This is a genomic window from Pantoea sp. OVA07A, assembly GCF_019969975.1.
Lineage (GTDB): Bacteria > Pseudomonadota > Gammaproteobacteria > Enterobacterales > Enterobacteriaceae > Pantoea > Pantoea agglomerans.
This window is the reverse complement of sequence record NZ_JAHXYM010000005.1, coordinates 346,030-402,914: the sequence shown is the minus strand read 5'-3', so window position 1 is coordinate 402,914 and position 56,885 is coordinate 346,030. Positions and strand designations below refer to the sequence as shown.

Annotated in this window: 57 protein-coding genes, 1 other RNA gene and 3 pseudogenes (2 of these 61 only partly in view); 26 read left to right on the top strand and 35 right to left on the bottom strand. The window is 53.3% G+C overall.

Annotated elements, in window-relative coordinates:
• The 8 genes from proX to LC417_RS17660 form a co-directional block, all read right to left on the bottom strand.
• Positions 1-920: the 5' portion of a glycine betaine/L-proline ABC transporter substrate-binding protein ProX gene (gene proX / locus LC417_RS17695; RefSeq protein ID WP_010257785.1), read on the bottom strand. It extends 79 nt beyond the left edge of the window; only the first 920 of its 999 coding nucleotides appear in the window; it begins with the start codon at positions 918-920; the stop codon falls past the left edge of the window.
• Positions 921-981: 61 nt separating this feature from the next.
• Positions 982-2,073, bottom strand: a complete 1,092-nt coding sequence (gene proW / locus LC417_RS17690; protein ID WP_182504423.1) for a glycine betaine/L-proline ABC transporter permease ProW — start codon at positions 2,071-2,073, stop codon at positions 982-984.
• Positions 2,070-3,266 (bottom strand): glycine betaine/L-proline ABC transporter ATP-binding protein ProV, encoded by a 1,197-nt coding sequence (gene proV / locus LC417_RS17685; RefSeq protein WP_010672155.1) that lies wholly within the window; start codon positions 3,264-3,266, stop codon positions 2,070-2,072. The genes proW and proV overlap by 4 nt, the downstream gene beginning before the upstream one ends.
• 501 nt (positions 3,267-3,767) lie before the next feature.
• Positions 3,768-4,727: a class 1b ribonucleoside-diphosphate reductase subunit beta gene (gene nrdF / locus LC417_RS17680; protein WP_223566198.1), complete on the bottom strand. Its 960-nt coding sequence runs from the start codon at positions 4,725-4,727 to the stop codon at positions 3,768-3,770.
• A gap of 8 nt (positions 4,728-4,735) precedes the next feature.
• Positions 4,736-6,874, bottom strand: a complete 2,139-nt coding sequence (gene nrdE / locus LC417_RS17675; RefSeq protein ID WP_223566197.1) for a class 1b ribonucleoside-diphosphate reductase subunit alpha — start codon at positions 6,872-6,874, stop codon at positions 4,736-4,738.
• Positions 6,844-7,257 (bottom strand): class Ib ribonucleoside-diphosphate reductase assembly flavoprotein NrdI, encoded by a 414-nt coding sequence (gene nrdI, locus LC417_RS17670; protein ID WP_010257771.1) that lies wholly within the window; start codon positions 7,255-7,257, stop codon positions 6,844-6,846. The genes nrdE and nrdI overlap by 31 nt, the downstream gene beginning before the upstream one ends.
• A gap of 4 nt (positions 7,258-7,261) precedes the next feature.
• The gene (locus LC417_RS17665) at positions 7,262-7,504 is read right to left on the bottom strand and encodes a redoxin NrdH (RefSeq protein WP_223566196.1); all 243 of its coding nucleotides are present in this window, start codon (positions 7,502-7,504) and stop codon (positions 7,262-7,264) included.
• 303 nt (positions 7,505-7,807) lie between these two features.
• Positions 7,808-8,125 carry a DUF883 family protein gene (locus LC417_RS17660; RefSeq protein ID WP_010257764.1) on the bottom strand — a complete coding sequence of 106 codons (318 nt, stop codon included), beginning with the start codon at positions 8,123-8,125 and terminating at the stop codon, positions 7,808-7,810.
• A 153-nt stretch (positions 8,126-8,278) separates the two neighbouring features.
• Here LC417_RS17660 and LC417_RS17655 point away from each other — a divergent pair, with 153 nt between their 5' ends.
• The 4 genes from LC417_RS17655 (at position 8,279) to LC417_RS17640 (ending at position 11,589) form a co-directional block, all read left to right on the top strand.
• A complete protein-coding gene (locus LC417_RS17655; protein WP_003850360.1) occupies positions 8,279-8,614 on the top strand; it encodes a DUF2002 family protein in 336 nt (111 codons plus the stop codon).
• Positions 8,615-8,749: 135 nt separating this feature from the next.
• Positions 8,750-10,159, top strand: a complete 1,410-nt coding sequence (gene mmuP, locus LC417_RS17650; RefSeq protein ID WP_223566195.1) for an S-methylmethionine permease — start codon at positions 8,750-8,752, stop codon at positions 10,157-10,159.
• Complete coding sequence (gene mmuM, locus LC417_RS17645; protein ID WP_050679751.1) at positions 10,149-11,084, top strand: homocysteine S-methyltransferase; 936 nt, start codon at positions 10,149-10,151, stop codon at positions 11,082-11,084. Before mmuP ends, mmuM begins: the two co-directional genes overlap by 11 nt.
• An 85-nt stretch (positions 11,085-11,169) precedes the next feature.
• On the top strand, positions 11,170-11,589 hold the full coding sequence (locus tag LC417_RS17640; RefSeq protein WP_010257757.1) for a hypothetical protein: 420 nt from the start codon (positions 11,170-11,172) through the stop codon (positions 11,587-11,589).
• On the opposite strand, the gene speG is transcribed toward LC417_RS17640, so the two are convergent.
• From speG to LC417_RS17610, 6 genes are all read right to left on the bottom strand, one after another.
• Positions 11,590-12,135, bottom strand: coding sequence for a spermidine N1-acetyltransferase (gene speG, locus LC417_RS17635; RefSeq protein ID WP_060680779.1), 546 nt, complete (start codon positions 12,133-12,135; stop codon positions 11,590-11,592). It lies immediately after the preceding gene.
• A gap of 262 nt (positions 12,136-12,397) precedes the next feature.
• Entirely contained in the window at positions 12,398-13,075 is a 678-nt protein-coding gene (locus LC417_RS17630) for an ABC transporter ATP-binding protein (RefSeq protein WP_154210726.1), read from the bottom strand.
• Entirely contained in the window at positions 13,068-13,898 is an 831-nt protein-coding gene (locus LC417_RS17625; protein ID WP_223566194.1) for an ABC transporter ATP-binding protein, read from the bottom strand. The genes LC417_RS17630 and LC417_RS17625 overlap by 8 nt, the downstream gene beginning before the upstream one ends.
• A complete protein-coding gene (locus LC417_RS17620; RefSeq protein ID WP_158131427.1) occupies positions 13,888-14,745 on the bottom strand; it encodes an ABC transporter permease in 858 nt (285 codons plus the stop codon). Before LC417_RS17620 ends, LC417_RS17625 begins: the two co-directional genes overlap by 11 nt.
• Positions 14,742-15,794: an ABC transporter permease gene (locus LC417_RS17615; RefSeq protein WP_010257745.1), complete on the bottom strand. Its 1,053-nt coding sequence runs from the start codon at positions 15,792-15,794 to the stop codon at positions 14,742-14,744. The genes LC417_RS17620 and LC417_RS17615 overlap by 4 nt, the downstream gene beginning before the upstream one ends.
• A complete protein-coding gene (locus LC417_RS17610; protein ID WP_022624076.1) occupies positions 15,794-17,362 on the bottom strand; it encodes an ABC transporter substrate-binding protein in 1,569 nt (522 codons plus the stop codon). The genes LC417_RS17615 and LC417_RS17610 overlap by 1 nt, the downstream gene beginning before the upstream one ends.
• Positions 17,363-18,020: 658 nt before the next feature.
• Here LC417_RS17610 and mgtA point away from each other — a divergent pair.
• Together mgtA and mgtU are read left to right on the top strand one after the other, a co-directional pair.
• Positions 18,021-20,723: a magnesium-translocating P-type ATPase gene (gene mgtA, locus LC417_RS17605; RefSeq protein WP_223566193.1), complete on the top strand. Its 2,703-nt coding sequence runs from the start codon at positions 18,021-18,023 to the stop codon at positions 20,721-20,723.
• A gap of 10 nt (positions 20,724-20,733) precedes the next feature.
• Positions 20,734-20,820 carry a magnesium transporter protection protein MgtU gene (gene mgtU, locus LC417_RS22610; RefSeq protein ID WP_354439566.1) on the top strand — a complete coding sequence of 29 codons (87 nt, stop codon included), beginning with the start codon at positions 20,734-20,736 and terminating at the stop codon, positions 20,818-20,820.
• Positions 20,821-20,886: 66 nt separating this feature from the next.
• On the opposite strand, the gene LC417_RS17600 is transcribed toward mgtU, so the two are convergent.
• From LC417_RS17600 to LC417_RS17570, 7 genes and pseudogenes are all read right to left on the bottom strand, one after another.
• Complete coding sequence (locus tag LC417_RS17600) at positions 20,887-21,741, bottom strand: PA4780 family RIO1-like protein kinase (RefSeq protein ID WP_010257738.1); 855 nt, start codon at positions 21,739-21,741, stop codon at positions 20,887-20,889.
• Between the two features lie 326 nt (positions 21,742-22,067).
• On the bottom strand, positions 22,068-22,556 hold the full coding sequence (locus LC417_RS17595) for a cold-shock protein (protein ID WP_010257735.1): 489 nt from the start codon (positions 22,554-22,556) through the stop codon (positions 22,068-22,070).
• 340 nt (positions 22,557-22,896) lie between these two features.
• Complete coding sequence (locus tag LC417_RS17590; protein ID WP_010672163.1) at positions 22,897-23,142, bottom strand: YmjA family protein; 246 nt, start codon at positions 23,140-23,142, stop codon at positions 22,897-22,899.
• Positions 23,143-23,430: 288 nt separating this feature from the next.
• Complete coding sequence (locus tag LC417_RS17585; protein ID WP_033758672.1) at positions 23,431-23,733, bottom strand: contact-dependent growth inhibition system immunity protein; 303 nt, start codon at positions 23,731-23,733, stop codon at positions 23,431-23,433.
• Between the two features lie 3 nt (positions 23,734-23,736).
• Complete coding sequence (locus tag LC417_RS17580; protein WP_223566192.1) at positions 23,737-24,567, bottom strand: RNase A-like domain-containing protein; 831 nt, start codon at positions 24,565-24,567, stop codon at positions 23,737-23,739.
• Positions 24,568-25,224: 657 nt separating this feature from the next.
• On the bottom strand, positions 25,225-25,704 hold the full coding sequence (locus LC417_RS17575) for a hypothetical protein (RefSeq protein WP_223566191.1): 480 nt from the start codon (positions 25,702-25,704) through the stop codon (positions 25,225-25,227).
• Between the two features lie 149 nt (positions 25,705-25,853).
• Positions 25,854-26,230, bottom strand: a pseudogene (locus tag LC417_RS17570) (DUF5906 domain-containing protein); the annotation flags it as partial.
• On the opposite strand from LC417_RS17570, the gene LC417_RS17565 reads away from it, so the two are divergent.
• Positions 26,187-26,558 (top strand): hypothetical protein, encoded by a 372-nt coding sequence (locus tag LC417_RS17565; protein WP_223566203.1) that lies wholly within the window; start codon positions 26,187-26,189, stop codon positions 26,556-26,558. The pseudogene LC417_RS17570 and the gene LC417_RS17565 overlap by 44 nt on opposite strands.
• A pseudogene (locus LC417_RS17560) lies at positions 26,555-26,806 on the top strand (ogr/Delta-like zinc finger family protein). The gene LC417_RS17565 and the pseudogene LC417_RS17560 overlap by 4 nt, the downstream one beginning before the upstream one ends.
• A gap of 263 nt (positions 26,807-27,069) precedes the next feature.
• On the opposite strand, the gene LC417_RS17555 reads toward LC417_RS17560, so the two are convergent.
• The 5 genes and pseudogenes from LC417_RS17555 to smpB form a co-directional block, all read right to left on the bottom strand.
• Positions 27,070-27,768, bottom strand: a complete 699-nt coding sequence (locus LC417_RS17555) for a hypothetical protein (RefSeq protein WP_052271645.1) — start codon at positions 27,766-27,768, stop codon at positions 27,070-27,072.
• Positions 27,761-30,634, bottom strand: a complete 2,874-nt coding sequence (locus LC417_RS17550; protein ID WP_052271646.1) for a reverse transcriptase domain-containing protein — start codon at positions 30,632-30,634, stop codon at positions 27,761-27,763. The genes LC417_RS17555 and LC417_RS17550 overlap by 8 nt, the downstream gene beginning before the upstream one ends.
• A 59-nt stretch (positions 30,635-30,693) precedes the next feature.
• A pseudogene (locus tag LC417_RS17545) lies at positions 30,694-31,834 on the bottom strand (integrase domain-containing protein).
• 180 nt (positions 31,835-32,014) lie between these two features.
• Positions 32,015-32,376, bottom strand: a transfer-messenger RNA (tmRNA) gene (ssrA, locus tag LC417_RS17540).
• A 43-nt stretch (positions 32,377-32,419) separates the two neighbouring features.
• Positions 32,420-32,902 (bottom strand): SsrA-binding protein SmpB, encoded by a 483-nt coding sequence (smpB, locus tag LC417_RS17535; protein WP_010257694.1) that lies wholly within the window; start codon positions 32,900-32,902, stop codon positions 32,420-32,422.
• A 158-nt stretch (positions 32,903-33,060) separates the two neighbouring features.
• On the opposite strand from smpB, the gene LC417_RS17530 reads away from it, so the two are divergent.
• Together LC417_RS17530 and LC417_RS17525 are read left to right on the top strand one after the other, a co-directional pair.
• Positions 33,061-33,495: a type II toxin-antitoxin system RatA family toxin gene (locus tag LC417_RS17530; RefSeq protein ID WP_010257692.1), complete on the top strand. Its 435-nt coding sequence runs from the start codon at positions 33,061-33,063 to the stop codon at positions 33,493-33,495.
• Complete coding sequence (locus LC417_RS17525) at positions 33,488-33,781, top strand: RnfH family protein (protein WP_033778631.1); 294 nt, start codon at positions 33,488-33,490, stop codon at positions 33,779-33,781. Before LC417_RS17530 ends, LC417_RS17525 begins: the two co-directional genes overlap by 8 nt.
• 95 nt (positions 33,782-33,876) lie before the next feature.
• Here the strand turns inward: LC417_RS17525 and bamE are convergent, their stop codons facing one another.
• The 3 genes from bamE to nadK form a co-directional block, all read right to left on the bottom strand.
• Positions 33,877-34,224, bottom strand: a complete 348-nt coding sequence (bamE, locus tag LC417_RS17520; RefSeq protein WP_010672176.1) for an outer membrane protein assembly factor BamE — start codon at positions 34,222-34,224, stop codon at positions 33,877-33,879.
• A gap of 186 nt (positions 34,225-34,410) precedes the next feature.
• Positions 34,411-36,072: a DNA repair protein RecN gene (gene recN, locus LC417_RS17515; RefSeq protein ID WP_223566190.1), complete on the bottom strand. Its 1,662-nt coding sequence runs from the start codon at positions 36,070-36,072 to the stop codon at positions 34,411-34,413.
• Positions 36,073-36,156: 84 nt separating this feature from the next.
• Positions 36,157-37,035, bottom strand: a complete 879-nt coding sequence (gene nadK, locus LC417_RS17510; protein ID WP_010672178.1) for an NAD(+) kinase — start codon at positions 37,033-37,035, stop codon at positions 36,157-36,159.
• 122 nt (positions 37,036-37,157) lie between these two features.
• Between nadK and grpE the strand changes: the two genes are divergently transcribed.
• Positions 37,158-37,739 carry a nucleotide exchange factor GrpE gene (gene grpE, locus LC417_RS17505; RefSeq protein WP_010257683.1) on the top strand — a complete coding sequence of 194 codons (582 nt, stop codon included), beginning with the start codon at positions 37,158-37,160 and terminating at the stop codon, positions 37,737-37,739.
• Positions 37,740-37,798: 59 nt separating this feature from the next.
• Here grpE and ung read toward each other — a convergent pair whose 3' ends face one another.
• A complete protein-coding gene (ung, locus tag LC417_RS17500) occupies positions 37,799-38,479 on the bottom strand; it encodes a uracil-DNA glycosylase (RefSeq protein ID WP_022624103.1) in 681 nt (226 codons plus the stop codon).
• 242 nt (positions 38,480-38,721) lie between these two features.
• Between ung and grcA the strand changes: the two genes are divergently transcribed.
• Positions 38,722-39,105: an autonomous glycyl radical cofactor GrcA gene (grcA, locus tag LC417_RS17495; RefSeq protein WP_010257678.1), complete on the top strand. Its 384-nt coding sequence runs from the start codon at positions 38,722-38,724 to the stop codon at positions 39,103-39,105.
• 217 nt (positions 39,106-39,322) lie between these two features.
• Here grcA and srmB read toward each other — a convergent pair whose 3' ends face one another.
• A complete protein-coding gene (gene srmB / locus LC417_RS17490; RefSeq protein WP_010257676.1) occupies positions 39,323-40,651 on the bottom strand; it encodes an ATP-dependent RNA helicase SrmB in 1,329 nt (442 codons plus the stop codon).
• 165 nt (positions 40,652-40,816) lie between these two features.
• Here srmB and LC417_RS17485 point away from each other — a divergent pair, with 165 nt between their 5' ends.
• Complete coding sequence (locus LC417_RS17485) at positions 40,817-41,566, top strand: tRNA1(Val) (adenine(37)-N6)-methyltransferase (RefSeq protein ID WP_010257673.1); 750 nt, start codon at positions 40,817-40,819, stop codon at positions 41,564-41,566.
• On the opposite strand, the gene nadB is transcribed toward LC417_RS17485, so the two are convergent.
• Complete coding sequence (gene nadB / locus LC417_RS17480; RefSeq protein WP_374197801.1) at positions 41,551-43,170, bottom strand: L-aspartate oxidase; 1,620 nt, start codon at positions 43,168-43,170, stop codon at positions 41,551-41,553. The two genes, LC417_RS17485 and nadB, sit on opposite strands and share 16 nt — an antisense overlap.
• Before the next feature lie 414 nt (positions 43,171-43,584).
• Here nadB and rpoE point away from each other — a divergent pair, with 414 nt between their 5' ends.
• The 11 genes from rpoE (at position 43,585) to acpS (ending at position 53,039) form a co-directional block, all read left to right on the top strand.
• Positions 43,585-44,163 (top strand): RNA polymerase sigma factor RpoE, encoded by a 579-nt coding sequence (gene rpoE / locus LC417_RS17475; RefSeq protein WP_010257669.1) that lies wholly within the window; start codon positions 43,585-43,587, stop codon positions 44,161-44,163.
• A 27-nt stretch (positions 44,164-44,190) separates the two neighbouring features.
• Positions 44,191-44,844 carry an anti-sigma-E factor RseA gene (gene rseA, locus LC417_RS17470; RefSeq protein WP_010257667.1) on the top strand — a complete coding sequence of 218 codons (654 nt, stop codon included), beginning with the start codon at positions 44,191-44,193 and terminating at the stop codon, positions 44,842-44,844.
• Positions 44,844-45,800, top strand: coding sequence for a sigma-E factor regulatory protein RseB (gene rseB / locus LC417_RS17465; protein WP_137244784.1), 957 nt, complete (start codon positions 44,844-44,846; stop codon positions 45,798-45,800). The genes rseA and rseB overlap by 1 nt, the downstream gene beginning before the upstream one ends.
• Positions 45,797-46,261, top strand: coding sequence for a SoxR-reducing system protein RseC (rseC, locus tag LC417_RS17460; protein ID WP_010257664.1), 465 nt, complete (start codon positions 45,797-45,799; stop codon positions 46,259-46,261). Before rseB ends, rseC begins: the two co-directional genes overlap by 4 nt.
• 218 nt (positions 46,262-46,479) lie before the next feature.
• Positions 46,480-48,279, top strand: a complete 1,800-nt coding sequence (lepA, locus tag LC417_RS17455) for a translation elongation factor 4 (protein ID WP_010257661.1) — start codon at positions 46,480-46,482, stop codon at positions 48,277-48,279.
• 9 nt (positions 48,280-48,288) lie between these two features.
• Complete coding sequence (gene lepB / locus LC417_RS17450) at positions 48,289-49,263, top strand: signal peptidase I (protein WP_010257658.1); 975 nt, start codon at positions 48,289-48,291, stop codon at positions 49,261-49,263.
• A 131-nt stretch (positions 49,264-49,394) separates the two neighbouring features.
• Positions 49,395-50,075 (top strand): ribonuclease III, encoded by a 681-nt coding sequence (gene rnc, locus LC417_RS17445; RefSeq protein ID WP_010257656.1) that lies wholly within the window; start codon positions 49,395-49,397, stop codon positions 50,073-50,075.
• Positions 50,076-50,216: 141 nt separating this feature from the next.
• Positions 50,217-51,122: a GTPase Era gene (gene era / locus LC417_RS17440; protein WP_223566188.1), complete on the top strand. Its 906-nt coding sequence runs from the start codon at positions 50,217-50,219 to the stop codon at positions 51,120-51,122.
• A gap of 4 nt (positions 51,123-51,126) precedes the next feature.
• Positions 51,127-51,855: a DNA repair protein RecO gene (gene recO / locus LC417_RS17435; RefSeq protein ID WP_010257651.1), complete on the top strand. Its 729-nt coding sequence runs from the start codon at positions 51,127-51,129 to the stop codon at positions 51,853-51,855.
• A gap of 72 nt (positions 51,856-51,927) precedes the next feature.
• On the top strand, positions 51,928-52,659 hold the full coding sequence (pdxJ, locus tag LC417_RS17430) for a pyridoxine 5'-phosphate synthase (protein ID WP_010257647.1): 732 nt from the start codon (positions 51,928-51,930) through the stop codon (positions 52,657-52,659).
• Positions 52,659-53,039, top strand: a complete 381-nt coding sequence (acpS, locus tag LC417_RS17425; protein WP_010257645.1) for a holo-ACP synthase — start codon at positions 52,659-52,661, stop codon at positions 53,037-53,039. The genes pdxJ and acpS overlap by 1 nt, the downstream gene beginning before the upstream one ends.
• Here acpS and LC417_RS17420 read toward each other — a convergent pair.
• Both LC417_RS17420 and LC417_RS17415 read right to left on the bottom strand, forming a co-directional pair.
• Positions 53,036-53,284, bottom strand: coding sequence for a YfhL family 4Fe-4S dicluster ferredoxin (locus tag LC417_RS17420; RefSeq protein WP_010671305.1), 249 nt, complete (start codon positions 53,282-53,284; stop codon positions 53,036-53,038). The genes acpS and LC417_RS17420 overlap by 4 nt on opposite strands.
• Before the next feature lie 55 nt (positions 53,285-53,339).
• Positions 53,340-54,179 (bottom strand): MurR/RpiR family transcriptional regulator, encoded by an 840-nt coding sequence (locus tag LC417_RS17415; protein ID WP_010257643.1) that lies wholly within the window; start codon positions 54,177-54,179, stop codon positions 53,340-53,342.
• Positions 54,180-54,333: 154 nt separating this feature from the next.
• Between LC417_RS17415 and yfhb the strand changes: the two genes are divergently transcribed.
• Both yfhb and tadA read left to right on the top strand, forming a co-directional pair.
• The gene (gene yfhb, locus LC417_RS17410) at positions 54,334-54,972 is read left to right on the top strand and encodes a phosphatidylglycerophosphatase C (RefSeq protein WP_223566187.1); all 639 of its coding nucleotides are present in this window, start codon (positions 54,334-54,336) and stop codon (positions 54,970-54,972) included.
• 63 nt (positions 54,973-55,035) lie between these two features.
• On the top strand, positions 55,036-55,530 hold the full coding sequence (gene tadA, locus LC417_RS17405; protein WP_022624112.1) for a tRNA adenosine(34) deaminase TadA: 495 nt from the start codon (positions 55,036-55,038) through the stop codon (positions 55,528-55,530).
• Here tadA and mltF read toward each other — a convergent pair.
• Positions 55,527-56,885 carry the 3' portion of a membrane-bound lytic murein transglycosylase MltF gene (gene mltF / locus LC417_RS17400; protein ID WP_033758659.1) on the bottom strand. The gene runs 108 nt beyond the window's last position, so only the last 1,359 of its 1,467 coding nucleotides appear in the window; its start codon lies off the right edge, out of view — the gene reads right to left on this strand; it ends in the stop codon at positions 55,527-55,529. The two genes, tadA and mltF, sit on opposite strands and share 4 nt — an antisense overlap.

The window sequence follows — 56,885 nt, the reverse complement described above, 5'->3', positions numbered from 1 at the left end:
CGGTTAATCGCCTCTTCTGAGTTTTGTCCGGCATGCATTGCTGAGTTTTCAGCATTGATATCGGTAATGGGCAGCTTCATGACCGCAAACAGACGGGCAGCCGCCGGGTTTTTCGCCGCCCAGGCTTTGTTGGCGACGATGTGCATGGTGTTAACCGGGAAACCGTAGTTCGCGCCGTTTGGCAGCTTAGTATCCACATCCTTCTGTTCGCCAGGCAGCGAAGAGAACGGCACCTGCAGCCAGACCACATCGCGGCCCGGCTTCAGCACATCGCTCAGCCAGTAGGGCGTCCAGGTGTAATAAAGGATCGGTTTACCCTGTTTGTAGCGCGCCAGCGTATCCGCCACCATCGCCGAATAGTTACCCATATTGGCGGTCACGGTATCACTGAGACCGAAGGCGCTGTTCTGATGATTAATCACCGCTTCACAGCCCCAGCCTGGCGTACAGCCGGTCATATCCGCTTTGCCATCGCCGTTGGCGTCAAACAGGCTGGCGATCTTAGGATCTTTCAGCTGTTCGATATTGGTGATGTGATATTTCTCGGCGGTCTTCTTATCAATCAGATAACCCTGGGCGGCACCGGTAACGTAGGTTCCCTGACGATAGAGCTTCTGATCGCCACCGGCGGCTTTGTACATGTCGTCATGCAGCGGCTGCCAGTTCACCGCGGTAAAGGTGGCGTCGCCAGCGGCGATAGAGGTGTAGCCAACGTTGTAATCCACTTCACTCGGCTTGCTGACCTGATAGCCGAGTTTTTCCAGCGCGCGGCTGACAATCAGGGTCTGAAAAGTCTCTTCAGCGATAGTGCTCTGTATGGGTTGTACCGTAATACCTTTGCCCGGCAGATCGGCAGCGGAGACGTGTGAAACGGCCAGCGTGGTTACCACGGCGGCGAGCAGAGAGGCTCTGTTGCGCATAGTCATTCCTTATTTCAGATGTCGCGTCAGGATGGGCGGCGCGCAGGCGCCGCCCGACAGATTATTTTTTACGCGAAGGAGAGAAGATCAGGCCCAGCGGGCCGGTGTGATACCAGTGACGATTACCGCGGCTGCGGCTATCGCGACCAAACGATTGGGTCAGACGGTCAAGGATAATGGCAAGGATCACAATCCCCACGCCACCCACCGTAGCCAGCCCCATATCGAGACGGCCAATACCGCGCAGGACCATCTGACCGAGTCCGCCCACGGCGATCATCGAGGCGATCACCACCATCGACAGCGCCAGCATCAGCGTCTGATTGACGCCCGCCATAATGGTGGGCATCGCCAGCGGCAACTGCACTTTGAATAGCAGCTGACGCGGACTGGCACCAAAGGATTCGCTCGCTTCGATCAGATCGGCGGGCACCTGCTTAATGCCGAGAATAGTCAGACGCACAATCGGTGGCAGGGCGAAGATAATCGTGACCACCACGCCTGGCACGTTGCCGATACCAAACAGCATCACAATCGGCACCAGATAGACAAAGGCGGGTGTTGTCTGCATCGCATCCAGCAAGGGGCGTACGATACGCGCTGCCCGTTCACTGCGGGCCAGCCAGATCCCCAGCGGCAGGCCGATGAGAATGCAGAACATTAGTGCGGTAAGCACCAGCGCCAGCGTGACCATCGCCTGCGACCAGGCGCCAATTGCGCCAATCACGATCAGCGATACCAGCGTGGCGATGCCCATGGCGGGTGTCGCGATCTGCCAGGCGATCAGCGCAAACACCAGAATCGCTACCGGCGCGGGCATCCCCAGCAACAGCTGCTGAAAGGCGCTGAGAATATAGTCAACCGGTACCCGGATACCCTGAAACAGCGGGCGGAAATGGTTGACCACCCAGTCGATACCGGTGGTCACCCAGTGATCAAGCGGGATCCAGGTTTTGTGGAACGGATCCATGATATTGAAATGTTCCGGCGCGGGCGCGGGGGCGCTGTTGAGCCAGTCACTGCTGCTGGCTGCATCGGGTGTCGCGCTGCCATCGGGCGTGCCCCAGGCATCGGCACCGCCGCTGCTGGTGGGCGCAGCCTGACTGCTGGCGGCGTTGCCGCTATCCCACGGATTGGTGGTTTCCTGACTCATGGCTGGGCTCCTTCACGATCTAACGCGCGCAATAGCGTGCTTTTGGAAATGATACCGACATACTGATTCTCCTCGCCGACCACTGGCACCGCACAGGGCGCCTGAGCGACGTGCGAGAGCAGATCGCTCAGTGAGGTATCGGCGGGCACCGCGGCTGGCGAGTCGAGAAGGGCGCTATCGAGTCCCAGACCTGCTGCCAGCGCGGCTTTCAGCGAGTCGGTGGAGACCACGCCAAGAAACTTCTGTTTCTCCAGCACGTAACCGTAGTCGCGGTCTTCATCCTGCAGCAGCTTAATGGCGGAGCGCGGGCCGAAACCTGGCGCTTTGCGGATCAACGCTCCCGCGCTACGACGGGCGATATCTTTGGCGCTGAATACATGGCTGATATCGACGCCACGGAAAAAGGTGCGGACATAGTCATTGGCTGGGTTATTCAGGATTTCATCCGGCGTACCAACCTGTATCACTTCGCCGCCCTGCATAATGGCAATACGGTCGCCAATACGCATCGCTTCATCAAGATCGTGGGAAATAAAGACGATGGTGCGCTGATGCCTGGCTTGTAAATTAACCAGCTCATCCTGCATTTCAGTACGAATCAACGGATCCAGAGCGGAGAAGGCCTCATCCATTAATAAGATGTCGGGATTGATGGCCAGTGCGCGGGCTAATCCGACGCGCTGCCGCATCCCTCCGGAAAGTTCATCCGGGTAAGCGTGCGCATAATTCTCTAGCCCGACCTGACGTAACGCTTCCAGTGCTTTTTCCTGGCGTTCAGCCAGTGCGACTCCCGCTAATTCCATACCAAATGCCGTATTATTTAATACATTCATGTGCGGCATCAAAGCAAATGACTGGAATACCATGCTGATTTTATTTCTGCGCACGTCACGCAGTTCGCTGGCTGATATTTTGGCAATATCGACACCGTCAATAATCACCTGGCCGCGCGTCGGCTCTATCAGACGATTGAGAAGGCGAACCATGGTCGATTTTCCTGAACCGGATAACCCCATGATGACGAATATCTCGCCTTCTTCAATGGCCAGACTGGCGTTCTTTACGCCAAGGGAGAGCCCGGTCTTCTCAAGAATGACATCTTTGGTCGCACCCTTTTCAATATATTTAAACGCGCGATCCGGATTGTCGCCAAATATTTTATAGAGATTTTTTACTTCGAGCTTAATAGCCATGCAGTCATTAAATCCTGGTTGAAATATCTAATATTATCCTGTCGTTCCCGCTGAAATTTAAGCAGGCCATACCGTAGCACACTGACGTTATCTGACAACCCTGAAGTGGAATATTGACCGGCCGCGGGACATTCAGATGCCGATTATCTTCAGTGCTCACAAGGGATAAGCGTGGATTAATTTTTTGTGAAATCATTGGCGGGTTTTTGGCATTTCAGCCTATTTGCCGCGTGAAAAGCAGAAAAACAAGCGTCACCAGGGTGAAATATTACGGAAATAATGGATTCCGATGCAGGGAAATAATCACGCCTGAAACGATCATGTTCAGTGGAATAATTGGTCGAAAAAAAAGGAAATGCGGGGAGGGGCAGAATCAACAAACGGTGAAATAGTCAGGCTGTGTTGCAGTAATATTTTTTTCTTATGATTAGACGGAATGGCGCGGCTGACACGGCACTGCCAGAGAAAACCGGATGCTGACAAAACAGCACCCGGTAACCCTCAGAAATTCCAGTCTTCGTCTTCGGTTTCGACCGCTTTTCCCATCACATAGGAGGAGCCTGAACCGGAGAAGAAGTCGTGGTTTTCGTCGGCGTTGGGCGACAGAGCCGACAGAATGGCCGGATTCACCGCTGTCAGCTCCGCCGGGAACAGCGCCTCATAGCCCAGATTCATCAACGCTTTGTTGGCGTTGTAGTGCAGGAAGGTTTTCACCTCCTCTACCCAGCCAACATCGGCATAGAGCGCCTCGGTATAAGCCACTTCGTTCTCATACAGCGCCAGCAGCAGATCATAGGCGAACTGCTGCAGCTCTTCGCGGCGCAGATCGTCAGTGGCAGCCAGCGCCTGCTGATATTTGTAACCGATGTAGTAACCGTGTACCGCCTCATCGCGAATAATCAGGCGAATCAGGTCAGCGGTGTTGGTCAGCTTGCCACGGCTCGACCAGTACATCGGCAGCCAGAAGCCGGAATAGAACAAAAACGACTCCAGGAAAACGCTGGCGATCTTCTTCTTCAGCGGATCATCGGCCTGGTAGTGTTCCAGAATGATGCGCGCCTTGTTCTGCAGCGGCGCATTCTCTTCACTCCACTGATAAGCGGCATCCACATCCTGGGTGTTACACAGCGTTGAGAAGATCGAACTGTAGGAGCGGGCATGCACCGCTTCCATAAAGCTGATATTCGACAGCACCGCCTCTTCGTGCGGGGTAATGGCATCTTTCATCAGCCCCGGCGCGCCGATCACGTTCTGGATAGTGTCGAGCAGCGTCAGGCCGGTGAACACCCGGATGGTCAGCTGCTGCTGCTGTTTATCCAGCGTCTGCCAGCCGGGCAGATCGTTGGAGAGCGGCACTTTCTCGGGCAGCCAGAAGTTGCTGGTGAGACGATTCCACACCTCAAGATCTTTGTCGTCCTGAATGCGGTTCCAGTTAATTGCCTGAATCTGTTTTAGTTTCATCGTTTTCATCACAGGGAGCATGAGACGCAACCCTGAACCTCCGTGCCCTGAAGCGCCATCTGGCGCAGTCGAATGTAATAGAGCGTTTTGATGCCTTTTTTCCACGCGTAAATCTGCGCTTTGTTGATGTCACGGGTCGAGACGTCATCGCGGAAGAACAGCGTCAGCGACAGGCCCTGATCGACATGCTGCGTCGCTTCTGCGTAGGTATCAATAATCGCTTCCGGCCCAATCTGATACGCATCCTGATAGAGATGGAGATTCTCATTGGTCATAAAGGGCGCGGGATAGTAGACGCGGCCGGTTTTGCCCTCTTTGCGGATCTCGATAGGGGAGACAATCGGATGGATGCTGGAGGTGGCATGGTTGATGTAGGAGATTGAACCGGTTGGCGGGATCGCCTGCAGGTTCTGATTAAACAGCCCGTGCTGCATCACCGCGTCGCGCAGCGCCTGCCAGTCCGCCTGTGTCGGCAGGGGCAGTCCGGCGTCGGCAAACAGCGTCGCTACCCGTTCCGTGCGCGGCAACCATTCGCGCTGCAGATACTTATTGAAGTAGGCGCCGCTGGCGTACTGCGATTCCGCAAAGCCGTCGAAGGTCTGCTGACGCTCCTGTGCCAGCTGATTAGAGGTGCGCAGCGCATAATAGGTGATGCAGTAGAAGTAGAGATTGGTGAAATCCAGCGCTTCCGGTGAACCATAGGCGATGCCTTCCCGCGCCAGATAGCCGTGCAGGTTCATCTGACCCAGGCCAATGGCGTGCGAACGGCGATTGCCTTCGGCGACCGAGGGCACCGAGCCAATTTCGCTCATCATCGACACCGAGGTCAGGGCGCGGATCGCCACATCCACGGTACGCGCCAGATCGCGTGAATCCATGGCGTGCGCAATGTTCAGTGAGCCGAGATTACAGGAGATATCTTTGCCGATCCGGCGATAGCTGAGATCGTCATTGTACTCGCTGGCACTGTTCACCTGCAGGATCTCAGAGCAGAGGTTACTCATGTTAATGCGACCGGCAATCGGGTTACTGCGGTTCACGCTGTCCTCATACATGATGTAGGGATAGCCCGACTCAAACTGAATCTCAGCCAGCGTCTGGAAAAAGTCGCGTGGCTGAATATAGGTTTTACGGATGCGGTCGTCGGCCAGCATCTCGTCATATTTCTCGCTGATGCTGATATCGCCAAAGGCCTGACCGTAGATCCGTTCAACGTCGTAAGGTGAGAACAGCGCCATCGGTTTGTTCTCTTTTGCCAGCTGGAAGGTGATATCGGGGATCACTACGCCCAGCGACAGGGTTTTGATGCGGATCTTCTCATCGGCATTTTCGCGCTTGGTATCAAGGAAGCGGAAAATATCGGGATGGTGCGCATTGAGCCACACCGCGCCAGCGCCCTGACGCGCGCCGAGCTGATTCGCATAAGAGAAGGCATCCTCCAGCATTTTCATCACCGGGATAACGCCCGACGACTGATTTTCAATACGTTTGATTGGCGCACCGGACTCACGCAGGTTCGACAGCAAAAAGGCGACGCCGCCGCCGCGCTTTGAGAGCTGTAGTGCCGAATTCACGGCGCGACCAATTGACTCCATATTGTCTTCGATGCGCAGCAGGAAGCAGGAGACCAGCTCACCGCGTTGCTGTTTGCCGCAATTCAGGAAGGTTGGTGTAGCGGGCTGGAAACGGCCGCTGAGGATCTCCTCCAGCAGGGCCCGCGCAAGCTTTTCATCGCCCTGAGCCAGCGTCAGCGCCACCATGCAGGCGCGCTGTTCGAAGGTTTCCAGATAGCGTTTGCCGTCGAAGGTCTTCAGGGTGTAGCTGGTGTAGTACTTCCAGGCACCGAGAAAGGTTTTGAACTCAAAGCCCCAATTTTCCGCCACCTCATGCAGCGCAAGCAGGAACGAAAAATCGTACTGGTTCAGTACTTCCGCTTCGTAATAGCTCTCTGCCACCAGATAGCGTAAACGCTCAGCGCAGCTATTGAAGGGGACGGTATTGGGTTGCACATGCTGCAGATAAAACTGACGTGTCGCTTCGCGATCCTTGTCGAACTGGATGCGGCCCTCGGCGTCGTAGAGATTGAGCATGGCATTAAGGGCGTGATAATCGAGCGTCACGCCGTTGAGGGTGTCTGTTGTTGCCAAAATTGGGTTACTCCCGCTTTAACTTTCGCGATATCGTCAGGCGTTCCCATCAGCTCGAAGCGGTAGAGGCAGGGAACCTGACATTTATTTGCAATGATGCTGCCCGCCAGGCAGTAACCGGCACCGAAGTTACGGTTGCCCGCTGCGATCACGCCACGAATACCGCGTCGGTTCGCCTCATCATTAAGAAACTGAATCACCTGACCGGGCACCGCACCACGACTGCTGCCACCGCCATAGCTGGGCACCACCAGAATATAGGGCTGGTCGATATGCAGTTGTTGCCGGGCATCAAGCGGGATGCGCCGGGCGGGCAAACCGAGGCGCGTCACAAACCGGTGGGTGTTTTCCGACTGGCTGGAAAAATAGACCAGCGGGAACATGTGTTTATCCTCCGACAGCAGAAAGCGTGCGCAGCGTGGCGATTTTGTCCGGGCGGAAACCGCTCCAGTGATCGTTATCTGCCATCACGACGGGTACCTGGCGGTAACCCAGTGATTTCAGGTTGTCGATCGCCTCGGGCTGGCTGTCGAGATTGATAAGCTGATAGGCGAGACCATGACGGTCCATCGCATTTTTGGTTGCCGTGCACTGGACACAGTTATCTTTAGTGTAAATAATAATGCGCATGATTCGTATTTCCCTCTATATGCGGTTCTGATGCCCGAAAACAAAGCAGACGCGGCAGGTTGCGGGCTTCATTGTGACGAACATCTGGTGTCGTGCTGATGAGATAAATACTAGATGTAGTGGTTTTCTGGGTCAAGCCCACCAGATATAGGGTTTTATGATTTGCATTTGCGCAACAGCGGCAAAGCCAGCAGGGATGCGCCCTGCAGCCTGGAAAAATCTTTTGTAAATGTCATCGGCCAGAAAAAGGGCATAAAAAAGCCCCGCACAGGGCAGGGCTCAGGAGATTTTTTAGAGTTGAGCTTAGCGGCGTGAAGCCAGCAGCACACCCACTACGATACCGAAAGCGGCACCGATACCAACACCGTGCCATGGCTTGTCATGGACATAGGTGTCAACCTGTGCACTGGCATCACGGGCAACCTGTGAGACACGGTTGCTGCCGCCGTTCAGTCTGGAGCGGGTCTGTTTCAGCAGCTTTTCTGCCTGACTGCGTGCAGAATCCACTTCGTCTTTGGCGTCACTGCCGTAAGATTTCAGCAGCGCTTCCAGTGAATCGGCCAGTTCGTTAACATCCTGATTAATATCAATGTCATCGTTTTTTACAGTGCGATTAAACATTTTTTAGCTCCCTTTGATTTAAAAACGTAATACTAGTGTAGACGACCTTGAGATAAACGAGACGCGGGAGTGTTCTTTAGGGAAAATTCCGAATGCCCACTCTGTCATGCTGTTGTAAGGTTGCGAAGCTTTTGAAAGAGGAGAGGATCGAGCATGTATTTACGACCAGATGAGGTAGCGCGCGTACTGGAAAAAGCGGGTTTCGAAGTCGATGAAATTACCCCACGGGCCTATGGTTATCGCCGTGGAGAGAACTATGTTTATGTGAATCGCGAAGCGCGCATGGGGCGCATGGCACTCGTCATTCACCCGACACTGAAAGAGAAGAGCCAGCCGTTCGCTGAACCTGCTTCAGAAATGAAGACCTGCGATCACTACACCCAATTCCCTCTCTACCTGGCGGGTGATTCACAGGAACACTACGGCATCCCGCACGGATTTAGTTCCCGCATGGCGCTGGAACGTTATATTCAGAGCGTTTTCGGCTAACGCATCAGGCCCCGCCGCGACGGGGCACTGAACTGCCTTTACCTCCTCCCTGTTTCCCTGCCGTTGCAATTACCGGCTGTGACGCGTATAAAACTGTCCATTATAGATGTTTAGACGTCCATACGGATAAAAGTGATGAGCGAACAGCCAACTCCCTCGCAGGAACAATTTAAACGCACCATGAAAGTGCGCCATCTGGTGATGTTATCGCTGGGCGGCGTAATCGGCACCGGCCTGTTTTTTAATACCGGCTACATCATTTCCACCACCGGGGCGGCGGGGACGCTGCTCGCCTATCTGATTGGCGCGCTGGTGGTCTGGCTGGTGATGGTCTGTCTGGGCGAACTCTCGGTGGCGATGCCGGAAACTGGCGCGTTCCACGTCTATGCCGCACGCTATCTCAGCCCGGCTACCGGCTACACCGTGGCCTGGCTCTACTGGCTCACCTGGACCGTCGCCCTCGGCTCCAGCCTGACGGCGGCGGGCTTCTGTATGCAGTACTGGTTCCCGCAGATCCCGGTATGGATCTGGTGCCTGGTCTTCTGCTGCGCCATCTATCTGCTGAACGTTATCTCAACCCGCTTCTTCGCCGAAGGGGAGTTCTGGTTCTCGCTGATTAAGGTGGTAACGATCGTCGCCTTTATCGTGCTCGGGGGTGCGGCGATGTTTGGGTTTATCCCGATGAAGGATGGCACGCCCGCACCGGGCCTGAGCAATCTGACGGCGCACGGCTGGCTGCCCAACGGCGTACTGCCGATTCTGATGACCATGGTGGCAGTCAACTTCGCTTTTTCCGGCACCGAGCTGATCGGTATTGCGGCCGGTGAAACCCAGCAGCCGGAGAAAGTGCTGCCGCTGGCGATCCGTACTACCGTGGCCCGGCTGATTATCTTCTTCATCGGCACGGTATTTGTGCTGGCGGCGCTGATTCCTATGGATCAGGCGGGTATCGTGAAAAGCCCGTTCGTGCTGGTCTTCGAAAAGATCGGCATCCCGTGGGCGGCTGATATTATTAACTTTGTGATCCTGACCGCTATCCTGTCTGCGGCCAACTCCGGACTCTATGCCTCCGGGCGGATGCTCTGGTCGCTGGCCAATGAAAATACGCTGCCGCGCGCCTTTGCCCGGGTGAACAAGCGCGGCGTGCCGATGCTGGCGATCACCGTCAGCATGGTGGGTAGTTTGCTGGCGCTGGTCTCCAGCGTGGTCGCGCCAGACACGGTGTTTGTGGCGCTGTCGGCCATCTCCGGCTTTGCGGTGGTAGCCGTCTGGCTCAGCATCTGCGCTTCGCATTTTGTTTTCCGTCGTCGTCATCTTCAGCAGGGCAAATCGCTGGCCGAGCTGGCCTACCGTGCGCCGCTCTATCCGCTGACGCCGGTGCTGGGTTTCCTGCTCTGCCTGCTGGCCTGTGTCGGTCTGGCATTCGATCCGACTCAGCGTATCGCGCTGTGGTGTGGCATCCCGTTTGTGCTGTTCTGCTATGCCGCTTACCATCTGACCCACAAATCATCCCCGAAGCCTGAGGAGGCCAATGATGTCGTATAACCCTGTCGCGCAGGCTTTAGCGGAGTCGCCACTGCTGATTCTGGATGGTGCCCTGGCCACCGAGCTGGAAGCCCGCGGCTGTCATCTGGCCGATGCGTTATGGTCAGCTAAGGTGCTGATGGAAAATCCTGAGCTGATCTATCAGGTGCACTACGACTATTTTGTCGCTGGCGCGCGCTGTGCCATTACCGCCAGCTACCAGGCGACGCCGCAGGGCTTTGCCACACGTGGCCTTGATGAGGCGGAGTCACTGGCGTTGATCGCGCAGAGCGTGGAGCTGGCGCGGCGCGCCCGTCACGATTATCTGGCGGTCCGGCCCGACGCGAAAACGCTGCTGGTAGCGGGATCGGTCGGTCCCTATGGCGCTTTTCTGGCGGATGGTTCGGAATATCGCGGCGACTATGCGTTGCCGGAAGCGGAGATGATGGCGTTTCACCGCCCACGCGTGCAGGCGCTGCTGGCGGCGGGTGCCGATCTGCTGGCCTGCGAAACCCTGCCTTCGTTTGCCGAAGCGCAGGCGCTGGTGAAGCTGCTGGCTGAATTTCCTGAAGGCCGCGCCTGGTTCTCGTTTACCCTGCGTGACGCCGGACACATCAGCGACGGCACGCCGCTGTCAGACGTCGTGAGCTGGCTGAATCAGCAGCCACAGGTGGTAGCGGTGGGAATCAACTGTGTGGCACTTGAGAGCGTGACGCCTGCGCTGCAGCAGTTGCAGAAGCTGACCGACAAGCCGCTGGTGGTCTATCCCAACTCTGGCGAGCAGTATGATGCCAGCAGCAAAACCTGGCACTCAGCGCCATCAGGCTGCACGCTGCATGACAAGCTGGCAGAGTGGCAGCAGGCGGGCGCGAAGCTGATTGGCGGCTGCTGTCGCACCTCACCCAACGACATCGCGGCTATCGCCCGCGCTTGTCAACCGCAATAAGCTGGCTGAATCGGGCGATGATAGCCCGATTGAGGCGGAGAGGGCGGTCTACACTCTGATCACTGATCACTCTGTGGACCCCTTCATGAAACAGCGAATTCTGGCCCTGGCCGCCGCGCTGCTGCTTAGCGGCTGTGCCACCATTGTCGGCAATGAAACCCAACTGGTGCGCATCGACTCCTTGCCGCAGGGCGCGCGCTTTACCGTGCAGGATGAGCGTGGCTATGCGGTTGCGCAGGGTTTCACGCCGCAGACCGTTGAACTGGAAAAATCTACCGGCCGCTACTTCGGCAAAAAGCACTACCTGCTGATGCTGGAAAGTCCGGGCTACGTGCCGGTCACGGTGCCTATCGAGGCACGCGCTAACCTGTGGTATCTGCTGGGCAATATCCCACTGGGTGGATTCCCCGGCTGGCTGCTGGTCGATCCCTTCTATGGCGGCATGTACGACCTTAAGCCTGAACACCCGCGTCCCTTTATGAACCCGGTTGGCGCGCGCGGCTGATTACTGCGCGGTCGGCTTCACCATTCCGCCTGGCGTTTTATGGCGTTCCAGATACTGATGCTGGAAAATGCACATGCGGATGGTGTTGCGGTACTCCCCGTTGATGAAAAACTCATGTTTAAGCACGCCTTCGATCTCGAAGCCGAGCTTGGTGTAGATGTGGATCGCTTTTTCATTCTCCTGATCGACAATCAGGTAGAGCTTGTAGAGATTCAGCACCGAGAAGCCGTAATCCATCGCCAGCTTCGCCGCCTGGGTTGCCAGTCCTTTGCCCTGATGCGCCGGATCGATAATGATCTGAAACTCGGCGCGCCGGTGCACATGGTTGATTTCCACCAGTTCCACTAATCCCGCTTTCTGCCCGTTGTGCTCGACCACAAAGCGACGTTCGGTCTGATCGTGAATGTGCTTGTTGTAGAGATCGGACAGCTCCACAAACGCCTCATACGGCTCCTCAAACCAGTAACGCATCACGCTGGCGTTGTTATCCAGCTGATGGACAAAGTGCAGATCTTCCCGCTCCAGCGGACGTAGTTTTACCGTCATTGCCTTTTCCTCTCATGAAATAATGGTCGCGAGTATACCGCATCAGCCAGCCGCTGCGTTTTGCGCTGTCGCATTCGCGTGCCTGCTTCAGCCTGTAAAGGTTTACAGCGTCGCGTGGCAATCTAATGACTCAGAGGAAGAGAACAGCGCGCCGTTCTGGCAATGGAGAGGATGACGCTAATGGCGGAAGAAGGGGATGTTACAGAAAGGCGCGGCGGATGCAGCAGCGCCGGACGGCAGGTGAACACCGTCCGGCCTGATTTCAGGCAGAGATCTGTTCGATGATGCGACCCTGCGACATGTGCACGGCGCGATCGCACATGTGATCGATCACGTCGGGATCGTGGCTCACCAGCACCATGGTCAGGCCATCCTGCTGTTTCAGATCGTTGAGCAGATTGAGGATCTCCGCCTGCACTGACATATCCAGCGCCGACGTCGGCTCATCCAGCAGCAGGATCTTCGGCTGCAGCAGCAGGGCGCGCACGATGGCGACGCGCTGACGCTGACCGCCGGAGAGCTGATGCGGATAGCGATCCGCCATAGCGGGATCGAGTCCGACGTGACGGAAGCCCTGATCGATACGATCGTTGATATTGTCGCGTTTCAGCAGCTTCAGCGGCTCCGCCAGCGTGCGACGCAGCCGGTGACGCGGATGCAGCGAGGCATAGGGATCCTGAAACACCATCTGCACTTCCTGACGCAGCGCGCCGGTGAAAGCTTTACCCGGCTGAACTTCGTGACCGGCAAGCTGCATCTGACCCTGCCAGTGTGGGTTCAGACCTGCCAGCACCCACAGCAGCGACGACTTGCCGCAGCCTGACGGACCCACCAGACCAAAACACTCGCCAGCGTTAACCTCCAGGTTAACCTCATGCACCACGGTGCGCAGCTCGTAACCCTGTTTGTGGGCGACGCTTAGATCCTGCAGCTTAATCATAATTTGCCTCCAGCGCAGCGCGGTCCAGCACCGGTAAAGTCTGTCCGTGGGTCGCTTTGCCCGGACGGCAGGCCCACAGCGTGCGGGTGTAGGGATGGGTAGCGTGCGGCAGATCGGCGGCGGGCAGCGTATCCAGCAACCGGCCTTTATACATCACCATCACCCGCTCGCAATGTTCTGAAACCTGCTGCAAATCATGGCTGATCAGCAGCAGGCCCATGTTGCGCGCCTCCACCAGACCGCGGATCAGCGCCAGCACCTGATCGCGCATGGCATGATCCAGCGCGGAGGTCGGTTCATCGGCGATCAGGAAGTCCGGATCGGTAATCAGGGCGATCGCCAGCATCACGCGCTGGCCCATGCCGCCAGAGAGCTGATGCGGATACTGCTGCATCAGACGACGCGGATCGGGCAGGCCGACCGCATCCAGCATTTCACACACTTTCTCTTTGCGCTCGGCACGGCTCAGGCGGCGATGTAGGATCAGCGGCTCTTCCACCTGCCAGCCAATGGTGCGCGTCGGGTTAAGCGCATACTTCGGGTCCTGCATCACCATCGCCACGCGGTTACCGCGCAGCTGGTTCCAGTGACGCTCGCTCAGCGTCAGCGCATTTTCACCGGCCACCTGGAGCTGGCTGGCCTGCAGATGCAGCGCGGGCGAGAGTAAGCCCATCAGGCTGCGGGCGGTCAGTGACTTGCCGGAACCGGACTCACCGACCAGCGCCACGCGCTCGCGACCCACGGAAAAACGGATGTTATCGACCAGCAGCGCATCGTCGCTGCGAATGGTCAGCCCCTCGGCATGGAGCAGTTTATTTTGCATGTCGGGTATCCAGTCGGTCGCGCAGGCCATCGCCTGTCAGGTTAAAGGCCAGGCTGGCAAACAGAATCGCCGCGCCCGGTGCAGCAGCAACCCACCACTGATCAAAAATGACTTTACTGCCTTCGGCCACCATCGAACCCCATTCCGCCGTCGGCGGCTGAACGCCCATACCGAGGAAACCGAGTCCGGCCGCAGCCAGGATAATCCCGCCCAGGCTCAGGGCGGCGCGGACTACCGCCGTCGGCATGCAGAGCGGCAGGATATGACCGAACATCAGGCGAAAGCCCGTAATCCCCTGCATCCGCGCGGCAGCAAGGTAGTCGCTGCGGCGCAGTGCCAGGGTTTCAGCGCGTGCCTGACGGGCAAACGGCGGCCAGCTGGTCAGCGCCAGCGCCAGCGCGCCGTTCATCAGGCCAGGGCCGAGAATCGCCACCAGCGCCAGCGCGATTACCAGGTTGGGCAGTGACAGAAAGATATCGGTAATGCGCATCAGCAGGCGTTCGGTCCAGCCGCCCACGTAACCGGCGGTGATGCCGATCAGCAGCCCGGCCGGAATAGTCAGCACCAGAATCAGCGACACCAGCAGCAGGGTCGGACGCGCACCGTAAATCACGCGCGACAGCAGATCGCGGCCAAAGCCGTCGGTGCCGAACCAGTGCTGTGCTGACGGCGCCAGCAGACGGCTCGACATGGTCTGCACGTTCGGATCGAACGGCGCAATCAGCGGCGCCAGCAGTGCCATCAGGATAAGAATCGCCACCAGCGTCAGCCCAACGGTTAACGAGGTAACGCGTTGACGGCGACGGCGTGGTCGCAGCGTTTCGATTTCAGAGAGTTGTTGCGTCATCGGGTTCTCGGATCGGTTAACCAGGTTAAAACATCCGCCAGGGTGTTAATCAGGATAAAGCAGCTGCCGATTAACAGGGTTGAGCCCAGAATCGCCGGCACATCGCCGGAGAACAGCGCATTGGTCATATAGCGACCCACACCTGGCCAGGCGAAGACGGTTTCAGTCAGCACCGAGCCTTCCAACAGCGTAGCGTAGGAGAGGGCGATCACCGTGACCAGCGTGCCCAGCACGTTGGGGAAGATATGGCGCAGCAGGATGCGCACCCGACCCGCGCCTTTAGCACGCGCCAGCACCACATACTCTTTGCTGCTCTCTTCCAGCAGCGCAGCACGCAGCAGGCGGGTAATGCCCGCCATCGCCAGCAGGCCGAGGATCACCACCGGCAGCCAGAGGTGCGCAATTGCATTGCGGAACATCTCCGGTTCACCCGACAGCCAGCTGTCGATCAGCACAAAGCCGGTCTTCGGCTCCAGGGTGTAGACCCAGATATCATCCAGCCGTCCCGGTCCGGCGGACCAGTGCAGCACCGCATAAAAGAGCAGCAGGCCCAGCAGGCCGAGCCAGAACACCGGCACCGAGTAGCCCAGCAGCGAGACAAAGCGGGCGAGATTATCGATCCAGCTGCCCGGTTTCCAGGCGGCCAGCAGCGCCAGCGTCACGCCGAACACCACCGCGAAGATCATCGCACAGGTCGCCAGCTCGATGGTGGCGGGGAAGGTGGTCATCAGGTCGCCGCTCACCGACTGATTGGTGAGACGGGAGACACCCAGATCGCCCTGCGCCAGATGTTCGACGTAGCGCCAGAACTGCATCAGCACCGGCTGGTCGAGACCCAGGTCATGACGCACCTGCTCATAGGTCGCTTCACTGGCGTGATCGCCGGCGATCTGCTGCACCGGATCGATCGGCGAGAGATGCGACAGCATAAAGGTAAAGGCGAGCAGGCCAAGCAGCGTAACCAGCAGCGACAGTACGCTACCGATCAGGCGCCCGCCACGCTGCCAAAAAAGCCGGGCGAACCCGGCTGAAGGAACAGACTGTGCCATTACTTAGTGACCTGCGAGTAATACACCATGTCAGGGTTAATGCCCTGCACATAGCCTTTCAGGTTGTCGCGCAGGGCGATGAGGTTCTTCGCCTGCATCCCAATCACATACGGTGAGTTCTTCATCACTTCACGCTGCATCGCTTCATACAATGCCACGCGTTTCTTCGGATCGCTTTCAGCCGTCGCCGCAATCACCTGCTTGTTCAGCTCAGGAATGTGCCAGTCTGAACGGAAGGCGATGGTTTTGCTGCCATCTTCCGGGTTGTAAGCAAACGAGGCGGCATTGGTGTTGGGATCGAAATAGTCGGAGCCCCAGGCGTTCAGCGTCGCTTCATATTTATGCGCTTTCACGTTGGTCGATACTTCGGAGCTCAGACCCGGCACCACTTCCACTTTCACGCCCGCTTTGGCGAAGCTGCCCTGCAGCGCCTGTGCGATATCCAGATAAGGCGGCTGGTTGCTGGTGGAGAGCTTGAAGGTGACGTTGTTCAGGCCCGCTTTCTTCAGAATCGCTTTGGCTTTTTCCGGATCGTAGCTGTATGGCGTGTCGTTGATCGCGCCCAGGAAGCCCTTAGGCAGGAAGCTCTGATGCACGTCGAACTGGCCTTTCAGCAGCTCACTGGCGATGCCTTTGTAATCCCACAGGTAGCGTGCCGCTTCCCAGAAGGCCGGGTTCTTCATCGTTTCGTTCGCGCCGATGTTGAACTGGATGTAGTAGAGCGACGCCATTGGAATCGCTTCCGTCTTCACGCCCGGTTTGCCGTTCAGCGCAGCAATCTGATCGGCACCCAGGTTACGGGCGATATCGGCATCACCCTGTTCCAGCAGCAGACGACGCGCAGCCGGTTCAGGCACGTTCTTGATCAGAATGTTCTTCATTTTTGGCGCGCCCGCTGGTGAAGTCGGGTTAGCGCTGAGCAGCACCACCTGATGCATCACCACTTTGCGGATCTGATACGGGCCGCTGCCCGCCGAGTGGGTGGCCAGCCAGGCGTTACCGAAATCGCCGTTCTTCTGGTTCGCCATCGCGGTTTTTTCATCAATGATCGATGAAACCGGGGCAGAGAGCAGGCTCAGGACGTAGGTCGGGCTGACGTTGGCGGTCCAGCTGATCTGCACATGATTGTCGTCGACTTTCTTCAGGAAGCCATCGACGTTATCTTTGGTCCAGCCGAGCTGCGTCAGGATGAAAGAGGGATCGAGGTTCAGTTTCACCACGCGGCCCAGCGAGAAGATCACATCTTCCGGACGCAGCGGGTTGCCGGTAGAGAATTTCGCATCTTTACGCAGTTCAAAGGTCAGGCTGCGGTTGTCGCTGCCGGGCTGCCACGAGGTGGCCAGTGTAGGTTTCAGGTCCACCGGATTCTGCGGGTCAGACTGCACCAGGCGCTGATAGATGTTCGTAAAGGCCTGAACGCTGGTCAGCTCAAACCCTTTGGCCGGGTCGAAGCTGTCGGCGTCGTCAGTTGATTGTGCAATCACCAGCGTATCTTTTGGTGTTGCGGCCTGGGCTGTGAAGGCGGCAGCCAGCGTCAGCGCCAGCAGTGATGGAATTATAGTTTTCATGAAATTTCCTTGCCTCTAAAAAGTTACGCGAGTTTACGAAAGGGCCGATGCGAAGAATAGTCGAATATGGGCTAATCATATGCCAAAAGGTTATAAGCATTACCTGGAGGTTATAAGAAGATCGCCACGCTGTTACCGAAGCGGCAACCTGAGCAGAAACAAATCCTCAACGAAACCGTTATTCAATACGTTATTGCTTTACCGAAGCCTGCCTCTCTTTATAATGGCGGCAGATAACTTCAGGAGAATTCAGTTGGACAGTCACCCGAGATTAACCTTTATTCTGGCAAGCTGAGTTTCCTCTGCTGCTTGCCAACCGGCGAGCAGCGATCCCCGCTTTAATTAACGATCGCGCTCCTTATTTTTAATCCTGTCATCACCAGGAGTGCGCGTTATGCTGCTGTTTATATTCGCTCTTTTTCCTCCGCCCCGTCTGGCGTAGCCCAGGCTGCGCCCAATCGCTGATATCAGACTTTTAAAACGCCGCGTATAAACGGCGTCAGGTAACCCTGCGCGCGTCATTATTTAGCGCGCCGGCGGAATAACCTGACTGTTTCTGAAAGTCACCCCATTAAATAACCCGGCCACGCCAGGTTTTATCCATGCACGTTATTTCCCGTGCAGGACAACTATTGCTTTAAATCAGGGAGATGTCGAAATGAGCGACATGAAACTGGAACAGGTTGCGATCACTTCATCCGGCAACCGTAATGATAAAAAAAGTAAAAAAATGTTTGCTGTGGCGCAGCAGGCAGAACAGCACATTGATATGACGCTGGCGAACCTGCGCAGTCAGCGTCAGGGCCTGACCCAGGCTGAGGCGGCGAAACGACTGGCTTTGTATGGCCGTAATGAAGTGGCGCATGAGAAAGCGCCACCCGCGCTGATTCAGCTACTGATGGCGTTTAATAACCCGTTTATCTACGTATTACTGGTCCTGGCGCTGGTGAGCCTGTTTACCGACTATATTCTGCCGCTGCGTGCCGGTCAGGAGACCGATCTCTCCGGCGTCATCATCATCTTCACCATGGTGATGCTGAGCGGGCTGCTGCGCTTCTGGCAGGAGTTTCGCACTAACCGTGCGGCGCAGGCTCTGAAGTCACTGGTGCGTAGCCAGGTCACCGTGTTGCGCCGTGAGCCAGGCAGCGAAACCGCGCAGCGTCAGGATGTGGATATGAGCGAACTGGTGCCAGGCGATATCATTCTGCTCAGCACCGGCGATCAGGTGCCTGCCGATGTCCGTCTGCTGAGTTCACGTAATCTGTTTATCAGTGAAGCAGTACTGACCGGCGAGTCGCTGCCGGTTGAGAAACAGAGCTGCGATGCGGGTATCGATGCCGGAGGTCAGACCGCTCAGGAGCGGCTGGCATCACCGAATATCTGCCTGATGGGCACCAGCGTGGCCAGCGGCACAGCCAGCGCAGTCGTGGTAGCGACGGGCGGCGAAACCTGGTTCGGCTCCCTGGCCTCATCGCTGACCGGAAGCCGTCCGCAGACCGCCTTTGACCGCGGGGTGAACAGCGTCAGCAAGCTGCTGATCCGCTTTATGCTGGTGATGGTTCCGGTGGTGCTGCTGATTAACGGCTTCACCAAAGGCGACTGGATGGATGCCACGCTGTTTGCACTGGCCGTCGCGGTCGGGCTGACCCCGGAAATGCTGCCGATGATTGTCAGCGCCAACCTGGCTAAGGGCGCGATTGCGATGTCACGTCGCAAAGTAATCGTTAAAAAGCTCAACGCCATTCAGAACCTCGGCGCGATGGATGTGCTCTGCACCGATAAAACCGGCACGCTGACCCAGGACACCATCCTGCTGGCGCATCATCTGGATGCGCGGGGCAACGAAGATGCACAGGTGCTGCTGCTGGCATGGCTCAACAGCGGCAGCCAGAGTGGCGCGAAAAACCTGATGGATCGCGCCTTACTCTGCGCGGGCGACAAGGTCATTTCACAGTCTCAGCGCAGCCAGTTCCAGCTGATCGATGAGCTGCCGTTTGATTTTACCCGCCGTCGGGTGTCGGTGCTGGTGGAAGATCTGACTCAGCATCGTTCACAACTGATCTGTAAAGGCGCAGTGGAAGAGATGCTGGCCGTCAGCATTGCCGTGCGGCAGGGCGACACGGTGGTCGCACTGGATGCAGAACAGCGCGCGGCGCTGCTGGCGCAGACCGAACACTATCATCAGCAGGGCTATCGCGTGCTGCTGGTGGCAACCCGTGATGGCGAGCTGCACGCGCCGCTCAGCGACAGTGATGAGCGCGATCTGATTATCCAGGGAATGCTGACCTTCCGCGATCCACCTAAAGCCAGCGCGGGCAAAGCGATTAAAGCCCTGCGTGACAGCGGTGTGACGGTGAAAGTGCTGACCGGTGACAATCCGCTGGTGACGCTGCGGGTCTGTGCCGATGTCGGGCTGACCGATCCGGCGATGCTGACCGGCGATCAGATTGAGGCGATGAACGATGATGAGCTGGCGCAGGAAGCAGAACGCTGCACCCTGTTTGCTCAGCTGACGCCGCTGCAAAAATCCCGTCTGGTGCGGCTGATGCAGCAGAACGGTCACACCGTCGGGTTCCTGGGCGATGGCATTAATGACGCGCCTGCGCTGCGGGCGGCTGACACCGGGATTTCCGTGGACAGCGCGGCAGATGTGGCGAAAGCCTCATCGGATATCATCCTGCTGGAGAAAGATTTACAGGTGCTGAATGAGGGTGTACTCAAAGGACGCGAGACCTTTGGCAACATCATCAAGTATCTCAACATGACCGCCAGCTCCAACTTCGGCAACGTTTTCTCGCTGCTGGTGGCCAGTGCCTTTATTCCGTTTCTGCCGATGCTGTCGATTCATCTGCTGATTCAGAACCTGATGTATGACGTTTCCCAGCTGGCGCTGCCGTGGGACAAGGTTGACCGTGAGTTTCTGAATAAGCCGCGTAAATGGGATGCCGGCAACATCAAACGCTTCATGCTGTGGATGGGCCCGACCTCGTCAATTTTTGACGTCACCACCTTTGCGCTGATGTGGTTTGTTTTCGGCGCTAACCATGCAGGCGTGCAGTCGCTGTTCCAGTCCGGCTGGTTTATTGAGGGGCTGCTGTCACAGACGCTGGTAGTGCATATGCTGCGTACCCGGAAGATTCCGTTTATTCAGAGCCGCGCCACCTTACCGGTGATGCTGACTACGCTGGCGGTGATGGCGCTGGGCATCCTGATCCCGTTCTCCCCGCTGGGTGCGATGGTCGGTCTGGTGCCACTGCCATGGCAATATTTCCCGTGGCTGGTGCTTACGCTGTTCAGCTACTGCCTGGTGGCGCAGGGCATGAAGCGTTTCTATATCCGTCGCTTTGGTCAGTGGTTCTAGGGAGGGGAAGATGAAAAAAAGCAGGCTCGATACGGTATTTGTCGGCGTGATGATCATCGGCTTAACTCTGATTGCGCTGACGGTCATCGTGCGGTGATGACGTTGTGATAGTGCGGTAATTGAGAGGCAGCGAGGCGACTCGCTGCCTTTTTTATTGAGGCAGTTACTCTTCGTCGCGCTCACGGCTGGCGCGCTGGCGCTCGTAATATTCATCTTCTGCCGTGATGATCTCATCCATCAGAGAATCCATATCGACTACGCGCTCCTCTTCCACAAACTTCCCGGTAAGCGGTGTTTCCGGGGTGAGTTTACCATCTTCATAGAGCAGCCAGATCTCTTTGGCGTAGCGCGTCTTCAACAGCTGCGGAGCGAACTGACCGTAGTAGGAGGTGATGTTGTCCACGTCACGTTCGAACATCGACTCGGCATGGTTATTGGCCGCCGCATCGACCGCCTGTGGCAGGTCGATAATCACCGGGCCCTGGTCATCCAGCAGTACGTTGAACTCGGATAAGTCACCGTGAACGATACCGGCACAGAGCATACGGACGATGTTGCGGATCATGGTGTGGAAATCCGTCACCGCCTGCTCTTCAGACAGAGAGACATCGCTGAGCCGTGGCGCGACCGAGCCATTGGCATCGGTCACCAGTTCCATCAGTAACACACCGTCGATGCAGAGATAAGGCTGCGGCACGCGAACACCGGCGTTCGCCAGGCGGAACAGGGCATCTACTTCGGCGGTCTGCCAGGACTCTTCCTGCTGCTTACGGCCGAACTTTGTGCCTTTCTGCATGGCGCGGGCGTTACGGCTGTTACGGGTTTTACGGCCTTCCTGATACTGCACGGCCTGCTTGAAGCTACGCTGGGTCGCTTCTTTATAGACTTTGGCGCACTGCACCTTGCCGCCGCATAGCACGGTATAGACGTCTGCTTCTTTGCCGCTTTTCAGCCGCTGCAGGACATCGTCAATCAGGCCGTCATCGACCAGGGGCTGGATTCTGTTTGGGATTTTCATGCGGCTTTATACCTTATTTCACCCGCTTTTCGTATCACTTTGCGATGATGGAAAACATTGGCAATGACTGAACAAAGTTTCTAATTCTACCCTGGAAAGTCGCTTTGTGGGGATGAACCTTGATGAGCTGCGCTTTTGACCTTTGTTTTATCATAAACAATGGATTAGAGGGGAGTGCAGTGCGGTTTTATCCGCCAGAGGAGCGCTTTGTCATGTATCAGCCCTGTGGGCGGGGATTTCGTGTCAGAGAAATGTGCCTGAATAGCAGGCTGGCAGGAGGCTGAAGGCCGAAATCCTGCCAACAGGATTTCGGCCCGCCTGCGGGATTACTTCAGGCCTTTAAGCACTTTAACCGTGCTTTCAATGTCGATCTCGTCTTCAGAGAAGATCAGTGTCGTACCCTGGAAGGTGGTGACCGCCAGCTTTTTCAGCGAGCGCATCTCATTGGCGTTCGGGTCAGTTTTCGGCCGGATATTATTCAGCAACAGGCCCACTGACAACACCGCGTTCTCTTTATCGACACCGGCATCAACCGGGACTTCTTCGTTGTAGACCAGATAAGACTTAATCGAGGTGATCTTGAGCCGCTCGCCTGCGATATAGATGTATTTGCTTGTCGGCGCGACCTTCACCGCATAGGCGGATAAGCCCTTGTTGTTGGTGGTGGGTTCAAACGTCACCGCCGCATCTTTCTTGATCAGATCAGGATTGGCGACCTTAATCACATGAAAATAGCGGTTATCACCGTTTTCATCTTTGATAAAGCCAAAACCTTTATCTTCAAACCAGGTTGTGATCGTTCCGTTCATCGCCATTTTTGCCTGCTTAATCTACTCAGTTTTTTACAGCGCGCAGTGTAAAACACAATGCCTGCGCAGACTATATAAGTCTGGATGATAATTTTCAGGTGCGCCAGAGGGTGAGCGGCGGAAGGGGGCTTTGTGGCAGATGAAAGCGTGTGTGATGGAGTGTGTGTAGCGGCAGATAAAAACGAAGATGGGTCGGTAGGGCAGGGAACGGACATCAGCCACGTGATACACGTGGCTGTCAGCACTGCGCGTTGTTACGGGGATACCGGCGCTGTGTCGAATCAGGTTGTTGAGTCAGGCAGATTACCGGCAAACTGCGCAAAGCTCGTCTGCCGGTGAGCGTCTGTTACTCGTTGCCCCAGCGGTTCAGGAACTCGGCAATTTCATCAATACGCTGCTCATCGATACCCGCTTCACGCGCCATATCCTGCTGCGACTCTTCACTGATCTCTTCGTTGTTCATCAGACGGGTGATCAGCAGCTGGAAGTAATGCGCCAGTGGGGTACGTTCAGCTTCGCTCACTGGCTTAGCGGACTCCGTCGCATACTCATCTGCGACATCATAGTATTTGAGAGAGATTTCGTTATTCATAGGGTGTCCGCAGAGTTGAGTTTAGGTTTAAGCGTTGGCAGGGCGTTGTGGCCCGGCGTAGAGGGGTATTATTTCGTGTTTGGGTTGGGGCTGTAAAGGGGGAGTGGGGAGGGCGGAAGGAGGTATAGTAATGACGTTGCAGAAAATGTTGATAGACATGCCTGAAGCGCATTCGCACGGAAGGCCGCAGGGCTGCACAGACACAAAAAGCCCGCAGTACGTTTATCTCGCGGGCTTTGAGGAGTTCGATGAAGTTCTGGTAACCCTCCATCGAACACCAATGCTCGTTTATAAGGGATTGCCATGGTCACTATGCTTGTTGATGCTTTCAAGTATTCGCAGAAGCAACCCTTTACCATCTTCCGGTGCAAAGGCGTTAATATACCTGTCTCTGAACTCTGATTTAATCATTTCATCATCATATGTCAGAAGGTTCATCACTTCTTTTTTTAGATCTTCACGATCCTGGAGTGTTAATTCAGCTGTGTAAATATCAATAGCTTCATCAATGGTGTCAGCACCTGTAATAAAGTCAAAGTCCTGATTTAATGTCCCTTCAATCAGAATATCTATATTAGTAGTGAGTAGCATAATTTACACCTCCGGGAATGCAGTCAGAATATAGTAAGGCTTGCCGTTGTACAATTCATATTTAAGAACAACTTTGACTTTCGTTGCCGGAGTCAGTTTTTGACTACCCCTGAACAGGGAGTAACCAATGGCTTTCCCGGTGTCATATTTGATATTTAAATTATGTCCTGGTCTGCTTGCCGCCCAAATCTTTATCCACTCTTTATTTACTTTTATGGCATCGGATACTGACTTTTCGGCCAGATCTATATTGGTGAAAGAGCTAATGGCATTTGGCGGGCGAGCCATATTTTCTGTGCTTTTTAACCGGGCTGCTAATTCATGCTGTGTTTTACCAATATGCTTTAAAATTGCATGGCCTCCGGGCGTGTGACCAGTTACTGATTCATGTTGAATAAGTTTGATGCGTCCTGTCCGAATGGCTGCAACTCTAACTGCTCCAGCCCCCAGAGAAAGAGTAACAGGTACAGCAACATCGAAGGTCAAACCTACCTTCCAGGCAGTATCTTCATCAGCACCAAACTGTTTCGCCATCTCAATGGCGGCGCGATATGTTGCACTACGAACATTCTTGCCGCTCAGAACCTGATTTGCTGCGGTATTAATACTGTCCATGCTGTGCGTGCCAACAACGATGCAGGCCGCCTTTGTTAAGCCTGTAGGCTCGGGTGCCATACAAAGCGCAGTTGCCCCGGCAAGCTCCAGCGTACCCATTATCAGCCCCAGCCCGCCCATAAGACGGTTAGACATTGTTTCAGATTCGGTAACTGAGTTATCAGAAAGTGCAGCAGCCAGCTGGACAGGAGACAATACTATTTTTAACCCATCATCCATGATTCAACTCCATCTGTGTGAACGACATCCTTTTGAAATCAGGCAGGTAGGTGCTTTGATCAGACCTACCTTAAATAAACACTGTTTCTTTAAAACTTCGTTATCTGAATTATTCATTATTTATTTTTAAAATAATATACTTAGGTCACTAACTATAGGGATTAACTCATATAGCAAGTGCAAGCTGGTTTTATTAGTTTATGAAGTTAGTCAGACGATGAAGTGGGCATTGCGTCAGTCAGGAGGTATGTTTTAAGGAAGATCGCAGACACAGGAAAGGCCGCAAGATTTTTATCTTGCGAATTTGCTGGCGGAATCTGAATAGGTTTTACAACCTAATGTAATAACAGGTTTTTTTGATTAAACTTTTTTCGAGTGCCTAAAAGTGTACCTATTATTGGATCACATACCCCGGAACGGCTTTGCTAGGATAATCAACAGCCAGCCTATAATCAAAATAAAATGGTTTTAGGAATAAATGTTCACACTATTCAGTATTTTTTTGCTTATTAAATCTAAACGATTAGGTAGTAAAGGATTTAAGGCTGGGTGTATACAAGTGTGCACTAAGGGTAATCACTTTGTACAGATTTAAAAACCGGCATAAGCCGGTTGATGTGAGGGAATTACACATTTGTAATGAAAATATGGCCATGTTTAAGGTTGACTGTCCGTCAACATGATGGAGTAATGAATATGCTGCGGTAGTACAATTGATACTGGCTTGTTGAGTGTCAACGAAACAGTCTGGTGTGCAAAAGATATTGTTTTGACACTGTCTCCTACCAGGCGAGCATTTTCATATCGCTCATGATCATAGTAATTTATCTCACCACTAACCTCGGCAGTTCTTTTTATTGTACCAGGGGACAAATCGATATACATCGTCACTGCTATAAATTTTCTTTCCAGCTCGGAGCTGAATTTTTTTCCAGGCAATGGACGGAGTGCATACAGTACAAAGTTGCGAGTTTTTTCTTTTTTCAGAAAGTTATCTGCTGTCACGGTTGCACCATTTTGTCCTGAAACTGATGATTGCATTTCCGTTTTCAGGTAAAGCGTTCTGTTTTCTGAAGGTACAGAGCTGCATCCCAACAGCGCCAGACATAAAACAGCGATTCCTGTAATTTTTTTCAACTCAAATTTCCTTTTTTAAAATCAAAATTTATTTTTTCTCGATCAGTATCGGCATGCATGAGAAATAGTTTAATTACTAATCTACGAAGTACATTAAAGATAACGTTATGTATGCTTCTTGCTCTAAGCTGAGCTTGTTGTCATGCGTGGTCTCGCTCTTTTGCTGGTATAACTTCCGGGAGCTTTAAGATCACCCGATTGCGCGAAAGGCCACCGCTATGATCGCTGAAGCGCACCGGATTGTTGTTTACCGCCAGAATCACCGCCGGGATGTGTGTTGAGTAGAAGTCACGGTATTTCGGGTCGATTGTCACCGCATCACCGTCAGTAACCGCCTTGATGCCTGCGCCATCGCCTCTCCATTTCTCCTGGTCAGACAAAATAATCAGCGAGAAGACCACCACCCTAGCGCGCTCGCGGGATGATGTCAGCGTGTCAATGGCAGCTGTCGTGGTGTTGTCTTATCTTATCCAGCCTGCAGGGTGTCTATTGAGGCTATCAAGCTCTTGCCGCTGCCGCCGAGGCCGGCAGCCCTGCTTAACGTGAGTCCGTCGCTGTTGTGGGCAATTAAGCTGAGTATCCGCCGTGAAGAACTGTCACCGACCTTTGCTGGTGACGACCGGGACCGGATTAAAGATGTAGCTTATCTGGTTGTTGAAGCGCTGACGCGGGCGGCTGTGGTTCTGCCGGACAGCATACTAAATGAGGCTCCGCTGCTGGAGAATATCGGCCTGCATCGACCGGCACTGACGGGAGTCGATATGGAGCTTTATTGTCAGCCCATGCGCCGCCATAAGCAGGCTGAACTAATCCGGACGCAGCGTGCAAAGCTTGATGAGGGCAGCCGGAAATGATGCACTGTCCATACTGCAAAAGTGCGGCGCACACCAAGTCGAGCCGCTATATGTCCGAATAGGTGAAAGAGCGTTCTCACCAGTGCACTAACCTGGACTGTTCATGCACATTCAAGACGAATGAGAGCATCACAAAGGTGATCACCGCACCGCCGCAGCCGGAAAAAGTACCGGAAGCACCACCGGAACCAGTAAGAGAATGTCAGACGCTGGGCCGCTATGGTTCTGCATTCCGCCAAGTTCATTAATCCCGCATAGCCGCTGCACGATCAGTGGCTTTTTTATGCCTGTCCCGGATCTTTCTGAAGCCCTTTTTCTGGCAAGCCGCTTTATAAAGAGCCGTGCATGTATAGCGCGCATGGATCTGCATGCAAAATCATGTACCACTTTCCCCAGTTCAGGCCATACAGGGCGCGGCGCGGCCTACATAATGCACCTGCATGAAAAGCAATGCATAAAGCAGGCAGGCGTGGCGGGGATAGCATTGCGCGCATTAAGAGTTATAATGAGTTTAGGGGTTTTGCGATTTTATTAATACCGCCTTGAAATGAGATTGTAGTTTTTCTAGATGACATATAAGGGCGTCTATAAGTGTGAGATCATTCTTTCCTAAAATTGAATCGGAAAATTTATTTAACACAGTAAGATCGAGTGTCAGAGATGACTCCATATATTCAGAGTACCCAATGCATTTGTTATCATGCATCATCTTTTCGCCAATATAACTTTGCTCCAAAGACCTTAGTGATGGGTGGTTAGAATCATGCTTTCTCATAACTATAGATATGTTCTTCATTAAATCACCAATTAATACCTCATCGTTGACTGGCGAAAGTAAAGTGGTGTCTCTGCTTTTTCTATATATTTGCTCCCAGCACAAGTATTGAGCAATATAAAATCGAGTGCTTTTTAATAAGTAATCATCATTAATGTCAGGCGTGTTGGATTTAATGTATTTCAGCCTGCCGATGTATCCATTTGTAGCGCTAAGTAATGTGTTGCTCCAGCGACCTAGTTCAATTGCTGTTTTATTTGTTTTCTCTATCTCATGGTTTCTTATTAATATGAGCCTGTCGCTCTCATTCTTTATTTTTAACTTAAAAGACTCTAGTTCTCGTTTGTCTATGTGTTGTAAAAAAATCTTACAGGTGGCGCCGATAGCAGCAAGAGCTACAGTAGATGTAAGAAGTGTATCAAGAAAATTATTCATCTGTGCTTCTCTTTAAAAGTTTTCCGTGATCAAAACCGGGGGGGTTAGGTTTGATAATGTCATTAATTACTCTGGAGGAACGATATTGGGCTTCTCGAAGAGATGTGATATCTAATGTAGTGGTCAAAATACAATTGTTTTCACCACCCTTCACATAAATTTTATTAGAAATATCACTTTTAGTAGGCTGTAATACACATGAGCCACCGTAATGAGATGTATTGGCTTGTGCGACGTAACAGTGCAAGTCTCTGGCTGCTGATTCAGTGATATGCTGATAATACTTGGTGTCTTTATTCCAGACGCAAGCGAACAAAATATCAATTTGAGAGCGGAATAAAGCTCTGTGCTTAATATTTGCTAGCTCGAAACAATTATAAGTCGCAAAGGTGATGCCTTTCCATTTTATTAAGTGGTACTTGTGATTTTCTTCGTGTGGAGAGCCAATGCCGAGCCTAAATGAATTTAGTATATCAATTTCACCAGGAGCATAATGATTCTTAATTCTGAAAACGAGAAGGCTGGATTTGAATTTATTCTCTGAGGTGTATGGTAAACATTCAACTATAATATTATAGGCGATTCCATTAATGACCCAGTGCTCTAATCCAAATATCAAAGCTATTTGCTTTCTTCTGGAATGAGCCGCCATGAAAGGAAGCCATGATACAGGTATTGAAAGCTCAGGAAGTAGTAAAATGTCCGCATCTTCTTCATTCGCAGAGTTCAGTACTTTGTAAAGATTTTTTTGTCTTTCATAGCTAAGGTTTGGATTACGGTCTTCACGACATGCATCTTCTATTGAGGATCTATCAACTTTAATGTTTGCCAAGGCTATTTTTATTTTTTTAGATTTTTCTGGGCTTTTAACTTTAATCTTTATTGCTGGTTTTTTTTTGAATGGCTTGACCTCACAGTTATTTTTGTGATAGCTGTTTTGCTCAGTGAAAACACTTAGAGTGTTGGTGTTGATTGCATCAATCAAATGGAATAGCTGATATTCATCATGGTTAATGTATCTAGGTGATGTCCTTTTTTTTCGTTTGCTTAACTTAAGCTTTCCTATTTTTAAAAAAGCAACTTCATCAGTCAGATCTCCAGTATAGCTGGTGTAATTTGCTAAAGGCCAAGATACAAGGTTATGCCTAATTAAGTTACTATATCTAAATTGCTTAACTAAATTCCCAATAATTTGGTTTTCTTCAGCTATATTTGCTATGCACGATAAGTTAATGTCTTTAGTTTTCTTCTTTTTGAATAATAATTTTTGGTCTAATAGAGCTAAATTAAGCGAAAGAGAAATATCGATGTAATTATGTAAAGCATCTTGAAGTTTAAGCGTTAAATTTTCGTCCCCATTATTCCATTTTGCTTTAGATATTGTTTTCTTTATGTAATTATAAAATGAAACGGTAAACTCATATTTTTTTGTTATAAGAGTATAGGATAAAACTTTTTCCCATAGCCTGCTAAAACGAAGAGCATTTTCACCTTTGAAAAAAAGGCTGATTTGTTCAAGTGTATTTTCATCAGACGGTGTCTTGCACAAACGATGAGCTATAATATGAGACGACAAATACTTTGACAGCTCGGTTTCATTTTCAGCCATTCCTACAATGCTTCTGAACTTGTTTGCAGAACCATCATACATGATATCATAGGCAAATCTGTCTAGTTCACTTGTAATGTGTTCATCAGGAAGGAATCTGAATGCGCTGCTTCTATTCTCTATTTCCTGTTTAAATACTTTAAGTCCCGCAAGGCTGTGCTCTTTACTAAAGAAGTGAAAAATTAATTTGTCTTTCTGAATTGGCAATGAATGATATTTTTCTGTTAAATTTAATTCATTGCTATCATGGTTGTTTTTCTCAATGAAATCACTAAGTGTCTCTTTGATGAAATGAGATACTTCATTCCCATAATTATCTTCTCCTATTTCAGGAGATGTGAATACGAACAGAATATCGTCGACATAACGACCATAATATGAAGGCTTTAACAGCTTTAATATATCCTCATCAAAATTAATCATGTGCCAATTTGCAAGAATTGCAGAAGAAGTAAATCCAATGGGTATACCTCCATGTTCTAAATGAGGATGTGTGATTGATAAGTCATCAGAAATAATTGAGTTGTATTTATCATGAATTTCTTCAAGCTTATTATTTAGGAAGTGAGACAATTCTAAAAGCTCATTAACTTGACTTTTATCAATGAACTTGGATATTTTTGAAAAGTCAATTTTAATGTTATAATAAAACCCTTTTAGATCAAGTGAAAGGATTGCTACATCTTTATCATTTTCTTCGACTTCTTGTATTGCTTTTTCGATTGCCCGATCACGCCATTTGTTATAATTTTCAATATATATACTGAATATGTTTTTGGCGTTATTAACTCGTTCAAAACTGAGTTTTTTTCTTAATTCAATAATGAATTCTGATACTCGATTTCCATAACTGGAATCTGTCATTTCTTCATCAAGCATCGATCCTACAATTATTGACCAAAGAGTTTCTATAATATATATCTCAATTGGTGCTGAAATTAAGTAATTGACGGAATTTATAGTGTAGTGTTCAGCTGTTTTTTTATTATTTAAGAATAAAGATTTGTCATTTTGTTTTACATCAAGAGGGCTGGTTATTTTTTTTGGTAAGATCTCTACTCTTATGCCTTCAAGCCAATGTTGAAAAACGTCTTCTTTTGGCTCAATTAAATAATCCGTTATTAACTGAATGCAATTATCAAAGTCTCTATTTTCAAATAATGCAACTTCAGCTTTTAAGAAGAAATTAAGATTTTCATAGTAAGCATAATTTTTAAGAGAGTTAAAAGCGGTAAGTACAAGTTCTTTGGTTATCATTTTCGATTATCCATGTTTTCTTTCACAAAAATACCCCACCAATTCATTAGGGTAACTCGTTAGTCAAAGTAAATTGACCTATTATACGCACGTCGAACTTCATGTTTATCTATGTGAGCTAAAGCTGACTCAATCACATATGAATTAAACTCAGCTTCATTGATTGTTGTACTAGCGATTGAACGTAGTCCATGAGCCACTAGTTCCCCGTTATAGCCTATTCTTTTAAAAGCTGCGTTGGCAGTATGACTATTCATTGGATTTAGTGGGTCATTTCTATTTGGAAAAACATATTCTCGGTTTCTACTAATTTTCTCCATAACTCTCAGTGTTTCAATTGATTGAGGGGATAGAGGTACTAAATGTTCACGTTTAGCCTTCCTTCTGGCTGCTGGGATTTCCCACAAGCTAAGTTCGAAGTTAATCTCGTCCCATTTAGTTCCAGATGCCTCCAAGGGACGCACTAAAGTTAACAGTTGCCATTCTATAAGACAGCGAGTCACCACCGACAAGTTCCACATGTACAGACTTTGCATGAATTTAAAAACATCTTCCGGCCTTAGCGTCGGCATATGCTTTTTCGATGGTTTTTCAAATGTCATACCAATTCCAGAGGCAGGGTTCATGTTCGTTAAACCAGTTTTTACGGCAAAATCATTATTTCATTGATCCGTTGCGCTAATCGTCTGACGGTTTCAAGTGCCCCACGGGCCTTGATTGGCTCCAATGCTTCAACAAATGTTCTAGCTTTAATTGCTTGCACTGGTATCTCGCCAATTACAGGGAAAATGTCTTTCTCCAAGGATCGCCAAATATCCTTCGCATAATCCACTGTAACGCTTTTGCTTTTTAGCTGAAACCAATTTCTAGCAACTACAGAGAAAATGCTATCTAACTCGATTTGGCGTTGCTCGGAGCCTTCTTCCTATTGCTGTTGTGGATCGATTCCTTGAGCAAACAGCGACAGATATTGGTCACGCATCTGACGTGCGGCAGCGAGTCTTAAAGTAGAGTAGGAACCAAGACTTAGATTTGTGCGACGACTGCTATTTGGCCTCTGGTAGCGAAAACGCTAGAGCTTCTAGCCTGTGGTTTTACAACCATAAAAACCCCGTCGGCATCATGCAGGGTTATATCTTTGTTATTGGCTTTTGAGCGAAGCACTTCAGTGTTGGTTAAAGGGCGCGTTTTTCTTGCCATACTGGGTGTTCCTGCGTGAATTGGTATACATTTTAGGATGCATATTACCGTATACCAATAATCACTGGATTTGGCTGGATCTCTTCGGAAGATCACAAACACAAAAAAGCCCGCAAGGCTTTCACCTTGCGGGCTCTCAGGACTTCGATGATGGTTCTGGTAACCATCAACCAAGAATTTTGGTGGAGCTGGCGGGAGTTGAACCCGCGTCCGAAATTACTACACCGTCGGCACTACATGCTTAGTCAGTTTTTACATTCGCCGGTTAGCTGCGAACAGACACGCCACTAACAGACTAGCCTGATTGGATTTAACGCTTCAACCCCAGGCAAGGCATCCACGCGATCTCTTTTGGGTTTGACTTCTCTTGATCCCCGTCTTAAGAGCGGAAGCTAGGGAGAGAAGGCTCTAAGCAGGTTATTAAGCTGCTAGTGCGTAGTTTTCGTCGTTTGCGACTATTTTTTTGCGGCTTTTTACGAGGCAAACCGCCCCTCGGCATGCTCCTAAGGCTTCACAATCCCGTCGAGTCCAGAATCAGCCCCAGAACTTCAAATACTAACAACAAAACAACTCAAAATCCAGTGCTTAACGCTTTGAATTCTTCATGATACGTGCTTTGTCTAATTGCCATTCGCGGTCTTTGATATCATCGCGCTTGTCGTGCTCTTTTTTACCGCGTGCAACACCAATCTTCAGTTTGCACCAGGCGTTCTTCCAGTACAGCGACAGCGCCACGATGGTGTAGCCTTCGCGGTTGACGCGGCCATACAGGGAGTCGAGTTCACGTTGCTTCAGCAGCAGCTTACGGCTGCGCGTCGGGTCACAGACCACGTGACTGGAGGCAACGGCTAAGGGTTGAAAGGTTGAACCGAACAGAAAGGCTTCGCCATCGCGCAGCAGAATATAGCTGTCGCTGATGTTGGCTTTACCAGCACGAAGTGACTTAACTTCCCATCCTTGTAACGACAATCCCGCTTCGTACTCCTCTTCAATGAAGTACTCGTGACGGGCGCGTTTGTTCATGGCAACAGTGGCAGAACCGGGTTTGTGTGCTTTTTTCTTTGTCATAGTGCGGCGTATTTTACATCACTTAGTCGGTTATCGCATCCCCAGTCCAGCGGGGCGGCAGGAAACGGGATATTCTAGCACACCCTCACTCGGGGACATTTTTGTTTAATCGCTGAAAATGCTATTATTCAGCGGTTTCGTGATGAACAGGAACCATTATGGCTCAGATTAGTCGTTCGGCGCTGGTCCCGTTTAGTGCCGGGCAGATGTACAAACTTGTAAATGATGTGGATGCCTATCCGCAATTCCTGCCGGGTTGCACCGGAAGCCGCGTGCTGGATGCGTCAGATAATCAGATGACTGCGTCCGTGGATGTGTCGAAAGCGGGCATCAGCAAGACATTTACCACCCGCAATACCCTGACAGATAACCAGAGCATCCATATGCAACTGGTTGATGGACCGTTCCGCAAGCTGACCGGCGGCTGGAAGTTCGTCTCGCTGGGCGATGACGCCTGCAAGGTTGAATTAAGCCTGGAGTTTGAATTCACCAACATGCTGGTAGAGATGGCCTTTGGACGTATCTTCAAAGAGCTTGCCAACAGCATGGTGCAGGCTTTCACTCAGCGTGCCAAAGAGGTCTACAGTGCCTGAGATCTCCGTTGAGGTGGTCTACGCCTTACCTGAAAAACAGTATCAGCTTTACGTGAAAGTGGAGCAGGGCAGTACGGTAGAGCAGGCCATCGAAAAGTCAGGACTACTGGAACTGCGTCGGGAGATTGACCTCACCAGTAACAAAGTCGGCATCTACAGTCGGCCAGTGAAGCTGGGTGATGAGGTTAATGAGGGCGATCGTATTGAGATCTATCGTCCGCTGATTGCCGATCCCAAAGAGCTGCGCCGTCAGCGCGCAGAGCGAGCGGCAGAAAGCAAAAAATAAGTCGCTATCCTGTCAGGCTCAGTGGATAGCGGGCATAAAAAAAGGCGCTCAGTGCGCCTTTTTGCTGTCTGTTGTTTAAACGGTCTTACGTTCAATCAGTCGCTGTTTCTGGCCAGATTCTGCTTATTGTCGATGTTAGTCAGAACACCGTTGCCATCAAAGTTCAGCGTCAGCGTCTGCTGTTTCACGCGCTCATGACCTGGCTCCTGACGGAACACGTAATACCATACGTTGCTGCCAAACGGGTCTTTCATCATCGGCGTACCGAGGGTGTAAGCCACCTGTTGCTGTGTCATACCGGTATGGATCTTGGCTACGTCGTTAGCTACCAGATAGTTACCCTGGTTGATATCAGGACGATAGACCACGCGCTCTAAGGTGGAACATCCGGCGGTCATCATCAACATTACTACTGCCGCGGCAGTCAGCGTTTTACAGCGCATCTATACATTCCTTTTCCGGGGCCAAACGCCTTTTACAGGCGGTTTTCTTGCCATCAAAATCTGAACTCTGCCTGCGGCAGGCTTTATTACTTTGGCGACATAAGTGCCGATGATAATAAACCTTTTCGCTATTGGAAACCTCTACAGAGCAAGCTTATGACCCCAGCCGGTTAAAAAAGTGCGCTGCTATGCGGCTAAAAGTTCTTTTGCGTTGGCCAGGGTATTGCGTGTGACCTCGCTGCCACCCAGCAGTCGTGCCAGTTCCTGCAGACGTGCACGCTTGTCCAGTGGCTGCATATGGGTCTCGGTCATCGCACCATCGGTCTCTTTGCTGACATAAAAATGCTGATGACCACAACCTGCAACCTGCGGCAGGTGGGTTACGCACATTACCTGGGTCGATTCGCCCAGCTGACGCAACAGCTTACCTACCACGGCGGCGGTCGGGCCGCTGATGCCGACATCCACTTCATCGAAAATCATCGCTAGCGTTTCCATTTTCTTCGCGGTGATCACCTGAATCGCCAGGGCGATACGTGACAGTTCACCGCCCGAAGCAACTTTGCCCAGCGGCTGCAGTGGCTGACCTGGGTTAGTGGTCACCTGGAAATCGACGCGGCTCGCACCGTCTGCGGTCAGCTGATCCGGGTTAAAGGTCAGCGCGATTTTAAACTGACCATGCGGCATTGAGAGCAGATGCATACTCTGGGTAATCAGCAGCTGCAACTCATCTGCATAGTGGCTGCGCTGCTGGTGCAGCTGCTCTGCGCTTTGCAGCGCGGCCTGATAGTGTTCACCCACCAGTAATTGCAGGCTCTCCTGATCGCTCTCATGCTGAGACAGCAGTTCCGCTTCTGCCAGCAGTTGCTGATGCAGTTCAGGCAGCCCTTCAGGGGTGACGTGATGCTTACGGGCTAAGGCGATCTGGCGCGAAATACGCTGTTCCAGTTCATACAGGCGGTTAGGATCCAGATCGAGGCTGTCGCAGTAGTGGCGCAGCTCATCGCTGGCTTCGCTCAGCTGAATCGCCGCCTCTTCCAGCAGGTTGTGAACGCCATTCAGTTTCTCATCCAGCGAGGTCAGTTCTGAAATCATCTCACGCGCGCTGTAGAGCAGGCTGTTGAGATTATTGTCATCGCTGTCTGCTAACAGTTGCAGTGCTTGCTGGCTGGTCGACAGCAGCTGTCCGCTGTTGGCCAGACGCTTGTACTCTTCGTCGATCTGCTCATATTCACCCTGCTGCGGGGCGAAGTCGTTCAGTTCTTTCAGCTGATACTGCAACAACTCGCGGCGGGATTCGCGCTCCTGCGCCTGCTGCTGATGCAGCGCCAGGGTGCGGCAGCTCTGATGCCAGGTCTGATAGCTGGCGCGCATTTGCTGCAGCAGATCGTCGTGACCGGCATAGGCATCCAGCAGATGTTTCTGGTGGTCTGGTTTGAGCAGAAGCTGATGGGCATGCTGACCGTGGATCTGAATCAGTAACTGGCCGAGATCACGCAGCTGAGAGAGCGGCACCGCCGTGCCATTGATAAAGCCGCGGGAACGTCCGTCAGCGCTGATAACCCGGCGCAGCAGACATTCGTTGCCATCGTCCAGATGATTATCAATCAGCCAGCGCTGAGCAGAAGGGGAGGACTTAAGCTGGAAGCGAGCGCAGAGGTCGGCCCGGCTGGCACCCTGACGCACCATGTCGGCATCAGCACGACCACCCAGACATAATCCCAGCGCATCAATCGCGATAGACTTACCGGCACCGGTCTCACCAGTGATTGCTGTCATGCCGCGTTGAAAATCAATGTCGAGCTCACGAACGATAGCGAAATTACTGATGGTCAGTTGGGCCAGCATAGGTTCACCTGTATGAATAAACACATATGGTTTTTCATACAGTATAAACTGGTTTTTTATCCAGTAAAGAGGGGAGGCCGCATTTCAGAACAATTTTTTTGACCAGCCCAGTTTTGAACTCAGCGTATTGAAATAGCTGTAGTTTTTGGGGTGAATCAGGTTCAGGTGATTGCTGCTGCGTCGTATCAGTACATCCTCGCCTTCCTGAATCGGCAGCGCAATCTGGCTGTCACAGCTGATTTCCAGATCGCTGCGGCGTGAGGAAAAGCGCAAACGGATGGTACTGCTGCTGTTGATGACCAGTGGCCGCGCTGACAGCGTATGCGGGAACATCGGCACCAGCACAATCGCTTCAAGTGACGGCGTCAGAATCGGGCCGCCCGCAGAGAGTGAATAGGCGGTCGAGCCGGTGGGTGTTGAGATAATCAGCCCATCCGATCGCTGGGAGAAGGCGAACACTTCATCGATATAGACTTCAAATTCGATCATGTGCGCGACTTTGCCGGGATGCAGCACCACTTCGTTGATAGCGGAGCCAATGCGCGGCGAGCAGTCAGATTTGCACACCTGCGCTTCCAGCAGAAAGCGGCTCTCGACGAAATAGTTGCCCTGTAGCACCTCATCCAGCTGTTGCTGCGCATTGTCCGGATCAAGATCGGTGAGAAAGCCGAGATTACCGCGGTTAATCCCAATCACTTTAATGTCGTAGCGCGCCAGCACTCGTGCTGCGCCCAGCATATTGCCATCACCGCCCACCACGACCGCTAAATCGGCCTGCTGACCAATCTCCGCCAGCGTGCCCGTCTGCACGTCGTGAAGCGACAGCTCCTGCGCAATTTGCTTCTCAACGATCACTTGATAACCTTTGGCTGTCAGCCAGCGCCAGAGCATCTCATGCGTGGTTAACGCGGTGGGATGGCGCGGATGACCCACAATACCAATGCAGTTAAAGTGTTTGTTCATCTGGTCGGTGTTCCTTATAAGCCAAAACGGTAAGGCAATGTGATAGGTTCCCTTGAATCCGTCATACCAATCCCCATAATAAGCCAACCAGCGAAATGAATGTGCAAAACGCGGAGAAATTCATGAGTAGTAAAGAACAGAACACCCCAAACGAGCAAGTCTCAGACGAAATTCAGCAGGATCAGCAGCAACCTCAGGAAGCGGAGACAGCGGCAGAGGTGGATCCGCGTGATGAGCGTATTGCTCAGCTCGAAGCTGAATTAGCGCAGTCGCAGACCGGTGTGCGCGATGCCCAGCTGCGTGCGCAGGCAGAGATTGAGAACATTCGTCGTCGTGCCGAGATGGACGTTGAAAAGGCGCACAAATTTGCGCTTGAGAAGTTTGCCAACGAACTGCTGCCGGTAATCGACAGTCTGGAACGTGCGCTGGAAGTGGCGAACAAAGAGGATCCACAGCTGGCCTCTATGATTGAAGGGATTGAACTGACCCTGAAAGGCCTGCTGGGCGCCGTGCGTAAATTCGGTGTTGAAGTGGTCGGCGAAACCGGCGTGCCGTTTAACCCGGAAGTGCATCAGGCGATGTCGATGATGGAGTCTGAAGAGTTTGAGCCAAACCATGTCATGCTGGTGATGCAGCGTGGCTATACGCTGAATGGTCGCCTGCTGCGCCCGGCGATGGTTGCGGTTTCCAAAGCGAAAAGCTGATTCAACGCCTGAATCCCGTTACACGGCCGCGCACTGACGCGGCCGTGTGCTTTCTGGCGTTAGTCTGGTAAAACCGGCGTCCAGTCCACCGGCTTTTTACCGGCAGCGCTCAGCAGCTCATTGGTTGTTGAAAAGTGTTTGCAGCCGAAAAAGCCACGGTGCGCGGAGAGCGGCGAGGGATGCGGTGCCTGCAACACGTGATGGCGCTGGCGATCGATAATGCTGCCTTTCTTCTGCGCATGTGAACCCCACAGCAGAAAAATCACCCCTTCACAGTGCTGGTTAATCGCCGCAATCACATTATCCGTAAAGGTCTCCCAGCCAAATCGCGCATGGGAATGCGCTTTGCCCGCCTCAACTGTCAACACGGTGTTCAGCAACATCACGCCCTGTTTTGCCCAGCTCTCAAGAAAGCCGTGACTGGGCTTCTGAAAGCCTGGAATATCCTGCATCAGCTCTTTGTAGATATTTTGCAGCGAGGGCGGCACCTGGACGCCGGGCAATACCGAGAAGGCCAGGCCGTGCGCCTGATGAGGCCCGTGATAGGGATCCTGACCGAGTATCACGACGTTGACGTCGCCCAGTTCCGTCAGGCGAAAGGCGTTGAACACATCTTTCTGCGGCGGATAGACCGTGACACCTGCGGCGCGTTGATCGGCGACCTGCTTCAGCGTCTCGATAAAATAGGGTTTCTCTTTCTCTTCAGCCAGCACGTCGTGCCAGGTCAGCTTTTCAGCCATGTTTAACTCCCTTAACGTTAGTGCCATAAGCTTAGCGGTTCCTGCCGCTGACCTGAAGGCAAAAATAATTTGAATAATACAAATTAAGTTTAGGTGGCAGGGGTATTGAGATCAACGGGTTAGCTTAAAAGCGGTCGGAATGCCTGATTAATATTGATACAGGTCAAAGCTGTCCGAAATCAAAGGTGATATACCGGGGCCTCAAATTTGATTTATCCACGTATTACCCGGGAGACGCAATCATGATCACTGGTATCCAGATCACTCAATCAAACAATTCACAACTACTGAACTCCTTCTGGCTGCTGGACGAAGAGAAAGCCGAAGCGCGTTGCCTGTGTGCAAAAGCGGGCTACGAAGAAGATCAGGTTGTTGCCATCAGCGAACTGGGCGAATTCGCTTTCCGCGAAGTGCCGGTTGAAATCAAACCTCAGGTACGTGTTGAAGGTGGACAGCATCTGAACGTCAACGTTCTGCGCCGCGAAACGCTGGAAGATGCAGTTAAACATCCTGAAAACTATCCGCAGCTGACCATCCGTGTTTCAGGCTATGCCGTGCGTTTTAACTCACTGACGCCTGAGCAGCAGCGCGACGTGATTACCCGTACCTTTACTGAAAGTCTTTGAGCAGCCTGAGTTAGCGGCTGCTGAAAATTAGCGCAAAGCTCACACAGCAATTTTTATTAATATTATGAATAAGATAAAAAGTTAACTGTCCGGCACGCTGATGCCAGTGTCATGAAGAAAGCGCTCTGGCAGACAAAAGATTGTGAAAGGGCTGTTACTGATTATCAGATAAAAAAAATCGCCTCCTGTGAGGCGATTTTTTTATAGTTGCGATGATTTATTCCGCATTCTCGTTAGCTGGCGTACTGCCGCTTGCCTTGCGGCGTTTGCCGACATTTTTGGCATCACGATGGCGTTTTTTCACTCGCGGTTTTTCTGTTTCACTGGCTTTCTGCTCTGCACGCTTCGCCAGAACCTTTTTCGACGGTTTGCCGGTCGTTTTGGCACTTGGCGCCCGCGTCTCAGGACGCAGCTCATCAATCACGCGCGCTTTGATCGGCTCGTTCACGTAGCGGGTGATTTTGCCCAGCAGCACGAAATCGTGCGCTTCAACCAGTGAGATGGCGATACCTTTACGGCCCGCACGACCGGTACGCCCGATGCGGTGCAGATAGGTATCAGCGGTGCGCGTCATGTCATAGTTGAAGACGTGACTGACATCTTCAACGTCAATGCCGCGCGCGGCGATATCCGTCGCAACCAGCACGTTAACGCGGCCTTCACTCAGACGTTTAATCGCTTCGTTACGCTTTGCCTGCACCATTTCGCCTTCAAGATAGCTGCTACGAATCCCCGCTTCGTGCAGCCAGCTCACCAGCTCGTGCAGACGTTCACGCTTACGCACGAAGACGATGCTGCGCGTCACATCCGGCTGTTTCAGCAGATGGATCAGTAATTTGGTCTTGTGCTGCAGATCGTCAGCGCGGTAGTACCACTGCTGGATCTTTTTGCGCTCACGGCGGCTTGGGTCCGCTTCCAGCTCAACCGGATCGTTCAGCAGACGCTCGGCGAAGTCACGGATATTGTCGCCTTCCAGCGTGGCAGAGAACAGCAGGGTCTGCTTGCGCCAGCGCGTTTCAGCCGCGATGGTTTCGATATCCTGGGCAAAGCCCATATCGAGCATGCGGTCCGCTTCATCCAGCACCAGGGTTTCTACTGCACGGCAGTCAAAGTTCTCTTCTTTGATGTACTGCAGCAGACGGCCGGTGGTGGCGACCACGATGTCCTGGTTTTCGCTGAACACTTCGGCATGGTTCATATAGGCCACGCCGCCGGTAATGGTGGCGATGTCCAGATGGGTATGTTTCGCCAGCTCACGCGCATGATCGGCGACCTGCATCGCCAGTTCGCGGGTCGGGGTCACAATCAGGATGCGTGGCGGGCCAGATTTCTTACGCGGAAAATCAAGGAGGTGCTGCAACGCCGGTAACAGATACGCGGCGGTTTTCCCGGTCCCTGTAGGTGCCGAACCCAGAACGTCACGGCCCTCCAGCGCGGGCGGAATTGCAGCAGCCTGGATCACTGTTGGGCGCGTAAAGCCTTTTTCCTGCAACGCTTGTAGCAGGCTTTCGTCGAGTTCGAGTTCGGAAAATGTGGTTACTGTCATGGTCTACCTCAGTTTGGGGCGCTGATTATAGACAGATCAGACTGAATCTTCATCTGTTAATCCGTTTCGGCTGCGCCTGGGGTTGTCTGCCGCGTGAATTCCCTCTGTTGTCACGTTACACTCATGCGCTGCCGTACGGCAGGAAAAAAACGATGGTAGTGACGAATGATGCAGGATAAGCCGCGTGAACGGCCACAGTTAAACAAGAACGGTTTTACCTTTAAACAATTTTTTGTCGCGCACGATCGCTGTGCGATGAAAGTGGGCACCGATGCCATTCTGCTTGGGGCCTGGGCGCCGGTTGCCGGGGTAAAACGTATTCTGGATATTGGCAGCGGCAGCGGGCTTATCGCGCTGATGCTGGCGCAGCGTACGCCGTCGCCGGTCAACATCGATGCGGTTGAGTTAGAACCGCAAGCCGCGCTTCAGGCGCAGGAGAATGTGCAGCAGTCGCCGTGGCCTGAACGTATTCAGGTTCATCAGCGTGATATCGCCGACTGGGCTGAACAGTGCGATAAACGTTACTCGCTAATCGTCAGCAATCCGCCTTATTTTGCACCTGGCGTGGCCTGTTCGACTGCGGCACGGGACAGCGCCCGTGCGACTGCCTCGCTCGATCATCAGACACTGTTGCGCAGTGCTGCATTACTGATTGAAGAAGAGGGGATGTTCTGCGTGGTGCTGCCCACCGCGACCGGCCAGGAATTCATCGCCCTGGCGCAGGCGGATGGCTGGCATCTGCGTTTCCGGCTGGACGTGGCGGAATATGCCCATCGTCCGCCGCACCGCGTTCTGCTGGGGCTGTCGCCGCAGGCCGGTGAAACCCTGCTGGAGCGCCTTGCTATCCGTACGCCGGACACCCGCTATTCTGATGAGTGGTGTAGCCTGACGCGGGAGTTCTACCTTTTTATGTAGTCCGGCGGCGTCAGGATGGTTGGCCGCGCCTCGGGCAGTAAATCCGGGTAGTCGCGGATATAGTGCAGGCCGCGACTCTCTTTTCGCTCCAGCGCACAGCGCACCATCAGGTCAGCGACCTGCACCAGATTCCGTAGCTCCAGCAGGTTATTGGAGAGGCGGAAATGACGATAATATTCATCGATCTCCTGCTGAAGCAGGTTGATGCGACGCAGCGCCCGCTCCAGCCGCCGGGTCGTGCGGACGATTCCCATGTAGTCCCACATGAATAACCGCAGTTCGTGCCAGTTATGCTGGATCACCACGCGCTCATCGGCGTCATCGACCTGACTTTCATCCCATGCGGGTAGCGCAGTAACGGCTTCGATGGTGGGCAGGGTGCGAATCAGCTCCTCTGCCGCGGACCAGCCATAAACCAGACACTCCAGCAGCGAATTGGATGCCATGCGGTTAGCGCCATGCAGGCCGGTATAACTCACCTCACCGATGGCATAGAGGCCACTGACGTCAGTCTGGCCATGCTGATCAACGACCACGCCGCCACAGGTATAGTGCGCGGCAGGCACAATCGGGATGGGTTCTTTGGTGAGGTCAAAGCCAAAGGTCAGCAACTTCTCATAGATCATCGGGAAGTGCGCGCGAACAAACTCCTCAGGCTGGTGGCTGATGTCCAGATACATACAGTCAACGCCCAGCCGCTTCATCTCATGATCGATGGCCCGGGCGACGATATCGCGCGGGGCGAGTTCGGCACGCTCATCGAAATCGGGCATGAAACGGCTGCCATCGGGACGCAACAGCCAGGCACCTTCTCCGCGTAACGCTTCGGTTAACAGGAAATTCTGCGCCTGCGGATGAAACAGGCAGGTCGGGTGGAACTGGTTAAATTCCAGATTGGCAACCCGGCAGCCGGCACGCCAGGCCATCGCGATGCCGTCACCGGAGGCGATGTCGGGGTTAGTCGTATATTGATAAACTTTGGCGGCACCGCCAGTTGCAACCACCACGGCCCGTGCCCGACAGGTTTCTACCTGTTCGCGATTACGGTTCCAGATCCATGCGCCCACCACGCGGCGTGGGCCTGGCAGGCCGATTTTATCTGAAAGAATCAGATCGACTGCGTTGGTGCGTTCCAGAATCCGGATATTGGGATGGCTCAACGCCTGGCTTACCAGCGTCGTTTCAACCGCATGGCCGGTGGCGTCAGCGCTGTGCAGGATACGGCGATGACTGTGGCCGCCTTCCCGCGTCAGGTGATAGCGCATGTCGCCGGCCGCCTGCGGATCGAGATCAAAGGCGACACCGTTGTCGATCAGCCACTGCACGCAATGCCGGGCATTACTGGCGATAAACGAGACGGCTTCACGGTCGCATAATCCGGCACCGGCAATCAGCGTATCTTCGATGTGTGACTCGATGCTGTCAGTCTCATCAAATACCGCAGCAATACCGCCCTGGGCGTAAAGGGTTGACCCCTCATTGACCTGCGCTTTACTGAGAACTGTCACCTGGTACTGTTTTGCCAGCCGCAACGCCAGCGACAGGCCAGCAGCACCGCTGCCCACAATGAGTACATCACACTGATAATCCGGGTTCGCATTCATCATAATGTTTAATTTACTAAACAAGAATAGGGCTGAGCATAAGCGCAATGGGGGTTGCTGTGAAGTATTTTAAACATCTGGCGCAGGTTTTTGTCTGATGATTTCCCAAAGTTACTTAATATCAGTGAGTTAATACCGGACTGCTTTTGGCGCGGTTTTTTATAGCAAACTTATTAAACCTAAAGGATTTAATGATGAAAAAGCTGTTGTCATAGGTTACTCTGCCTGCGATTTACGCTCCTTACACTGAACGAAAACGAAGAACCTGTGTAATGTCCATCGGAGCGGTAAATATCAGGGCGAGAAGTGAACTTCGCACCACATCACAACTCTAAGCGCATGCTTGCTCAGAACCATGAGATGTGCTGGCAGTTACTTTATGCGTATGAAAAATTTGGGGAGACATTACCTCGGATGAGCGAGCAGTTGACGGACCAGGTCCTTGTCGAGCGCGTACAGAAGGGAGATCAAAAAGCTTTCAACTTACTGGTGATTCGTTACCAGCATAAAGTGGCGAGCCTGGTTTCACGCTATGTTCCCTCGGGCGACGTACCTGATGTAGTACAGGAATCGTTTATTAAAGCGTATCGCGCACTGGATTCATTCCGGGGCGATAGCGCGTTTTATACCTGGCTGTACCGCATTGCGGTAAATACAGCGAAAAATTACCTGGTTGCTCAGGGGCGTCGTCCGCCATCCAGCGATGTGGATGCTATAGACGCAGAAAATTTCGAAAGTGCGGGTGCATTAAAAGAAATTTCGAACCCTGAGAACTTAATGTTGTCAGAAGAATTGAAACAAATTGTCTTTCGTACCATCGAGGCGCTACCCGAGGATTTGCGTATGGCAATCACCCTCAGGGAACTGGACGGTCTGAGTTATGAAGAGATCGCCGTCATTATGGATTGCCCGGTAGGCACTGTTCGATCACGTATCTTTCGTGCGCGAGAGGCCATTGATAACAAAGTTCAACCGCTTATCCAACGTCAGTGATAACGGCTACTGGAAGGGTACATAGGCATGCAGAAAGAAAAACTTTCCGCTTTAATGGATGGTGAGACCTTAGATAACGAGCTGTTTTCCGCCTTGTCTAAGGACGCAGAATTACAGAAAAGCTGGGCAAGCTATCATCTCATTCGCGATACCATGCGCGGTGATGTAGGCGATGTCCTGCATTTTGATATTTCTGCGCGCGTCGCTGCTGCCATCGAAAAAGAACCGTTGCGTACGGTTACAACGCTGATCCCTGAAGCTCAGCCAGAACCTTCCCGCTGGGAAAAAATGCCGTTCTGGAAAAAAGCGCGCCCGTGGGCTGCGCAACTGACCCAGGTCGGTGTCGCTGCCTGTGTTTCACTGGCCGTGATCGTAGGCGTTCAGCACTATAACCAGCCAGAGGGCAGCGCCACGCAGACCTCTGACTCTCCGGTGTTCAATACGATGCCGATGATGGGCAAAGCGTCTCCGGTGAGCCTGGGCGTGCCGTCTGATGCATTTGACACCAACAGTTCTAACCAGCAGGTTCAGGACCAGCGTCGTCGCGTAAATGCCATGCTGCAGGATTACGAACTGCAACGTCGCCTGCACGCTGACCAGCTGCAGTTTGAAACCACTGCGCCAAAACAGGCGCAGGTTGATGTTCCCGGAAATCAATCATTAGGACAGCAACAGCAGTAATGAAGCCGCTTTGGTATGCTGTTAGCCTGCTGACAGGCAGCCTGTTGTGGTCATCTGCCGCCCCGGCGCAACCTTCTGCGTCCGGGGCGCTATTGCAGCAGATGGAGCAGGCAAGTCAGAACCTCAACTACGAATTCGCCTATATCAACGTCTCCCGCATCGGCATCGAATCGCTGCGTTATCGTCATGCTGTAATCGATAACCGGATATTCGCGCAGCTGTTGCAGATGGACGGGCCACGTCGGGAAGTGATCCAGCGCGGCAACGATATCAGTTACTTCGAACCCGGCCTCGATCCCTTTTCGCTCCCCGGCAATCACATTATCGATGCTTTACCGTCGGTGATTTTTGCTGACTTCACCAAGCTCGCCACAGCCTATGATTTTATTACCGTGGGCCGCTCGCGCATTGCCGATCAGATGTGTGATGTGTTGCGCATCGTTTCACGCGATGGCACCCGTTACAGCTATGTGGTCTGGCTGGATGTGGACACCAAGCTGCCGCTGCGCATCGACCTGCTCGATCGTGATGGCGAAACGCTGGAACAATTCCGCGTCATCAGCTTTGCGGTGGACGAAGGGGTGCGTAATCTGATGCAGGGGCTGGAGAAAGCCAATCTGCCTCCGTCGCTTTCCGTGCCGAAAGGGGATGCGGTCACGCTCACCTGGCAGCCAGGCTGGATACCTGCCGGTATGTCGCTGGTGTCGCAGAATCGTCGCACGCTACCCGGTCTGAACAAAAATATGGAATCGAAGCTCTACAGCGATGGCCTGTTTAGTTTCGCGATCAACGTGACGCCGGCCGATAAAACCAGCACAACGCAGACATTGCGCACTGGGCGTCGTACGGTACAGACCGTTGTGCGCAATAATAGCGAAATAGCGGTGATCGGCGAATTACCGCCCTCGACCGCAAAACGTATTGCGGACAGCATCGACCTGGGGTCACAAAAATGATGAGAGAATGGGCCACCGTGGTGGCATGGCAGGATGGCATCGCCACGCTGCACACCGAAGCAAAAACCTCCTGCAACAGCTGCCAGGCGCGTAAAGGCTGTGGCAGCCATATGCTGAATAAGCTCGGTCCGAAGAATGCCCACGTGATGCAGATCGCCAGCAGCAAGCCGCTGCAGCCGGGGCAGCGGATCGAACTCGGTATCAAAGAGAGCAGCCTGCTGGGTTCAGCGCTGCTGGTCTACATGACGCCGCTGTTTGGCCTGTTCCTGGTTTCCGGGCTGTTTCAGGCGCTGTTCAGCAGCGATCTGGCCGCCGCCTGCGGTGCGCTGCTGGGCGGTATCGGGGGTTTTATTGTCGCCAAAGGCGTTTCAATGAAATTCGGCGATCGGGAAGCCTTTCAGCCGGTCATTCTGAACATCGCCTTGCCTCCCGATGCGCTGCGTGTTGAAAGCGAAGCGTAACGCACGTCCAGGCCGCGCATCCCGCGGCCTTTGTCTGTTCTGCCTCGCGCAGATATCTGTTTCGCTTCCACCACGTTCCATTCTTTTATGCGCGGCGTTAACAGTGTAATATGCGTCGTCATTAATGAGGCTGACAGGATTGTGGGTAAAGAGCGATCTTCCTGAATGTGTCTGTGCTCAGGTTTTCAACTGAATTTTAAGCGAAGATATCCCAATAAATGAAGCACATAAGAAATTTCTCCATCATCGCTCATATCGACCATGGCAAATCTACGCTCTCTGACCGCCTGATTCAGATTTGCGGCGGCCTCACCGCTCGTGAAATGGCTGCGCAGGTTCTTGACTCTATGGATCTGGAGCGCGAGCGTGGCATCACCATCAAAGCACAGAGCGTCACACTCGATTACCACGCGAAAGACGGCCAAACTTACCAGCTCAATTTCATCGATACCCCAGGACATGTAGACTTCTCTTATGAAGTTTCCCGCTCACTGGCCGCCTGTGAAGGTGCGCTGCTGGTGGTGGATGCCGGTCAGGGTGTTGAAGCGCAGACACTGGCGAACTGCTACACCGCGATGGAGATGGATCTGGAAGTGGTGCCGGTTCTGAACAAAATTGATCTGCCCGCTGCCGATCCCGATCGCGCCGCGCAGGAAATTGAAGATATCGTCGGCATTGATGCAACTGACGCGGTGCGCTGCTCAGCCAAAACCGGCGTCGGCGTTCCGGAAGTGCTGGAACGCTTAGTGCGCGACATTCCGCCGCCAGAAGGCGATCCGGAAGCGCCGCTGCAGGCACTGATTATCGACTCCTGGTTCGATAACTACCTGGGTGTTGTTTCCCTGGTGCGCGTGAAAAACGGCACCATGCGCAAAGGCGACAAGATCAAAGTCCTGAGCACCGGCCAGGTTTATAACGCTGACCGCCTGGGTATCTTCACCCCGAAACGGGTTGATCGTAATGAGCTGAACTGCGGTGAAGTTGGCTGGCTGGTCTGCGCCATTAAAGATATCCTCGGCGCACCAGTTGGCGATACGCTGACTACCGCACGTAACCCGGCAGACAAAGCGCTGCCAGGCTTTAAAAAAGTGAAGCCACAGGTTTACGCCGGTCTGTTCCCAATCAGCTCTGACGACTATGAAGCGTTCCGTGATGCGCTCGGTAAGCTGAGCCTGAACGACGCCTCGCTGTTCTATGAGCCAGAAAGCTCAACGGCGCTGGGCTTTGGTTTCCGCTGCGGCTTCCTCGGTCTGCTGCACATGGAGATCATCCAGGAGCGTCTGGAGCGCGAATACGATCTCGATCTGATCACTACAGCACCGACGGTGGTGTATGAAGTCGTGACCACCAGCGGCGAAATCGTTCATGTCGACAGCCCATCCAAGCTGCCGGCACTGAACAATATCGAAGAGCTGCGTGAACCGATTGCCGAATGTCACATGCTGCTGCCGCAGGAGTATCTGGGCAACGTCATCACGCTCTGTATTGAGAAGCGTGGCGTGCAGACCAACATGGTTTACCACGGCAACCAAGTGGCACTGACTTACGAAATTCCGATGGCTGAAGTGGTACTCGACTTCTTTGACCGTCTGAAATCAACCTCGCGCGGTTATGCCTCGCTGGATTACAACTTTAAACGTTTCCAGCCTTCAGACATGGTACGTGTTGACGTACTGATTAACTCTGAGCGTGTGGATGCGCTGGCGCTGATTACCCACCGTGACAACGCGCCTTATCGCGGACGCGATCTGGTTGAGAAAATGAAAGAGCTCATCCCGCGTCAGCAGTTTGATATTGCGATTCAGGCTGCCATCGGCAACCACATTATCGCGCGTTCAACGGTGAAACAGCTGCGTAAAAACGTTCTCGCCAAGTGTTATGGCGGTGACGTCAGCCGTAAGAAGAAACTGTTGCAGAAGCAGAAAGATGGTAAGAAGCGAATGAAGCAGGTTGGTAACGTTGAGCTGCCACAGGAAGCGTTCCTCGCCATTCTGCATGTCGGTAAGGACAGCAAATAAGGATTTCCAATGGCTAATATGTTCGCCCTGATTCTGGCGATAGCGACGCTGATTACTGGCATCGTATGGGTAATTGATCGTTTTAAATGGGCACCCGCGCGTCGCGCGAAACAGGCTGAGGCTCAGGCCCAGACCGGTAACGCGCTCGACAGCAAAACGCTGGCGAAGGTCGCTGCAAAGCCAGGCTGGGTTGAAACCACCGCATCTGTGTTCCCGGTGCTGGCTGTGGTTTTCATCGTGCGTTCGTTTATCTACGAACCGTTCCAGATTCCCTCTGGCTCGATGATGCCGACACTGCTGATTGGTGACTTTATCCTGGTGGAGAAGTTTGCTTACGGCATCAAGGATCCGATCACCCAGACGACGCTGATCCCAACCGGTCAGCCGAAGCGCGGCGATATCGCGGTATTTAAATACCCGAAAGATCCGAGCCTGGATTATATTAAGCGCGTTATCGGCCTGCCGGGCGACAAAGTCATTTATGATCCTTACAGCAAAACGCTGACGGTGAAACCGACCTGCTCCGATGATAAAGCCTGTGACACAGCGTTAGCGGTAACTTACACCGACGTTGAGCCAAGCAACTTTGTTCAGACCTTTAGCGGCTTTGATGGCAACGAAACCGGCAACGGTTTTTATCAGGTGCCGCAGGGCGATACCCTGCGCGGTGGTTTGCGCCTGGGAACCCGCAAAGAGACAATCGGTAACGTGACGCATGACATTCTGCTGGTAAACGAAGCGCAGAGTCAGGCAGGCATGTATTATCAGCAGCCGGGTCAGCCGCAGGCGAGCTGGGTCGTGCCGAAAGGGCAATACTTCATGATGGGCGACAACCGTGATAACAGCGCCGACAGCCGCTACTGGGGCTTTGTCCCGGAGCGTAATCTGGTCGGTAAAGCGGTCGCTATCTGGATGAGCTTTGAGAAACAAGAAGGCCAGTGGCCAACCGGCGTGCGATTCAGTCGCATCGGTGGTATCCACTAACATTATTGTCTGATTAACAGGCAAATCGGGTGGCCTCCTCAGGGAGGCCACTGCACACCAAACGGAACGTGTTGGATTACCAGCCCCGTTTGGTATGCAGAGTCACAGACGCAACAAAGAACTGGAATCGCATGAACCCCATCCTGATTAACAAGCTTCAGCGCAAACTGGGCTACACTTTTACTCATTCGGAACTGTTACAGCAGGCCCTGACTCACCGCAGCGCCAGCAGTAAGCACAACGAACGCCTGGAATTTCTTGGCGATTCTATTCTTAGCTATGTGATTGCTAATGCCCTTTATCACCGCTTCCCGCGGGTTGATGAAGGTGACATGAGCCGCATGCGCGCCACGCTGGTACGGGGCAACACGCTGGCTGAAATGGCACGCGAATTTGATCTTGGCGAGTGCCTGCGCCTGGGACCCGGTGAGCTGAAAAGCGGCGGTTTCCGTCGTGAATCGATCCTGGCGGATACGGTGGAAGCGCTGATTGGCGGTATCTTCCTCGACAGCAGTATCGAGCGGGTAGAGCAGCTGATCCTCGACTGGTATCAGACCCGCCTCGACGAAATCAGTCCTGGCGACAAACAAAAAGATCCGAAAACGCGCCTGCAGGAGTATCTGCAGGGGCGTCATCTGCCGCTGCCAAGTTATCTGGTGGTACAGGTACGTGGCGAAGCCCACGATCAGGAATTCACCATTCACTGTCAGGTGAGTGGCATGGCCGAGCCGGTTGTCGGCGTCGGCTCCAGCCGTCGTAAAGCTGAGCAGGCAGCGGCTGAACAGGCACTGATAAAATTAGGTCTTGAATAGATCTGTCGGGATGATAGTGCCGGAACCGGCACTGACCATTAACCTGACACTCTATCCCGGCGTCAGAAGACGCTGAATGACACATGACTCAAATAGCACTCTTTCGGCGCCGCATCAGGCGCTGAACAATTCAGGACTCGAATGAGCGAAAACGTTACTTATTGCGGCTTTGTCGCGATTGTTGGCCGACCAAACGTCGGTAAATCCACCTTACTGAACCAGTTGCTGGGGCAGAAGGTGTCGATCACCTCGCGTAAGCCGCAAACCACGCGCCACCGCATCATGGGCATTCATACCGAAGGCGAATATCAGGCGATCTACGTCGATACCCCAGGTCTGCACATGGAAGAGAAGCGCGCCATTAACCGTCTGATGAACCGCGCAGCCAGCAGTTCCATTGGCGACGTAGAACTGGTGATCTTCGTGGTTGAAGGCACCCGCTGGACGCCCGATGATGAGATGGTGTTGGGCAAACTGCGCGACAATAAAGTGCCGGTGGTGCTGGCGATCAATAAGGTCGATAACATCCAGGATAAAAGCATTCTGCTGCCGCATCTGCAGTTCCTGAGCCAGCAGATGAACTTCCTCGATATCGTGCCTATTTCCGCTGAGAGCGGCAAAAACGTCGATACCATTGCGGCGATTACCCGCAAGCATCTGCCGCAGGCCGATCATCACTTCCCGGAAGATTACATCACCGACCGCTCACAGCGTTTCATAGCGTCAGAGATGATCCGTGAAAAACTGATGCGCTTCCTGGGTGCTGAACTGCCTTACTCCGTTACGGTTGAGATCGAGCGCTTCGTGACCAACGAACGTGGCGGTTACGACATTCACGGTCTGATTCTGGTTGAGCGCGAAGGGCAGAAGAAGATGGTGATTGGCAACAAAGGTGCCAAAATCAAAGTCATCGGAACAGAAGCGCGCAGAGACATGGAAGAGATGTTCGAAGCGAAAGTGCATCTCGAACTGTGGGTGAAAGTGAAATCCGGCTGGGCAGATGACGAACGTGCGCTGCGCAGCCTGGGTTATACAGACGATCTCTGATTCAATGGAAGGCTGGCAACGCGCCTTTGTGCTGCATAGTCGCCCCTTCAGCGAAACCAGTCTGCTGCTCGACCTGTTCAGCGAAAGTGAAGGGCGGGTGCGGGTTCTGGCCAAGGGCGCACGTTCGCGGCGCTCGCAGCTGAAGGGGGCGTTACAGCCTTTTACCCCGCTGCTGGTTCGCTGGAGCGGGCGCGGGGAAGTCAAAACCCTGCGCAATGCCGAAGCGGTGTCGCTGGCCTTACCGCTCAGCGGCATCACGCTCTACTGCGGTCTCTACGTCAATGAGCTGGTCTCTCGCGTATTGCAGCAGGAATTCCCCTTCTCAGAACTCTTCTTCGACTATCTCAACTGCCTTCAGGCATTAGCCTCAACGCACGGCAAGCCCGAACCGGCGCTGCGACGTTTTGAACTGGCGCTGCTCGGTCACCTGGGTTATGGCGTCGATTTCCTGCACTGCGCCGGCAGCGGCGAGCCGGTCAGCGACAACATGACGTACAGCTACCGCGAAGAGCGCGGCTTTATTGCCAGCCTGGTGGTCAATCAGCGCAGCTTTACCGGCCGCGAATTGCGCGCCCTGTGCGAGCGAGAGTTTCCCGATGCCGACACTCTGCGCGCCGCGAAGCGGTTTACCCGCATCGCCCTGAAGCCCTATCTTGGTGGCAAGCCGCTGAAGAGTCAGGAGCTGTTCCGCCAGTTTATCCCGAAGAAAAAGCCTGAACAGGCAGAAGAATAGCGCGGGTCGTACCGCCTGTTTCACTTTGCGCGGTACACTCAACATCACGATGAAAAAGAAGTGAGGATGGTCATGGCTGAGTTGCTGTTAGGCGTCAATATCGATCACATTGCCACGGTGCGTAACGCCCGTGGGACAAACTATCCCGATCCGGTGCAGGCGGCGTTTATCGCCGAGCAGGCGGGCGCAGACGGCATTACCGTGCACCTGCGCGAAGATCGCCGTCACATCACTGACCGCGACGTGCGTATCCTGCGTGACACCATCCAGACGCGGATGAATCTGGAGATGGCGGTCACAGATGAGATGATCGGCATCGCCTGTGATATCCAGCCCCACTTCTGCTGCCTGGTGCCGGAAAAGCGTCAGGAAGTGACCACTGAAGGCGGGCTGGATGTGGCGGGGCAGCAGGAGAAGATGAACGCGGCCGTACGACTGCTGAGTGACGCAGGCATTCTGGTTTCGCTGTTTATCGATGCCGATCACCGCCAGATTGAAGCGGCCGTGGCCAGCGGCGCGCCTTACATCGAAATTCATACCGGCGCTTACGCCGAAGCACCAGAGGGACTGGCGCGTGACGCTGAGCTGGCGCGTATCCGTCACGCCGCGACCTTTGCCGCCAGCCTGGGACTGAAGGTCAATGCCGGTCATGGTCTGACCTACCACAACGTGCTGCCGATTGCGGCGCTGCCGGAAATGCATGAGCTGAATATCGGCCATGCGATTATTGGCCGCGCGGTGATGAGTGGCCTGCCGGATGCGGTGAAAGAGATGAAGCAGCTGCTGCGTGAAGCCCGTCGCTGATGGCTATTCTGGGACTGGGTACGGACATCGTTGAGATTGAACGCATCGCCGGGGTAATAGAGCGCTCCGGCGACCGGCTGGCGCGGCGGGTGCTGAGCGAAGCCGAATGGCAGCAATATCAGGCGCACAAGCAGCCGGTGCGCTTTCTCTCTAAACGCTTTGCGGTAAAAGAGGCGGCAGCAAAAGCCTTTGGCACCGGTATTCGCGGTGGTCTGGCGTTTAATCAGTTTGAAGTTTACAACGATGCGCTGGGAAAACCGGGATTACGCTTCTTTCAGCATGCCGCTGAAGTGGCGGAGAGGCTGGGCGTTAAACACGTTCACGTGACGCTGGCCGATGAGCGTCACTACGCCTGCGCCACGGTGATCATTGAAAGCTAGCCGTGCAGCAGCACGAACTTCTCCCACAGCGCATCACGTGATTCGGTGTGCTGTGGGTCAATGATGATGGTGTTGTCGATGGGGCATACCTGCTGACAGGTTGGCGTCTCATAATGCCCGACACATTCCGTGCAGCGGCTGACATCAATCTCATAGATCGCATCGCCCAGTGAAATGGCCTGGTTCGGGCACTCCGGTTCACACATATCGCAGTTAATGCATCTGGACGTAATCAACAGCGCCATTTTACCCACCTGATAACAACAGAAAAAGCGCGGGTATTATACGCGCTGCAGCTGATCAGACCAGCTTTTTCACCAGCGCTTCGCTGTGGCGAATATGACTGGACGCGCGTTCCGGATCGTTTTGCACCAGCGCCATGAACAGCAGATCGGTCAGGGCCAGCTGCGCCGTGGTCGAGGAGATGGCCGCGCTGCGGGTACTCTGCTCTTCCGCCACCGTATAGAGACAGTAACTGGCGCTCTGCTGCAGCGTATTCGGCGTAAAGCCGGTAAACGCCACCACATCGGCGCCTACCTGAACCGCCTCCTGCGCGGCCAGATTGATCTCCCGTCGTTCACCGGTGTAAGAGATGGCGAGCAGCACATCGCCGGGCCCCATCGCCTGCACGCTGGCCAGCAGGGCGTGCATATCCTGCTCCGCCACCGCATTAATGCCGATCTTCATCAGTTTCCAGGAGAAGTCCTTCGCCACCAGACCCGAAGCGCCGATGCCCACCAGTAAAATACGCCGGGCATTTTTCAGCAGCTGCAACACATCGTTGAGTTTCTCTTCGCTGTTGATATCCAGCGTGGCGCGGATCGCCGAAAGTTTCTCCGTCAGCAGCTTCTCACCCACCATTTTAAGGGGATCGTCGCTGAGGATATGGTTATGCACGGTAATGGCATCCTTGTCCGCCAGTGACTCACTCAGGGCCAGCTTAAGCGCCGGAAAACCTTTGTATCCCAGTTTCTGAGCAAACTTCACCACGCTCGACTGGCTGACGCCAGACTCTTCCGCCAGCTTTTGCGAACTCAGGTGGCGCGCCCGATCGGGTTGCGACAGTAAAAAATCAGCCAGCCGACGCTCGTTCAATGCCAGACGTGGATAAAGCTGGCGAATGCGCAGCAATGAACTCATGCCCAATCCTCGTAATTCAGGGATAATCTGTGAAGAATAAACTATTCATCAGGCATTGTAGTCATCGGAATTAAAAATGACAGTCATCGCCGTAGCGCCTGATGATGGCTACACTACTCTTTATCATTCCAGAATCAGCCTGAAGGAGAGTTGTTTGACCAGGGGAACACAACGTCGCGTCGTATTTTTTGACCTGGATGGCACTTTGCACCAGCAGGACATGTTCGGCACTTTTATGCGCTATCTGCTGCGTCGCCGCCCGCTTAATCTGCTGCTGGTGGTGCCGTTATTGCCGGTAGTGGGTATCGGCTTGCTGTTTAAAGGCCGGGCGGCACGCTGGCCCATGAGCCTGCTGCTCTGGTCTATTACTTTTGGCCGTACTGAGCGGACGCTGCTGCAACTCGAAGCCGAATTTGCGCAGTGGTTTCGCCTGCGCGTCAAAGCCTTTCCGGTGGTTCAGCAGCGCCTGACCGATTACCTCGGCAGTGATGATGCTGACGTCTGGCTCATCACCGGATCGCCACAGTCTCTGGTGGAGCAGGTCTATTACGACTCCGCGTTTCTGCCACGCGTGAAGCTGATTGCCAGTCAGATGCAGCGCGGCTGGGGCGGGCGGGTACTGGCAATGCGCTGCCTCGGTCATGAGAAAGTGGCACAGCTGGAAGAGAAAATCGGCACGCCGCTACAGCTCTACAGCGGCTATAGCGACAGCAAACAGGACAACCCGCTGTTGTTTTTCTGTCAGCATCGCTGGCGCGTAACACCCGCAGGTGAGCTGCAACAGCTGGAATAAGTTTCTAAAGGATCGGTGAGACCGCTATAATGCGCCGCTTTTCTGTCGCCCGGAGTGGTCAGCATGAAACAACAAGATGAATACTGGATGCGCCATGCGCTTGACCTGGCGCGCCGGGCGTGGGAGCAGGGCGAAGTGCCGGTGGGTGCGGTGCTGGTTCAGAATGACCGGGTGATCGGTGAAGGCTGGAACCGGCCCATCGGCCAGCACGATCCGACGGCGCATGCGGAGATTATGGCGTTGCGGCAGGGCGGTAAAGTACTGGAAAATTATCGTCTGCTGGACACCACGCTCTACGTGACGCTGGAGCCGTGCGTGATGTGCGCCGGCGCCATGGTTCACAGCCGCATCAGCCGGCTGGTCTACGGTGCGCACGATATCAAAAGTGGAGCGGCAGGATCGCTGCTCGATGTGCTGGGGCACCCCGGCATGAATCATCAGGTTGAATTACAGAGCGGCGTGCTGGCTGAAGAGTGTGCCGCTATGCTGAGCGACTTCTTCCGTATGCGTCGCGAGCAGAAAAAAGCGCTGCGTCAGGCGCAACGCCAGGATTATTAATTCATGGCGATCTTTGGTTCGACCGCCGGATAGCCTTTGGCCAGTTCGGCCTGTGCTTGTTGTGCTTCAGCCTGCTGCGCCAGGCGTTTTTCCTGCTCCTGCAGATAACCCACCAGGCTTAACTGATATTTGCGGATGTTCTCCACATAGTTATAGGCTTCATGCCCACGGGCATAGCCATAAGCCGTCTGGGTGTAGTAACGCTTCTGGCTCAGCATGGGCAGACGCAGCTTCACATCCGCCCAGCTATCCGGATTACCCCCCTGGCGGGCAGTGAGTTTACGGACATCCAGCATATGGGCATAGCCCATGTTATAGGCCGCCAGCGCAAACCAGATGCGCTCATCTTCCGGGATGGTCTGCGGCACCTTCGCCATCATATCCTGCAGATACTGACTGCCGCCGCGAATGCTCTGTTCGGGATCCGTCCGGTCGCCCACATCCAGGCTCTCAGCGGTGTTACGGGTCAGCATCATCATGCCGCGCACGCCGGTAGGGGAGGTGGCCTGCGGGTTCCAGTGCGACTCCTGATAGGAGATTGCCGCCAGCAGTCGCCAGTCAATGCTGGTGGCGTACTTCTCAAACAGCGGTTTGATGTCAGGCAGCGTGTTGTCGATGGCGCGCAGGAAAGTGCGGGTATCGACATAATCAAAGGTGCCGACGTGGCCGAGATATTTCTCCTCCAGTCGCGCCATCGCCCCTTCTTCACCCATACCGTTAAAGAAGTCGAGCATCGCGGCATTCAGGCTGTCGTCATCGCTGTGCCGCACATACCATGTGACCGGCTCTTCATCAGTGACGTCAAACGCCACCGCCAGCTGCGGATAGATGCGCTGCAGCAGAGCGATGGTCACGGAGTCGCCAATCGTATAGTCGAGCTTGCCGTCTGCCACCGCTTCCAGCAGGGCTTTAGGACTTTGATCGGTGGAGATCGCCCAGTCCAGATCGGGGTACTGATTTGACCGCGCGCTCTTCAGCGTTGACAGATACGCCGATCCTGACGCAACAGTCAGCCGCCCCTTTAAGTCACCGAGGTTTTTAGGGCGCGGCTTATCCACGCGATAGACCAGCTGCTGCGAAACGTTGTAGTAGCCTGGCCCGGTCTGATAGCGGGTCAGGCGTTCGCTGTTGTAGTTCAGACCCGCGGCCAGCAAATCGGCTTTGCCATCATCTAAATCGTCAAACAGATCGCTCAGGTTGGGACGTACTGTCACCTTGAGTTTGACGCCCAGATAATCGGCGAAGCGTTTTGCCAGCTCATAATCCATACCGGCCGGAGATTGGTTCACTGTGTAGTAAGTCAACGGGGAATTGATGGTACTGACACGCAGTACTCCCCGTGATTTAATCTGTGA

Coding starts and splice junctions, on each gene's coding strand:
- proW (WP_182504423.1), bottom strand. CDS start 2,073: ATGAGTCAGGAAACCACCAATCCGTGGGATAGCGGCAACGCCGCCAGC.
- proV (WP_010672155.1), bottom strand. CDS start 3,266: ATGGCTATTAAGCTCGAAGTAAAAAATCTCTATAAAATATTTGGCGAC.
- nrdF (WP_223566198.1), bottom strand. CDS start 4,727: ATGAAACTAAAACAGATTCAGGCAATTAACTGGAACCGCATTCAGGAC.
- nrdI (WP_010257771.1), bottom strand. CDS start 7,257: ATGTTCCCGCTGGTCTATTTTTCCAGCCAGTCGGAAAACACCCACCGG.
- LC417_RS17665 (WP_223566196.1), bottom strand. CDS start 7,504: ATGCGCATTATTATTTACACTAAAGATAACTGTGTCCAGTGCACGGCA.
- LC417_RS17660 (WP_010257764.1), bottom strand. CDS start 8,125: ATGTTTAATCGCACTGTAAAAAACGATGACATTGATATTAATCAGGAT.
- LC417_RS17655 (WP_003850360.1), top strand. CDS start 8,279: ATGTATTTACGACCAGATGAGGTAGCGCGCGTACTGGAAAAAGCGGGT.
- mmuP (WP_223566195.1), top strand. CDS start 8,750: ATGAGCGAACAGCCAACTCCCTCGCAGGAACAATTTAAACGCACCATG.
- mmuM (WP_050679751.1), top strand. CDS start 10,149: ATGTCGTATAACCCTGTCGCGCAGGCTTTAGCGGAGTCGCCACTGCTG.
- LC417_RS17640 (WP_010257757.1), top strand. CDS start 11,170: ATGAAACAGCGAATTCTGGCCCTGGCCGCCGCGCTGCTGCTTAGCGGC.
- speG (WP_060680779.1), bottom strand. CDS start 12,135: ATGACGGTAAAACTACGTCCGCTGGAGCGGGAAGATCTGCACTTTGTC.
- LC417_RS17630 (WP_154210726.1), bottom strand. CDS start 13,075: ATGATTAAGCTGCAGGATCTAAGCGTCGCCCACAAACAGGGTTACGAG.
- LC417_RS17625 (WP_223566194.1), bottom strand. CDS start 13,898: ATGCAAAATAAACTGCTCCATGCCGAGGGGCTGACCATTCGCAGCGAC.
- LC417_RS17620 (WP_158131427.1), bottom strand. CDS start 14,745: ATGACGCAACAACTCTCTGAAATCGAAACGCTGCGACCACGCCGTCGC.
- LC417_RS17615 (WP_010257745.1), bottom strand. CDS start 15,794: ATGGCACAGTCTGTTCCTTCAGCCGGGTTCGCCCGGCTTTTTTGGCAG.
- LC417_RS17610 (WP_022624076.1), bottom strand. CDS start 17,362: ATGAAAACTATAATTCCATCACTGCTGGCGCTGACGCTGGCTGCCGCC.
- mgtA (WP_223566193.1), top strand. CDS start 18,021: ATGAGCGACATGAAACTGGAACAGGTTGCGATCACTTCATCCGGCAAC.
- mgtU (WP_354439566.1), top strand. CDS start 20,734: ATGAAAAAAAGCAGGCTCGATACGGTATTTGTCGGCGTGATGATCATC.
- LC417_RS17600 (WP_010257738.1), bottom strand. CDS start 21,741: ATGAAAATCCCAAACAGAATCCAGCCCCTGGTCGATGACGGCCTGATT.
- LC417_RS17595 (WP_010257735.1), bottom strand. CDS start 22,556: ATGGCGATGAACGGAACGATCACAACCTGGTTTGAAGATAAAGGTTTT.
- LC417_RS17590 (WP_010672163.1), bottom strand. CDS start 23,142: ATGAATAACGAAATCTCTCTCAAATACTATGATGTCGCAGATGAGTAT.
- LC417_RS17585 (WP_033758672.1), bottom strand. CDS start 23,733: ATGCTACTCACTACTAATATAGATATTCTGATTGAAGGGACATTAAAT.
- LC417_RS17580 (WP_223566192.1), bottom strand. CDS start 24,567: ATGGATGATGGGTTAAAAATAGTATTGTCTCCTGTCCAGCTGGCTGCT.
- LC417_RS17555 (WP_052271645.1), bottom strand. CDS start 27,768: ATGAATAATTTTCTTGATACACTTCTTACATCTACTGTAGCTCTTGCT.
- LC417_RS17550 (WP_052271646.1), bottom strand. CDS start 30,634: ATGATAACCAAAGAACTTGTACTTACCGCTTTTAACTCTCTTAAAAAT.
- smpB (WP_010257694.1), bottom strand. CDS start 32,902: ATGACAAAGAAAAAAGCACACAAACCCGGTTCTGCCACTGTTGCCATG.
- LC417_RS17530 (WP_010257692.1), top strand. CDS start 33,061: ATGGCTCAGATTAGTCGTTCGGCGCTGGTCCCGTTTAGTGCCGGGCAG.
- bamE (WP_010672176.1), bottom strand. CDS start 34,224: ATGCGCTGTAAAACGCTGACTGCCGCGGCAGTAGTAATGTTGATGATG.
- recN (WP_223566190.1), bottom strand. CDS start 36,072: ATGCTGGCCCAACTGACCATCAGTAATTTCGCTATCGTTCGTGAGCTC.
- nadK (WP_010672178.1), bottom strand. CDS start 37,035: ATGAACAAACACTTTAACTGCATTGGTATTGTGGGTCATCCGCGCCAT.
- grpE (WP_010257683.1), top strand. CDS start 37,158: ATGAGTAGTAAAGAACAGAACACCCCAAACGAGCAAGTCTCAGACGAA.
- ung (WP_022624103.1), bottom strand. CDS start 38,479: ATGGCTGAAAAGCTGACCTGGCACGACGTGCTGGCTGAAGAGAAAGAG.
- grcA (WP_010257678.1), top strand. CDS start 38,722: ATGATCACTGGTATCCAGATCACTCAATCAAACAATTCACAACTACTG.
- srmB (WP_010257676.1), bottom strand. CDS start 40,651: ATGACAGTAACCACATTTTCCGAACTCGAACTCGACGAAAGCCTGCTA.
- LC417_RS17485 (WP_010257673.1), top strand. CDS start 40,817: ATGATGCAGGATAAGCCGCGTGAACGGCCACAGTTAAACAAGAACGGT.
- nadB (WP_374197801.1), bottom strand. CDS start 43,170: ATGAATGCGAACCCGGATTATCAGTGTGATGTACTCATTGTGGGCAGC.
- rpoE (WP_010257669.1), top strand. CDS start 43,585: ATGAGCGAGCAGTTGACGGACCAGGTCCTTGTCGAGCGCGTACAGAAG.
- rseA (WP_010257667.1), top strand. CDS start 44,191: ATGCAGAAAGAAAAACTTTCCGCTTTAATGGATGGTGAGACCTTAGAT.
- rseB (WP_137244784.1), top strand. CDS start 44,844: ATGAAGCCGCTTTGGTATGCTGTTAGCCTGCTGACAGGCAGCCTGTTG.
- rseC (WP_010257664.1), top strand. CDS start 45,797: ATGATGAGAGAATGGGCCACCGTGGTGGCATGGCAGGATGGCATCGCC.
- lepA (WP_010257661.1), top strand. CDS start 46,480: ATGAAGCACATAAGAAATTTCTCCATCATCGCTCATATCGACCATGGC.
- lepB (WP_010257658.1), top strand. CDS start 48,289: ATGGCTAATATGTTCGCCCTGATTCTGGCGATAGCGACGCTGATTACT.
- rnc (WP_010257656.1), top strand. CDS start 49,395: ATGAACCCCATCCTGATTAACAAGCTTCAGCGCAAACTGGGCTACACT.
- era (WP_223566188.1), top strand. CDS start 50,217: ATGAGCGAAAACGTTACTTATTGCGGCTTTGTCGCGATTGTTGGCCGA.
- recO (WP_010257651.1), top strand. CDS start 51,127: ATGGAAGGCTGGCAACGCGCCTTTGTGCTGCATAGTCGCCCCTTCAGC.
- pdxJ (WP_010257647.1), top strand. CDS start 51,928: ATGGCTGAGTTGCTGTTAGGCGTCAATATCGATCACATTGCCACGGTG.
- acpS (WP_010257645.1), top strand. CDS start 52,659: ATGGCTATTCTGGGACTGGGTACGGACATCGTTGAGATTGAACGCATC.
- LC417_RS17420 (WP_010671305.1), bottom strand. CDS start 53,284: ATGGCGCTGTTGATTACGTCCAGATGCATTAACTGCGATATGTGTGAA.
- LC417_RS17415 (WP_010257643.1), bottom strand. CDS start 54,179: ATGAGTTCATTGCTGCGCATTCGCCAGCTTTATCCACGTCTGGCATTG.
- tadA (WP_022624112.1), top strand. CDS start 55,036: ATGAAACAACAAGATGAATACTGGATGCGCCATGCGCTTGACCTGGCG.